At 76.5% G+C, this 53,594-nt stretch carries 50 protein-coding genes; 35 read left to right on the top strand and 15 right to left on the bottom strand.

Going from position 1 to position 53,594, the window contains the following annotated elements; genetic code table 11:
• A partial coding sequence (locus PH190_RS28630; RefSeq protein WP_274234947.1) for a cytochrome P450 occupies nt 1–1,245 on the bottom strand: 1,245 nt, incomplete at its 3' end.
• A gap of 265 nt (nt 1,246–1,510) precedes the next feature.
• Here PH190_RS28630 and PH190_RS28625 point away from each other — a divergent pair.
• Both PH190_RS28625 and metX read left to right on the top strand, forming a co-directional pair.
• Nucleotides 1,511–2,818 (top strand): bifunctional o-acetylhomoserine/o-acetylserine sulfhydrylase, encoded by a 1,308-nt coding sequence (locus PH190_RS28625; RefSeq protein WP_274234946.1) that lies wholly within the window; start codon nt 1,511–1,513, stop codon nt 2,816–2,818.
• 13 nt (nt 2,819–2,831) lie between these two features.
• Nucleotides 2,832–3,974: a homoserine O-acetyltransferase MetX gene (metX, locus tag PH190_RS28620; RefSeq protein WP_274234945.1), complete on the top strand. Its 1,143-nt coding sequence runs from the start codon at nt 2,832–2,834 to the stop codon at nt 3,972–3,974.
• Here the strand turns inward: metX and PH190_RS28615 are convergent.
• Nucleotides 3,969–4,367, bottom strand: coding sequence for an ArsR/SmtB family transcription factor (locus PH190_RS28615; protein ID WP_420791720.1), 399 nt, complete (start codon nt 4,365–4,367; stop codon nt 3,969–3,971). The genes metX and PH190_RS28615 overlap by 6 nt on opposite strands.
• Nucleotides 4,368–4,456: 89 nt before the next feature.
• Here PH190_RS28615 and PH190_RS28610 point away from each other — a divergent pair, with 89 nt between their 5' ends.
• The 11 genes from PH190_RS28610 to PH190_RS28560 all read left to right on the top strand — a co-directional run bounded on the left by PH190_RS28610 (nt 4,457) and on the right by PH190_RS28560 (nt 15,047).
• A complete protein-coding gene (locus tag PH190_RS28610; RefSeq protein ID WP_274234944.1) occupies nt 4,457–5,584 on the top strand; it encodes a DUF418 domain-containing protein in 1,128 nt (375 codons plus the stop codon).
• Between the two features lie 106 nt (nt 5,585–5,690).
• Nucleotides 5,691–6,590 (top strand): type II CAAX endopeptidase family protein, encoded by a 900-nt coding sequence (locus PH190_RS28605; protein ID WP_274234943.1) that lies wholly within the window; start codon nt 5,691–5,693, stop codon nt 6,588–6,590.
• An 85-nt stretch (nt 6,591–6,675) separates the two neighbouring features.
• A complete protein-coding gene (locus PH190_RS28600) occupies nt 6,676–8,439 on the top strand; it encodes an ATP-binding protein (protein WP_274234942.1) in 1,764 nt (587 codons plus the stop codon).
• Complete coding sequence (locus PH190_RS28595) at nt 8,427–9,074, top strand: response regulator transcription factor (protein ID WP_274234941.1); 648 nt, start codon at nt 8,427–8,429, stop codon at nt 9,072–9,074. Before PH190_RS28600 ends, PH190_RS28595 begins: the two co-directional genes overlap by 13 nt.
• Before the next feature lie 244 nt (nt 9,075–9,318).
• Nucleotides 9,319–9,681, top strand: coding sequence for a cupin domain-containing protein (locus tag PH190_RS28590; RefSeq protein ID WP_274234940.1), 363 nt, complete (start codon nt 9,319–9,321; stop codon nt 9,679–9,681).
• 61 nt (nt 9,682–9,742) lie between these two features.
• Entirely contained in the window at nt 9,743–10,471 is a 729-nt protein-coding gene (locus PH190_RS28585) for an alpha/beta hydrolase (protein ID WP_274234939.1), read from the top strand.
• Nucleotides 10,472–10,521: 50 nt separating this feature from the next.
• Nucleotides 10,522–11,424 (top strand): oxidoreductase, encoded by a 903-nt coding sequence (locus PH190_RS28580; protein WP_274234938.1) that lies wholly within the window; start codon nt 10,522–10,524, stop codon nt 11,422–11,424.
• Between the two features lie 68 nt (nt 11,425–11,492).
• Nucleotides 11,493–12,206 (top strand): PaaI family thioesterase, encoded by a 714-nt coding sequence (locus PH190_RS28575; protein WP_274234937.1) that lies wholly within the window; start codon nt 11,493–11,495, stop codon nt 12,204–12,206.
• Between the two features lie 71 nt (nt 12,207–12,277).
• Nucleotides 12,278–13,477, top strand: a complete 1,200-nt coding sequence (cbiE, locus tag PH190_RS28570) for a precorrin-6y C5,15-methyltransferase (decarboxylating) subunit CbiE (protein WP_274234936.1) — start codon at nt 12,278–12,280, stop codon at nt 13,475–13,477.
• Nucleotides 13,478–14,221 (top strand): precorrin-4 C(11)-methyltransferase, encoded by a 744-nt coding sequence (gene cobM, locus PH190_RS28565; protein WP_274234935.1) that lies wholly within the window; start codon nt 13,478–13,480, stop codon nt 14,219–14,221.
• Between the two features lie 103 nt (nt 14,222–14,324).
• On the top strand, nt 14,325–15,047 hold the full coding sequence (locus tag PH190_RS28560; protein WP_274234934.1) for a cobalt-precorrin-6A reductase: 723 nt from the start codon (nt 14,325–14,327) through the stop codon (nt 15,045–15,047).
• A 13-nt stretch (nt 15,048–15,060) separates the two neighbouring features.
• Here the strand turns inward: PH190_RS28560 and PH190_RS28555 are convergent, their stop codons facing one another.
• Nucleotides 15,061–17,850 carry a DUF2232 domain-containing protein gene (locus PH190_RS28555; protein ID WP_274234933.1) on the bottom strand — a complete coding sequence of 930 codons (2,790 nt, stop codon included), beginning with the start codon at nt 17,848–17,850 and terminating at the stop codon, nt 15,061–15,063.
• 99 nt (nt 17,851–17,949) lie between these two features.
• Here PH190_RS28555 and PH190_RS28550 point away from each other — a divergent pair, with 99 nt between their 5' ends.
• The 3 genes from PH190_RS28550 to PH190_RS28540 are packed head-to-tail and all read left to right on the top strand — an operon-like array spanning nt 17,950 to nt 18,893.
• A complete protein-coding gene (locus tag PH190_RS28550; protein ID WP_274234932.1) occupies nt 17,950–18,306 on the top strand; it encodes a VOC family protein in 357 nt (118 codons plus the stop codon).
• Nucleotides 18,303–18,695 carry a hypothetical protein gene (locus tag PH190_RS28545; protein WP_274234931.1) on the top strand — a complete coding sequence of 131 codons (393 nt, stop codon included), beginning with the start codon at nt 18,303–18,305 and terminating at the stop codon, nt 18,693–18,695. The genes PH190_RS28550 and PH190_RS28545 overlap by 4 nt, the downstream gene beginning before the upstream one ends.
• Before the next feature lie 12 nt (nt 18,696–18,707).
• On the top strand, nt 18,708–18,893 hold the full coding sequence (locus PH190_RS28540) for a hypothetical protein (RefSeq protein WP_274234930.1): 186 nt from the start codon (nt 18,708–18,710) through the stop codon (nt 18,891–18,893).
• Here the strand turns inward: PH190_RS28540 and PH190_RS28535 are convergent.
• From PH190_RS28535 to PH190_RS28525, 3 genes are read right to left on the bottom strand one after another with little or no spacing between them, the layout of a single operon-like run.
• On the bottom strand, nt 18,884–20,386 hold the full coding sequence (locus PH190_RS28535; protein WP_274234929.1) for a precorrin-2 C(20)-methyltransferase: 1,503 nt from the start codon (nt 20,384–20,386) through the stop codon (nt 18,884–18,886). The genes PH190_RS28540 and PH190_RS28535 overlap by 10 nt on opposite strands.
• On the bottom strand, nt 20,383–21,039 hold the full coding sequence (locus tag PH190_RS28530) for a precorrin-8X methylmutase (RefSeq protein ID WP_274234928.1): 657 nt from the start codon (nt 21,037–21,039) through the stop codon (nt 20,383–20,385). The genes PH190_RS28535 and PH190_RS28530 overlap by 4 nt, the downstream gene beginning before the upstream one ends.
• Complete coding sequence (locus tag PH190_RS28525; RefSeq protein ID WP_274234927.1) at nt 21,036–22,181, bottom strand: precorrin-3B synthase; 1,146 nt, start codon at nt 22,179–22,181, stop codon at nt 21,036–21,038. Before PH190_RS28525 ends, PH190_RS28530 begins: the two co-directional genes overlap by 4 nt.
• A 69-nt stretch (nt 22,182–22,250) precedes the next feature.
• On the opposite strand from PH190_RS28525, the gene cobN reads away from it, so the two are divergent.
• Nucleotides 22,251–25,904 (top strand): cobaltochelatase subunit CobN, encoded by a 3,654-nt coding sequence (gene cobN / locus PH190_RS28520; RefSeq protein WP_274234926.1) that lies wholly within the window; start codon nt 22,251–22,253, stop codon nt 25,902–25,904.
• Between the two features lie 222 nt (nt 25,905–26,126).
• The gene (locus PH190_RS28515) at nt 26,127–26,534 is read left to right on the top strand and encodes a RidA family protein (protein ID WP_274234925.1); all 408 of its coding nucleotides are present in this window, start codon (nt 26,127–26,129) and stop codon (nt 26,532–26,534) included.
• On the opposite strand, the gene PH190_RS28510 is transcribed toward PH190_RS28515, so the two are convergent.
• Together PH190_RS28510 and PH190_RS28505 are read right to left on the bottom strand one after the other, a co-directional pair.
• Nucleotides 26,495–27,175: a TetR/AcrR family transcriptional regulator gene (locus PH190_RS28510; RefSeq protein WP_274234924.1), complete on the bottom strand. Its 681-nt coding sequence runs from the start codon at nt 27,173–27,175 to the stop codon at nt 26,495–26,497. The two genes, PH190_RS28515 and PH190_RS28510, sit on opposite strands and share 40 nt — an antisense overlap.
• 31 nt (nt 27,176–27,206) lie before the next feature.
• Nucleotides 27,207–27,665, bottom strand: coding sequence for a MerR family transcriptional regulator (locus tag PH190_RS28505; protein ID WP_274234923.1), 459 nt, complete (start codon nt 27,663–27,665; stop codon nt 27,207–27,209).
• A gap of 68 nt (nt 27,666–27,733) precedes the next feature.
• Here PH190_RS28505 and sigJ point away from each other — a divergent pair, with 68 nt between their 5' ends.
• Genes sigJ through PH190_RS28490 form a run of 3 tightly spaced genes read left to right on the top strand, consistent with a single transcriptional unit; the run spans nt 27,734 to nt 29,820 of the window.
• Nucleotides 27,734–28,645 (top strand): RNA polymerase sigma factor SigJ, encoded by a 912-nt coding sequence (gene sigJ, locus PH190_RS28500; RefSeq protein ID WP_274234922.1) that lies wholly within the window; start codon nt 27,734–27,736, stop codon nt 28,643–28,645.
• 39 nt (nt 28,646–28,684) lie between these two features.
• Nucleotides 28,685–29,413, top strand: coding sequence for an SDR family oxidoreductase (locus PH190_RS28495; protein ID WP_274234921.1), 729 nt, complete (start codon nt 28,685–28,687; stop codon nt 29,411–29,413).
• On the top strand, nt 29,410–29,820 hold the full coding sequence (locus PH190_RS28490) for a hypothetical protein (protein ID WP_274234920.1): 411 nt from the start codon (nt 29,410–29,412) through the stop codon (nt 29,818–29,820). The genes PH190_RS28495 and PH190_RS28490 overlap by 4 nt, the downstream gene beginning before the upstream one ends.
• Here PH190_RS28490 and PH190_RS28485 read toward each other — a convergent pair.
• On the bottom strand, nt 29,801–30,364 hold the full coding sequence (locus PH190_RS28485) for a TetR/AcrR family transcriptional regulator (protein ID WP_274234919.1): 564 nt from the start codon (nt 30,362–30,364) through the stop codon (nt 29,801–29,803). The two genes, PH190_RS28490 and PH190_RS28485, sit on opposite strands and share 20 nt — an antisense overlap.
• Nucleotides 30,365–30,436: 72 nt before the next feature.
• Between PH190_RS28485 and PH190_RS28480 the strand changes: the two genes are divergently transcribed.
• The 4 genes from PH190_RS28480 to PH190_RS28465 are packed head-to-tail and all read left to right on the top strand — an operon-like array spanning nt 30,437 to nt 33,882.
• The gene (locus PH190_RS28480; protein ID WP_274234918.1) at nt 30,437–31,567 is read left to right on the top strand and encodes an FAD-dependent oxidoreductase; all 1,131 of its coding nucleotides are present in this window, start codon (nt 30,437–30,439) and stop codon (nt 31,565–31,567) included.
• Nucleotides 31,564–32,535, top strand: coding sequence for an NAD-dependent epimerase/dehydratase family protein (locus PH190_RS28475; RefSeq protein ID WP_274234917.1), 972 nt, complete (start codon nt 31,564–31,566; stop codon nt 32,533–32,535). Before PH190_RS28480 ends, PH190_RS28475 begins: the two co-directional genes overlap by 4 nt.
• Nucleotides 32,536–32,559: 24 nt before the next feature.
• Nucleotides 32,560–33,615: a tRNA (adenosine(37)-N6)-threonylcarbamoyltransferase complex transferase subunit TsaD gene (gene tsaD, locus PH190_RS28470; protein WP_274234916.1), complete on the top strand. Its 1,056-nt coding sequence runs from the start codon at nt 32,560–32,562 to the stop codon at nt 33,613–33,615.
• 60 nt (nt 33,616–33,675) lie between these two features.
• On the top strand, nt 33,676–33,882 hold the full coding sequence (locus PH190_RS28465; RefSeq protein WP_274234915.1) for a DUF2795 domain-containing protein: 207 nt from the start codon (nt 33,676–33,678) through the stop codon (nt 33,880–33,882).
• 14 nt (nt 33,883–33,896) lie between these two features.
• Here PH190_RS28465 and PH190_RS28460 read toward each other — a convergent pair whose 3' ends face one another.
• Both PH190_RS28460 and PH190_RS28455 read right to left on the bottom strand, forming a co-directional pair.
• Nucleotides 33,897–34,769 (bottom strand): PP2C family protein-serine/threonine phosphatase, encoded by an 873-nt coding sequence (locus tag PH190_RS28460; RefSeq protein ID WP_274234914.1) that lies wholly within the window; start codon nt 34,767–34,769, stop codon nt 33,897–33,899.
• A gap of 224 nt (nt 34,770–34,993) precedes the next feature.
• Nucleotides 34,994–35,557: a type II toxin-antitoxin system PemK/MazF family toxin gene (locus PH190_RS28455; RefSeq protein ID WP_274234913.1), complete on the bottom strand. Its 564-nt coding sequence runs from the start codon at nt 35,555–35,557 to the stop codon at nt 34,994–34,996.
• Between the two features lie 159 nt (nt 35,558–35,716).
• Here PH190_RS28455 and PH190_RS28450 point away from each other — a divergent pair, with 159 nt between their 5' ends.
• A complete protein-coding gene (locus tag PH190_RS28450; protein WP_274234912.1) occupies nt 35,717–36,001 on the top strand; it encodes an MSMEG_0570 family nitrogen starvation response protein in 285 nt (94 codons plus the stop codon).
• 12 nt (nt 36,002–36,013) lie between these two features.
• Here the strand turns inward: PH190_RS28450 and PH190_RS28445 are convergent, their stop codons facing one another.
• Nucleotides 36,014–37,924 carry a serine/threonine-protein kinase gene (locus PH190_RS28445; RefSeq protein ID WP_274234911.1) on the bottom strand — a complete coding sequence of 637 codons (1,911 nt, stop codon included), beginning with the start codon at nt 37,922–37,924 and terminating at the stop codon, nt 36,014–36,016.
• A 230-nt stretch (nt 37,925–38,154) separates the two neighbouring features.
• Here PH190_RS28445 and PH190_RS28440 point away from each other — a divergent pair, with 230 nt between their 5' ends.
• The 5 genes from PH190_RS28440 to PH190_RS28420 all read left to right on the top strand — a co-directional run bounded on the left by PH190_RS28440 (nt 38,155) and on the right by PH190_RS28420 (nt 46,121).
• Nucleotides 38,155–38,688 (top strand): helix-turn-helix domain-containing protein, encoded by a 534-nt coding sequence (locus tag PH190_RS28440; RefSeq protein ID WP_274234910.1) that lies wholly within the window; start codon nt 38,155–38,157, stop codon nt 38,686–38,688.
• The gene (locus PH190_RS28435) at nt 38,685–38,882 is read left to right on the top strand and encodes a hypothetical protein (RefSeq protein WP_274234909.1); all 198 of its coding nucleotides are present in this window, start codon (nt 38,685–38,687) and stop codon (nt 38,880–38,882) included. The genes PH190_RS28440 and PH190_RS28435 overlap by 4 nt, the downstream gene beginning before the upstream one ends.
• Before the next feature lie 145 nt (nt 38,883–39,027).
• Nucleotides 39,028–40,350, top strand: coding sequence for an FAD-dependent monooxygenase (locus tag PH190_RS28430; RefSeq protein ID WP_274234908.1), 1,323 nt, complete (start codon nt 39,028–39,030; stop codon nt 40,348–40,350).
• 162 nt (nt 40,351–40,512) lie between these two features.
• Nucleotides 40,513–45,105 carry a cation-translocating P-type ATPase gene (locus PH190_RS28425; RefSeq protein ID WP_274234907.1) on the top strand — a complete coding sequence of 1,531 codons (4,593 nt, stop codon included), beginning with the start codon at nt 40,513–40,515 and terminating at the stop codon, nt 45,103–45,105.
• 89 nt (nt 45,106–45,194) lie between these two features.
• Complete coding sequence (locus PH190_RS28420) at nt 45,195–46,121, top strand: DUF2188 domain-containing protein (RefSeq protein WP_274234906.1); 927 nt, start codon at nt 45,195–45,197, stop codon at nt 46,119–46,121.
• Between the two features lie 102 nt (nt 46,122–46,223).
• On the opposite strand, the gene PH190_RS28415 is transcribed toward PH190_RS28420, so the two are convergent.
• A complete protein-coding gene (locus tag PH190_RS28415) occupies nt 46,224–46,481 on the bottom strand; it encodes a WhiB family transcriptional regulator (RefSeq protein WP_274234905.1) in 258 nt (85 codons plus the stop codon).
• 576 nt (nt 46,482–47,057) lie between these two features.
• On the opposite strand from PH190_RS28415, the gene PH190_RS28410 reads away from it, so the two are divergent.
• A complete protein-coding gene (locus PH190_RS28410; protein WP_274234904.1) occupies nt 47,058–47,267 on the top strand; it encodes a hypothetical protein in 210 nt (69 codons plus the stop codon).
• Between the two features lie 50 nt (nt 47,268–47,317).
• Complete coding sequence (locus tag PH190_RS28405) at nt 47,318–48,757, top strand: DUF2867 domain-containing protein (RefSeq protein ID WP_274234903.1); 1,440 nt, start codon at nt 47,318–47,320, stop codon at nt 48,755–48,757.
• A gap of 37 nt (nt 48,758–48,794) precedes the next feature.
• On the opposite strand, the gene PH190_RS28400 is transcribed toward PH190_RS28405, so the two are convergent.
• The gene (locus PH190_RS28400; protein ID WP_274234902.1) at nt 48,795–49,889 is read right to left on the bottom strand and encodes a carboxylate-amine ligase; all 1,095 of its coding nucleotides are present in this window, start codon (nt 49,887–49,889) and stop codon (nt 48,795–48,797) included.
• Between the two features lie 68 nt (nt 49,890–49,957).
• On the opposite strand from PH190_RS28400, the gene PH190_RS28395 reads away from it, so the two are divergent.
• Entirely contained in the window at nt 49,958–50,416 is a 459-nt protein-coding gene (locus tag PH190_RS28395) for an NUDIX domain-containing protein (protein WP_274234901.1), read from the top strand.
• A gap of 4 nt (nt 50,417–50,420) precedes the next feature.
• Nucleotides 50,421–51,608, top strand: coding sequence for an acyl-CoA dehydrogenase family protein (locus PH190_RS28390; protein ID WP_274234900.1), 1,188 nt, complete (start codon nt 50,421–50,423; stop codon nt 51,606–51,608).
• A 25-nt stretch (nt 51,609–51,633) separates the two neighbouring features.
• Here the strand turns inward: PH190_RS28390 and PH190_RS28385 are convergent, their stop codons facing one another.
• Nucleotides 51,634–53,031: a sensor domain-containing diguanylate cyclase gene (locus PH190_RS28385; protein WP_274234899.1), complete on the bottom strand. Its 1,398-nt coding sequence runs from the start codon at nt 53,029–53,031 to the stop codon at nt 51,634–51,636.
• Between the last annotated feature and the right edge of the window lie 563 nt (nt 53,032–53,594).

The following is a 53,594-nucleotide window of genomic DNA, read 5'->3' as shown; positions in this document are numbered from 1 at the left end:
GATCGCGACGGGGAGGTGCTTGATCCCGTTGACGAAGATGCTGCGCAGGCGGTCGGGCTCGCCGACGACGCGCAGGTCGGGCATCCCGGCGAAGAGCTCGCGGAAGGCGACGGCGATCTCGCGGCGGGCGAGGTGGGCGCCGAGGCAGAAGTGGGGGCCGTGGGCGCCGAAGCCCTGGTGCGGGTTGGGGGAGCGGCGCAGGTCGAGGCGGTCCGGGTCGGTGAACACGGTGTCGTCGCGGTTCGCCGCCCCGTAGACGAGCAACAGCTTCTCGCCGGCCGCGACCTCGACGTCGGCGACGGTCGTGTCCTCGACCGCGGTGCGGCGCATCCAGTTGATGGGGGAGGCCCAGCGCACGACCTCGTCGACGGCGGTCGGGGTGACGGCCTCGACGTCGCCGGACCACGCCTCCCACTGGGACGGGTCGAGGTGCATGCCCCAGACGCCGTGGGTGATCGCGTTGCGGGTGGTCTCGTTGCCGGCGACGCAGAGCAGGATGAAGAAGGACGCGATCTCCTGGTGCGTGAGCCGCTCGCCGTCGACGGTGCCGTGCACGAGCGCGGAGGTGACGTCGTCGGTCGGCTCGGCCTCGCGGGCCGCGGCGAGCTCGGTCATGAGCCCCGAGAGCCCGGCACCGGCGGCGAGGTAGTCGCCGAGCGGGTTGTCCGAGGTGACGTACTCGGGGTCGTCGCCGGCGAGGATGACGTTGGAGTGCGCGAAGACCTCCTCGCGCCGGGACTCCGGCACGCCCATCATGTCGCAGATGATCAGCAGCGGGATGCGCGCCGAGACGTCGGTGACGAGGTCGAACGACCCGTCGCCCGCCAGCGCCTCCTCGCGCGCCGCGGCGATCACCGACCGGGACACCCGGGTCACGTCGTCGAGCAGCGCCTCGGTCCGTCGCGGCGTGAAGGCCTGCGCCGCGATCCGGCGGATCTTGGTGTGCCGCGGGGCGTCCATGCTGATCAGCGAGCCGAAGAACTCGTGGGCCTCGGCGGGCAGGTCGAGGATCGACACCGCGCCCCGCCCCGAGCAGAACAGCGCCGGGTGCTTGCTGACGTACTCGACGTCGGCGTGGCGGGTGACCGCGCGGAACCCCGGCCCCCGCTCGAAGCCGGGGAACTCGGGCTCGGCGAACCAGGGCAGGCCGGCGTCGGCGCGCAGGCCGGCGAACGCCGCGAACCGCTGCGCCCAGGGCGCCGCCCAGAACTCCCGATCACCGAGATCCACCGCGGAGGCCGTCACCGTTGGCAGGCTGCCAGCACGCGGTCCACCACGCCAGGCGGTGGGCGACGTGACCCCCGTGACCCCCGCGCGTGAGTTGTGCCCGGTGGCCTCCGGCGAGAGGATCGCCGCCGTGGTGCGGGTCGATCTCGAAGGTTTCTGGCCGAGTCGTCGTGTCGACGCGTTCGACGAGCGGTGTCGCTGAGGGGCAGCACCCCGACCGACAGCGAACGCGACGAGCACGACGAGCACATCCCCGAACCACCCACGATGGAGTGATCACCCCATGACGGACGCGAACGCCGGCTGGTCGTTCGAGACCCAGCAGATCCACGCGGGCTCGACCCCCGACCCGACGACGAACGCCCGGGCGACGCCGATCTACCAGACGACGTCGTACACGTTCCGCGACACCCAGCACGGCGCCGACCTGTTCAGCCTCGCCGAGCCGGGCAACATCTACACGCGGATCATGAACCCGACCACCGACGTCCTCGAGCAGCGCGTCGCGGCGCTCGAGGGCGGCGTCGCGGCCCTCGCGTTCGCGTCGGGCAGCGCGGCCACGACGGCGGCGATCCTGACCATCGCCGAGGCCGGCGACCACTTCGTCTCCAGCCCCAGCCTCTACGGCGGCACCTACAACCTCTTCCACTACACGCTGCCCAAGATGGGCATCGAGGTCTCGTTCATCGACGACCAGGACGACCTCGAGCAGTGGCGGAACGCCGTCCGGCCGAACACCAAGTTCTTCTTCGCCGAGACGCTGCCGAACCCGGCGAACAACGTCCTCGACATCCGCGCCGTCGCCGACGTCGCCCACGAGGCGGGCGTCCCGCTGATGGTGGACAACACCGTCCCGACGCCGTTCCTCGTGCGCCCGATCGAGCACGGCGCGGACATCGTCATCCACTCCGCCACCAAGTTCCTCGGCGGGCACGGCACGAGCATCGCCGGCCTCGTCGTCGACGGCGGCACGTTCTCGTTCGGCGACGACCCGCAGCGCTTCCCCGGCTTCAACGAGCCGGACCCGAGCTACCACGGTCTGAAGTTCTGGGAGGCCCTCGGCCCGGGCGCCTTCGCCGCGAAGATGCGGGTCCAGCACCTGCGCGACACCGGGGCGGCGCTGAGCCCGTTCAACGCGTTCCTCATCCTGCAGGGCATCGAGACGCTGTCGCTGCGCCTGGAGCGCCACGTCGACAACGCCCAGCGCGTGGCCGAGTGGCTCGAGGGCCGCGACGAGGTCGAGAAGGTCTACTTCGCCGGCCTGGAGTCCAGCCCGTGGCACGCGGCGCAGCAGCGCTACATGCCCCGCGGCGCGGGCAGCATCGTCGCGTTCGACCTGCGCGGCGGCGTCGAGGCCGGCCGGGCGTTCGTCGACGGCACGAGCCTGCACTCGAACCTCGCCAACATCGGCGACGTGCGCAGCCTCATCGTGCACCCGGCGTCGACGACGCACAGCCAGCTCTCGGAGCCCGAGCAGCGCTCCAGCGGCGTGACGCCGGGCCTGGTGCGCCTGTCGGTCGGGATCGAGAACGTCGAGGACATCCTGGCCGACCTCGAGGCGGGCTTCACCGCGGCCAAGTCCGCCCAGTGAGGGCCCGGGCTGCGTGACCGACTCACTGCAGACCGTCCCGGTGCTCCCTCCCGCCACGGGCGCGTGGCGGGAGGGGGACCCGGTCGGGGACCGGCGCTTCGTCGACATCGGCGCCGTCACGCTCGAGGGCGGCGAGACGCTGCCCGACGTGCGCGTCGCCTACGAGACGTGGGGACGCTTCGACGGCAACAACGCCGTCCTGGTCCTGCACGCCTTGACCGGCGACAGCCACGTCACCGGGGAGACGGGGCTCGGGCACCCGACGCCGGGCTGGTGGACGGCGCTGGTCGGGCCCGGCAAGGCCGTCGACACCGACCGCTGGTTCGTCGTCGCGCCCAACGTCCTCGGCGGCTGCCAGGGCACGACCGGCCCGGCCACCCCGGCGTCCGACGGCCGGGCCTGGGGCTCGCGCTTCCCGCGGACGACGGTGCGCGACCAGGTGGCGGTGGAGGCACGGTTCGCCGACGCGCTGGGCATCGACCGCTGGGCCGCGGTCCTCGGCGGCTCGATGGGCGGCATGCGCGCGCTCGAGTGGGCCGTCACGTACCCGTCGCGGGTGGAGCGCCTGCTGCTGCTGTGCTCGCCGGCCGCGGCGTCGGCCGACCAGATCGCGTGGGCGTCCCCGCAGCTCGCCGCGATCCGCGAGGACCCGGGCTGGCACGGCGGCGACTACCACGACCGGGAGCGCGGGCAGGGCCCGCACGTCGGGCTGGGCGTCGCGCGGCGCATCGCGCACAACACCTACCGGACCGCCGAGGAGTACGACACGCGCTTCGCCCGCCGGCCGCAGCCCGGCGAGGACCCGGGCACCGACGGGCGCTTCGCGATCGAGAGCTACCTCGACCACCACGCCGAGAAGCTCGTGCACCGCTTCGACGCCGGCAGCTACGTCGAGCTCACCCGGGCGATGAACGGCCACGACGTGGCCCGGGGACGCGGGTCGCTGGCCGAGGCGCTGGGCGCGGTGACGGCGCGGACGGTCGTCGCGGGCTCGGTGTCCGACCGGCTCTACCCGCTGCACCAGCAGGAGGAGCTCGCCGCCCTCATCCCCGGGGCGGGCGAGGTGCGGCGCATCGAGTCGCCGTTCGGGCACGACGCGTTCCTCATCGAGGCGCGCCGGCTCGAGCAGATCCTGGCGGAGCTGCTCGCGCTATAGACGTGCCGGCTCGGCGACGACCTCGTGCAGCAGCGCGTGCACGGTCTCGTCGGCCAGCCGGTAGCGCACCACGCGCCCGGCGCGGCGGGTGGCGACCAGGCCCTGCGCGCGCAGCAGGCGCAGCGCCTGGGACGTCGTGGTGTCCTTGAGGCCCGCGGCGACGGCGAGGTCGGACACGCAGATCTCGCCGGCGGCGTGGATGCAGAGCAGCAGCGTCAGCCGCGTGGGGTCGGCGAGCAGGGCGAAGCGGGTGACCCAGGCGTGCATCACGGCGCCGTCGGGCAGGGCGGCGATGGCGTCGCACACCCGGTGGTCCTCGTCCAGCGCGCGGTGCCGCTGCTCGAGGCGGGCGGCATCGTCCGGCGTGCCGTCCGGGGGCTCGGTGAGGTGCACCGCGCCATCGTGTCATCCTCGCCGTCCTCCGGCGCGGCCCGCCGGGCGCCGGGCGCGGGACACACGGGGCGGAGCAGGAGGAATCCAGGGTGACCGGACCGGCCGGACTGGCCACGCGCAGCGTCACCCCCGACCTCGCGCGCGGGCTCCTGCTCGCGCTGATCGCGGTGGCCAACGCGCACCTCTACCTCGTCGCCCGCCCCATCGGCTACCGCGGCTACCCGGTGGAGCTCCCGGGCGTCGACCGCGTCCTCGCCGTCGTGCAGATGGTGCTCGTCGACGGGCGCGTGTACCCGTTGTTCGCCGCGCTCGTCGGCTACGGCCTGGCGCGCCTGGCCGAGCGTGCGCCCGAGCGGGTGCTGCGCCGCCGGGGCCTCGTGCTGCTCGGGGTGGGCGCGCTGCACGGCGTCCTGCTCTTCCCCGGCGACATCATCGGCGCCTACGGGCTGGTGGCCCTGCTCTGCGCGCCGATGGTCGCGTCGTCGGTGGGCAGCAGGGCGGCGTCCCGGGCGCTCCTCGTGACGGCCGGCGGCCTCGCGGTGGTCGGCGTCCTGCTCTCGACCGGGCAGGGCACGCCGCAGGGGGTCCCGACGGTGCCCTCGATCGCCGCGCCCACGGTCGCCGCCTTCCTCGGCGAGCACCCGCCGGCGTGGCTGGTGACGACGGTGTTCTCGGCGCTGCTCACGGCGCCCGCGGTGCTGGTGGGCGTGGTGATCGCGCAGTCCGGGACGCTCGACGACCCCGTCGCGCACCGGCGCCGGCTCGCGGTGTGGGCGGTCGGCGGGCTCGGGGCGGGCGTGCTGCTCGGGCTCCCGCTGGCGCTGGCCGTCGCGGGGACGTGGGCGCCGGCGGGGGCGACCGGCGCGCTGGTCGGGGCGGCCCACGCCGCCGGGGGCTACGCGGGTGCGCTCGGGCTGCTGGGCGTCATGGGCCTGCTCGGCAGCGTGTCCTGGCCGGGGCGGGACCTCGTCGCGGCGGCGGGGACCTGGTCGATGACGCTCTACCTCTCGCAGTCGGTGGTGTTCGTGGCCGTGTTCGCGACGATCGCGGGTGGGCTCGGCGCCTCGGCGTCGCTGGTGACGGCGACGACGGTGGGGCTCGCGACCTGGCTGGTCGGCGTGCTCGTCGCGGGCCCGCTCGCCCGCGCCGGGCACCGGGGTCCCGCCGAGATCGTCGTGCGCCGCCTGACGTACGCCGGCGCGCGCCGGTCGCCGTAGACCCCCTGGACCCAGGTCCCTTCCTCCCGCCGGACCAGCGACCTAGCGTCCGATCCGCAGCGACGTGACGGTCCGGCGAGCCGCCGGGCGGGAGGGACGACCGGCCATGACGGTGTCACCGGGTCGACAGCGGTCCGAGCGGACGGGGGTGCTCGCGCGCCGTCCCCTCGTCGCGTTCTTCGTCATGGCCTACGCGTTCTCGTGGATCGTGTGGGCGCCGTGGACGCTCGGCCAGGACGGCGCCGGGCTGCTGCCCACGCGGATCGACCCCGCCCTGGTGGGCTACCTCAACGCGACCGCGATCCTCCTCGGACCGGCGCTGGCCGGCCTGGTGATGGCGTGGGTGACCGGCGGCGGCGCGGGGGTGCGCCGCCTGCTCGCGCGCCTCGTGCGGTGGCGGGTCGGGGTGCGCTGGTACGTCGTGGCGCTCGTCGGCGTCCCGCTGATCATGCTGGTGGGCACGATGGTCTACGCGGGGACCGCGCCGGCCCTCGGCGCCCTCGGCGGTCCGGGCTACCTCGTGTCCTACGTGGTGACGTTCCTGCTCGTGACGGTGCTCGGCGGGCCGCTGTTCGAGGAGATCGGCTGGCGCGGCTTCGCCCTGCCGCGCATGCAGCGCTCGCTCGGCCCGCTCGGCGCCTCCCTGGTGCTCGGGGTGCTGTGGGCGCTCTGGCACCTGCCCGAGTTCCTGGTGCCGTCCTGGGCGGCGTCGTCGGGCGGCGGCGGGCTGTCGGGCATCGTGCTGTTCACCCTCACCGCGGTCACGTTCACCGTCGTGATCACCTGGGTCTTCAACAACACCCGCGCCAGCCTGCTGCTCGCGGTCCTCGTGCACTCCTCGATCGACACGTTCACGGGCACCCTCGGGGCGATCTTCCCGCCCGAGGCCGTGGCCAGCGCCTTCCCGTACATGATCGGTTTCGGGGTGGTCGCGCTCGTGCTGGTCGTCGCCACCCGTGGCCGGCTGGGCCAACGCCGGCTCGAGGAGTCCCCCGACGCCGTGTGATCGGCCCGTCCCCGCGGGTCACGGCCTGCGGCAGGGCCTGTGGGACGGCCTCGACCCGCACCCCGCGGCGTGCCACCGTGATCACGTGGATCGCGGGGGGCGACGGTCGGGCGCGGCGACGCGCACCCTGCGCCTCGCCCTGGTCGCGCTCGTCGCCGCCGTCGTGCTGTGCGCGGCGATCGAGATGGTGCTGCTCGTCGGCAGCCCGGAGGGGCCGTACGGCCTGCTCGTACTGCTCCCGCTCACCGGCGTGGTGTACGCCGGGGTCGGGGCGGTGGCGTGGGCGCGGCGCCCGAGCAACCGGACCGGCCCGATCCTCGTCGCCGGCGCCCTCGCGTGGCTCGCCGCGGCGCTCGTCAACACCCTCGTCCCGGCGCTGATCGCCGTCGGCCAGATCACGGCGTGGATCCCGATCGCGATCGTCCTGCACGCGCTGCTCGCGTTCCCGTCCGGGCGGCTCGGCGCGCGCGGCCCGCGGATGCTGGCGGCCGCCGGCTACCTCGTGGCGCTCCTGCCGCAGCCCGCGCGCTACGCCGCGACGCCCCTCGCGACGCCCTACGACCCGCTGTTCGTCGCCGACCGGCCGGCGGTCGCGGCGGCGGCGACGCTGGCCCAGACCGTGGCGGCGACCGCCCTGCTCGGCGTGGTGGCCGCCGTGCTCGTGCGGCGTCTGGTCCTCGCCGACCGTGACCGGCGCCGCGCCCTGCTGCCGGTCTACGCCTACGGGGCGGTGGCGGTGCTGAGCATCTCGGTGCTCAGCGCGCTCACCCGCTACGCCGGCGCCGACCCCCTGCTCGCCCCGGTGCTGCAGCTCCTCGCCCAGGCCGGGGTGCCGGTGGCGTTCACGGCGGCGATGCTGCGCGGCGGGTTCGCGCGCACCGGGGAGCTCCAGGAACTGGCCGCCTGGCTCGCCCGCCCCGGGCGCGAGGGCGACCTGCGCGGGGCGCTGGCCCGCGCGCTCGGCGACCCGTCCCTGCGGCTCGCGTTCCCGGTGGAGCGCGCCGAGGGGACCGACGGGGCCGACGGGTCGTGGGTCGACGAGGCCGGCGCCCCGGTGGCGCTCCCGGCGCCGGGCGACGACCGGGTCGCCGTCCCGGTCGTGCTGGGGGAGCGGGAGGTCGCCGTCGTCATCCACGACCGCGCGCTGCACCCCGACCCCGAACCGGTCCGCGCGGCCGGGCGCATCGTCGCGCTCGCCGCCGACCGGGAGCGGCTGACCGCGGCGCTGCTCGCGAGCCGGGAGGACCTGCGGGCGTCGCGGGCACGCCTCGTCGCCTCCGGCGACCGCGAGCGCCGCCGGCTCGCCCGCGACCTGCACGACCGCCTGCAGAGCCGGCTGGTGCTGCTGGCCGTGGCCGCGTCGGACGCCTCGGTGGCCGACGAGGGCTCGCTCGCCGCGGTGCGGCGGGGGATCGAGGACGCGGTCACCGAGCTGCGCGACCTCGTCCACGACGTGCTGCCCGCGCTGCTCATCGAGCAGGGCCTGGTCGCCGCCGTCGAGGACCTCGCCGAGCGCAGCCCGCTGCCGCTGGTGCTCACCGCCGAGGCAGGCGCCGACGAGGACCTCCTGCCGGCCGCCGAGAGCACCGCCTATCACGTGGTCGTCGAGGCGGTCACCAACGCGGTCAAGCACGCCGGGGCCACCAAGGTCGCCGTCGACATCGCCCGGGTCGGCGGCCGGCTGCGGGTGGAGGTCGCCGACGACGGGGTCGGCGGCGCGCGGGTCGGGGCGGGCGCCGGTCTGCGCGGTGTCGCCGACCGGGCGGGCGCGGTCGGCGGCGGCATCGTCCTCGACAGCGCCGAGGGCCGGGGGACCCGTCTGGTGCTGGAGGTGCCGTGCGGGTCGTGATCGGGGAGGACGAGGCCCTGCTGCGCGAGGGGCTGGTCCTGGTCCTGGAACGGTCCGGGATCGAGGTCGTGGGCAGCGCCGCCGACGCCGACGAGGTGGTCGAGCTGACCCGGCAGCGCCGTCCCGACGTGCTGGTCACCGACATCCGGATGCCGCCGACGCACACCGACGACGGCCTGCGCGCCGCGGTGCGCGTCCGCACCGAGGTGCCGGGCACGGCCGTCGTCGTCCTGTCCCAGCACGTCGCCCGCCGGTACGCGCGCGAGCTGCTCGGGGACTCCGCCGCGGGCGTGGGCTACCTGCTGAAGTACCGCATCGCCGACGGCGCCGGGTTCTGCGACGACCTCCGCCGCGTCGCCGCCGGCGGCACGGCCCTCGACCCCGAGGTCGCCGCGGCGATGATGTCGCGCCGCGAGGACGCCATCGCCGGCCTGGGTCCCCGTCGCCGGCAGGTCCTGGCCCTCATCGCCGAGGGCCGCACGAACAGCGGGATCGCCCGCCGGTTGTCGATCACCGAGAAGGCCGTGGTGGCGCACTCGTCGGGCATCTACGACGCGCTCGGGCTGGCGGTGACCGACGACGACCACCGCCGCGTCCTCGCCGTCGTCCGCTACCTCACCGACCGGGCGCCGTGAGCCGGCCGCTGTCGCCGCCGGCGCGACCGACCGGCAGGTGTGGACGGCGCGGCCCGCCGGCGCAGGAGCTGTGGGCCCGGATCGTCGACGCGCTGTACCCGGGCACCCTGACGCGCTGGCTCTGAGTCACGTTTGCTGGGCCGGACGGGTGGCGGTCGGCGACGGCCGCGACGAACACCGTCACACTGAGCGGCCCGACGGGGGGCGCCCGGGTCCCGGGTGAGCCACGTCGAAGGAGGCCGTCATGGCCGCGATCGAGCACAGGAACATGGGTGCGCCGGACGAGACCCGCACCCCGGACAGGACCCGCCTCGAGGTCGTGAAGCTCGGCGACGCCACGATCGCCCGGTTGACCGCGCAGCCGGGCTGGCGCTGGTCGGAGTGCATCAAGCCGGTGGTCGGCGGCGAGAGCTGCCAGGCGGCGCACCTGGGCTACGTCGTGGCGGGCCACCTGCACGTCAGGGCCGACGACGGCACCGAGGCCGACCTCGCCGCCGGCGAGAGCTACCGCCTGACCCCGGGCCACGACGCCTGGGTGGTCGGCGACGAGCAGTTCGTCGCCCTGGAGTTCGAGGCCAAGACGGCCGAGACCTACGCCCGCGGCTGAGCCCGTAGGTGAGTGATTTTCACGGCTATAGCCGTGAAAATCACTCACATACCCTCGGGGCGTGACGGAGCTGCCGCCGCCGGTCCGCTGGTGGGGGCACCCGTTCGGTGAGGCGCGGGTGCACCTCGAGCTGGCGCGGCTGCTCCTGTCCGACACGTGGCGCGGCACCGACGTCCCGCACGGCGACGGCGCGCCCGTGATGCTCGTGCCGGGGTTCCTCGCCGGCGACCTCACCCTCGCCGTCCTGCACGACTGGCTGCGGAAGGTCGGCCACCGGTCCTACCGCTCGGGCATCACCTGGAACGTCGACTGCTCCGAGGCCGCGGTGCGCCGCCTGGACCGCCGGCTCACCGACGTCGCCGAGCGCGCCGGCGCCCCGGTCACGCTCGTCGGGCACAGCCGGGGCGGCCTGTTCGCCCGCGCGCTCGCGGCGCGCAGCCCCGACCGGGTCCGGCGCGTCGTGGCCCTCGGCAGCCCGCTGGCCTCGCAGCTCGACGCGTCGGTCCTCACGCTCGCGGCGGTCAGCGGCGCCCGCGTCGCGCAGAACGTCGTGCGCCCCCACCGGCCGCACTGCCTGACCGTGCGCTGCCCCTGCCCGTTCTCCGCCGACCTGCAGGCGCCGGCCACGCCGCCGGTCGTCGCGATCTGGAGCGCGGAGGACGGGATCGTGCGGCCCTCGGCCTGCCGCCCCGACGACGCGGAGTGGCGCGAGGTCCGCGGCAGCCACGTCGGGCTGGGCGTCAACGTCGAGGTGTACCGCCACCTGGCCGAGGTGCTCGTGCGGCCGTGACCACGGCCGACGACCGTTTGGATCATCACCCCGCGGGGCACGGGACGCGCATGACCGCGTGGACCCCCGCCGACATCGGAGACCAGTCCGGCCGCACCTTCGTCGTCACCGGCGCGAACTCCGGGATCGGCCTCGAGGCGTCCCGCGAGCTGGTGCGCGCCGGCGCCCGCGTCGTGCTCGCCGTGCGCGACACCGAGAAGGGCGAGCAGGCCGCCGCCGAGATCGCCGGGCGCGGGACCACCGAGGTCCGCCGCCTCGACCTCGCCGACCTGTCCTCGGTGCGCGCCTTCGCCGCCGACCTCGAGGGTCCGGTCGACGTGCTGATCAACAACGCCGGCCTCATGGCGGTCCCGGAGCGGCGCACCGCCGACGGCTTCGAGATGCAGATCGGCACGAACTTCCTGGGCCACTTCGCCCTCACGGGCCTGCTGCTCGACGTCGTCACCGACCGCGTGGTGACGCTGTCGAGCGTCGCGCACCGCGTCGGCAAGATCGACCTCGCCGACCTCAACTGGCGCCGCCGCCGCTACCAGCGCTGGCTCGCCTACGGGCAGTCCAAGCTCGCCGACCTGATGTTCGCCTACGAGCTCGAGCACCGCTTCGTCGCCGCCGGGTCGCCGCTGCGCTCGATGGCCGCGCACCCCGGCTACAGCGCGACCAACCTGCAGAGCCGCACCGAGTCGGTGCAGGACCTCGCCATGGGCGTCTTCAACAAGATCGTCGCGCAGGGGCCGGCGGGTGGCGCGCAGCCCACGCTCTACGCGGCGACGGTGCCCGACCTGCCCGGCGGCACCTACGTCGGCCCCAGCGGCTTCCAGGAGATCTCCGGGCCGCCGGTGCCGGTCGGCTCGACGGTCGCGTCGCACGACCGCGCCACCCAGGCCGCGCTGTGGGACCTCGCCGCCGAGCTGACCGGGGTCACGCCGCACATCCGCGCCGGCGCGCGGTCCTGAGCACCGCCACCGACGCCCCGCTGCGGGCGCTCGAACGCTGCGTCGCCGACGACGTCCCGCTCGCGCCGGTGCACGCCGCCGTCGGGGCCCGGCTGCGCGCGGTGGCGCCGGGGCGGGCCGAGGCGGTGCTCCCTGTGCTGCCCGCGCTGCCCGCGCCGGCGCGGGAGCCCGACGCGGCGCTGTGGGTGCTCGCCGACTTCGTCACCGGGGTGGCCGTCACCGGCACGCTCGCCCCGGGGGAGCGGATCACGACGCTGCGGCTGACGCTGCACGTCGTCGCGCGGACCTCCGGGTCGCTGCGGGGGGTGGGCACGCTGGACGACGTCACCGATGGCGTCGCCCTGAGCACCGCGGTGATCACCGACGACGCCGGGCGCACGGTCGCGCGGGCGATCGGGCGCAACGCGGTCCTCGCCGACGGCGTCGCCGCGTCGACGTGGCCCGGCGCCGCGTCCACCTGGTCCGACCCGCCGCGGGCGCCCGACGGGCTCGTGCTCGAGGGCGCGGCCCCCGACCCCGTGGCGGTGAACCACGCGGGCGTCGTGCAGGGCGGGGCGCTGGCGTCGCTGCCCGCCCGGGCGCTCGCCGACGTGCTGGGCGGCCCGGCGGACGAGGCCACGGCGACGTTCCTGCGCGCCGTGCCCGTCGACGGCCGCACGGTGCACACGACGACCGAGGTCGAGCACGGCGGCCGACGCCTGCGCAGCGCCCGCGCGGTGCTGCGCGACGACCGTGACCGCACGGTGCTGACGATGACGGGGCTGCGCTACAGCGGATCGTGAGTCGGCGCGTGAGTCGGCGCGTGACGAGGCTCCCAGCCCGATCGGCGGGGTGTCCGTGATGAGGTGTCGTGGTGAGCGTGACCGTGGTCGGCATCGGCGCCGACGGGTGGCCGGGGCTGGGTGAGCCCGCCCGCGCCGCGCTGGAGAAGGCCGACGTCGTGCTCGGCGCGCCGCGCCAGCTCGCGCTGCTGCCGTCGTCGGCCGCCGAGCACGTCACCTGGCCCTCGCCGCTGATGCCCGCACTGCCCGGGCTGCTCGCCGAGCACGCCGACCGGTCGCTGGCGGTCCTCGCCAGCGGCGACCCGACGTTCTACGGCATCGGCTCGGCCGTCCTCGCCCACGACCCGACGGCGACCGTGCTGCCCGCCCCCTCCTCGCTCGCGCTCGCCTGTGCCCGGCTGGGCTGGGCGGCGCAGGACGTCGAGGTGCTCTCGACCGTCGGGCGCCCGCTCGCGGCGGTCCGGGCCGCGCTGGCGCCGCGACGGCGGCTGCTCGTGCTCGTGCCCGACGGCGAGGCCCCGGCCGCGCTGGCCGCCGCGCTGACGGCCTGGGGGTACGGCGAGGCGACGCTGACCGTGCTGGCCTCGCTCGGCGCGCCGGGGGAGAGCCGCGCCGACGGCCGCGCGCGCGACTGGGACCAGCCCGCGGGCGACCCGCTCGCCGTCGTCGCCGTCACCTGCCCCGAGGTCCCCGACGACCGGCTCCTCGGCCGCGCCCCGGGCCTGCCCGACGACGCCTACGACCACGACGGCCAGCTGACGAAGGCCGAGGTCCGCGCGCTGTCGGTCACCGCGCTGCGGCCCGTGCCCGGCGCGCTGCTCTGGGACGTCGGCGGCGGGGCCGGGAGCGTCGGGATCGAGTGGATGCGCCACCACCCCGCCTGCCGTTCGATCTCGGTGGAGGTGCGCGACGACCGGGCGGAGCGCATCCGTGCCAACGCCGCGACGCTCGGGGTGCCGGGGCTGCGGGTGGTGGTCGGGCGGGCGCCCGAGGCGCTGGCGGGGCTCGACGCGCCCGACGCGGTGTTCGTCGGCGGTGGGGCGTCCGCGCCCGGGATGCTCGACGCGGTCTGGGCCGCGCTGCGTCCCGGCGGGCGGCTCGTCGTCAACACGGTCACCGTGGAGGGCGAGGCCGCGCTCGCCGCGTTCCGCGCCGACCACGGCGGGGCGCTGCGCCGGATCGGGATCGAGCGCGTCGCGCCGGTCGGACGGTTCTCCGGGTGGCGGCCCCTGGCCGGCATCACGCAGCTCGTCGCGCGCAAGGATGGGTGAGTGACCGTCCGCTTCGTCGGCGCGGGCCCCGGCGCCCCCGACCTCATCACCGTGCGCGGGCTGCGCGCGATCGCGACCAGCCCGGTCTGCCTCTACGCGGGCTCGCTCGTGCCGCCCGAGCTGCTGGGGCAGTGCCCGCCGCACTCGCGGCAGGTCGACACCGCGCGGATGACGCTCGACGAGATCACCGCCGAGCTCGTCGCCGCCCACGAGGCCGGCCACGACGTGGCGCGGCTGTGCTCGGGCGACCCGGCGGTGTTCTCGGCGGTCGCCGAGCAGGCGCGACGCCTCGACGAGGCCGGCGTGCCGTGGGAGATCGTGCCCGGCGTCCCCGCCTTCGCGGCCGCCGCCGCGGCCCTGCGCACCGAGCTGACCGTGCCGGGAGTGGGCCAGTCGGTGGTGCTCACCCGCGACGCCGCCAACGCCACGCCCATGCCGCCGGGGGAGTCGCTCGACGTCTGGGCCGCGGCCGGCGGGACGCTCGTGCTGCACCTGGCCGTGCAGCGGTGCGCCGAGGTGGTGGCGGCGCTGCGGCAACACCGGCCGGCGTCGGAGCCCGTGGCGGTGGTGGCCCGGGCGTCGCGGGACGACGAGGTGGTGCTGCGGGGCACGCTCGCCGACATCGCCGAGCGCGTCGAGGCCGCCGACGTGCGGCGCACCGCGGTGATCGTCGTGGGGCCGGTGGTGGGCGTGGCCGAGGGCTGCGACTCGCACCTCTACTCCGCGACGCGCGCCCGGCCGTGAGCCCGACCGGTGCCGGAGATCAGGAGGACCTGAGGCACCTCGCGGGTCCCGTCGAGGTGCCCAGCGCACTGCTGATCACGCGACGCGGGGCGGCGGGGTCCCCGTGACGCGGCGGGTGCTCGTGCTCGGCGGCACGGCCGAGGCGCGGGAGCTGGCGGCGCGGCTGGCGGCCGCGGGCCACGCGGTGACGACGTCGCTGGCCGGGCGCACGCGCCACCCCCGGCTGCCGTCGGGGGAGGTGCGCACGGGCGGGTTCGGCGGGGTCGAGGGCCTCGCGGCGGCGCTGGGCGAGGTCGACGTGCTGGTCGATGCCACCCACCCGTTCGCGGCGACGATGACCGACCACGCCGCGGCGGCCGCGTCCAGCACCGGCACCCCGCTCGTCGTGCTGCGCCGGCCCGGGTGGACCGCGGGCCCGGGCGACCGCTGGACCCGCGTGCCGTCGCTCCCGGCCGCGGCGGCGGCGGTCCCGGCCGGCGCGCGGGTGCTGCTCGCGACCGGCCGCCAGGGCGTCGAGGCGTTCGTGGACGTCGACGCGTGGTTCCTCGTGCGGGCGATCGAGGCGCCCGCCGTGCTGCCGCCGCGCAGCGAGCTCGTGCTGGCGCGCGGCCCGTTCGCCCTCGACGACGAGCGGGCGCTGCTCGCGCGCCACGCGATCACGCTGGTCGTCGCCAAGGATTCCGGCGGCGCGACCGAGGCCAAGCTCGTCGCCGCCCGCGAGCGGTCGCTGCCGGTGCTGCTCGTGGACCGCCCGCCCCTGCCGGCCGGCATCCTGGCGGTGGCGACGGTGACCGCGGCGGCGGAGGCGGTGGGAGGCGTGTCCTGAAGACACCGCTCCGCTAGAACGCCAGCACCCCGACGGCGAGGATGGCGGCGACGACGAGCAGCAGGACGAGGTCGCGGAGGCCCGGGCGCTGGTCGGGGCCGGCGACCGCCCCGAGGCCGCCCCGCGCGGTGATCGCCTCGCCCGTCTCGGCGGCCCGGCGCACGGCCATGGCGCAGGCGAGCATCGCCGTCCGCACGCCCGTGCGGACCTGCTCGCGCACCGGCACCGACTGCCGCCCCGCGGGCCGGCGCTGGCCCAGCAGCTGCCAGGACGTGCGGCCCTCGGCGAGCAGCAGCGGCACGAGGCGCAGGCCCAGCGCGATCCCGGTCGTCGGCGTGCGCAGCGGGAGGCGCAGCCGCCGCCCGACCCGTGCCAACCGCTCGAGCAGCGGCGGGAACGCGCCCAGCGGGGTGGTCGCGATGAGCAGCGCCGCCCCGAGCAGCGAGACCAGCGTCGTCGCGAGGAACAGCACGACCCGCTCCAGCCCGCCGATGCTCAGCTCGGTGCCGAACACCTCGACCAGCGGCGGGCGCGTCGACAGCGTCGAGAGCACGATCGCCGGCAGCCAGAACAGCAGCCAGCGCGGCGGGCGGGGCACGGCGCCGCGGGGCAGGCGGGCGGCGACCGCCCCGACCAGCAGCACCGCGGTCGCGGCCGCGAGCGTCGGCCAGGTCGGGTCGACGAACAGGCAGCCCGCGGTCAGCCCTAGCGCCGCGATCTTCGTCCCCGCCCAGGCCCGGTGCAGCGGCGAGGGGTGCGGCAGCGTGCGCACGGCCCCGAGCGCGCCGCGCCCGCGTCGCTCCTTCACGGTGGGGTCCGAGTCGTGCGGCCCCACCAGCGTCGGCGGCCCGTACACCGTCCCGTCGTCGACGTGCAGCACCTCGTCCGCGAGGTCGGCCAGGGGCGCGGTGTCGTGGGTGACGACGATCAGCGTCGTCCCCGCCGCCCGTGCCGCGCGCAGGGCGTTGCGCACGGCCGTGGCGGCGTCGGTGTCGAGCCCGGCGAGCGGCTCGTCGAGCACGAGCACGCGCGGGCCCGCCCCGAGCAGCCCGGCGAGCAGGACCCGGCGCTGCTCGCCGCCGGAGAGCTCGTCGACGGGTCGGTCGCGGTAGACCGCCGGGTCGAGGCCGAGGGCGGCGAGGGTGGTGTCGGCGGTGCGCGGCCCGACGCCGGCGGCGTCCTCGACCTCCTCTCCCACGGTCGGGCGCAGCAGGGCCGGGCGCGCGTGCTGGACGGCGAGCAGCGCGCCGTCGCGCCCGTTGCGCAGGGGCGCGCCGTCGAGGGTGGCGGTGCCGCGGGCGGGGGTGGCGAGGCCGGCGAGCAGCCACGCGAGGCTCGTCTTGCCGGCGCCGTTCGGGCCCGTGACCAGCACCGTGTGTCCGGCGGGGATGCGCAGGTCGACGCCGGCGAGCACCGGGCGTCGCCACGGGGTGCCCGCGTCGTGGACGACGTCGACCCCGCGCAGGCGCAGCGTGCCGCCGGCCGCGGGACGGGGCGGGCCCCACGACCCGGGCGGGGCGGCCGGCGCGCGGTCGGGGCCCGGCAGCGCGACGGCGACGTCGGCGGATCCGGGGTCGTGGTGGGTGATGTGCAGGACGGCGACGCCCTCGGTGCGGGTGAGGCTGCGGAGCAGGGCGGTGACCTCCTCGCGCCCGTCCGGGTCGAGCATCGCGGTGCTCTCGTCGCTGACCACGACCGCGGGCCGGCGCGCGAGCAGCGCCGCGACCGCCAGGCGCTGGAGCTCGCCGCCCGAGAGCGTCGCCGTCTCCCGGTCGCCGGCGCCCTCGAGCCCGACGCGCGCGAGCAGGGCGTCGACCGGCACGTCCTGGCCGGGCGGGAGACCCCAGCGCAGGTCGTCGGCGGCGCGCACGCCGAGCACCTGGCTGTCGGGACGCTGGAACACCATCCCCGTCCCGCCGACCACGCCGAGGCCCGCGTCGCCCGGGCGCTCGACGGTGCCCTCCGCCGGCGGCCGCCCGGCCACCACGCGCCCGAGCGTCGACTTCCCGGCCCCGTTCGGGCCGGTGACCACGGCGAACGTGCCCGCGTCGAGGTCCAGGTCGACCGGCGGGCCCGAGGGCAGCGCGACGCCGCGCAGCCGCAGGGGCAGCGGCGCGGCGGCCTCGGTGTGCCCGGTGGGCAGCCGGCCGGCGAGGTCGGTGGGCAGCAGGCGCCGCACCGCGCGCAGCGGGCGCGCCAGCACGAGCGCCGCGAGCGCGACCCCGAACAACGTGGCGACGACCGCCGCGGCGGGCAGGGTCACCCACCAGTAGCCGGTGATGACGGCGACCACCCGGTCGCCGGTGGCGATGACGTGGTCGGTCGCCCCGACCCCGCGCAGGAGGCGGGCCATGCCGCTCCACGACGTGCGCAGCTGGTCGAGGACGAGCTCGCGGTAGGCGGCGAGCAGCGCGAGCAGCGCCGTCCCGAGCAGCGAGGTCGGCAGGGCGAGGACGACGACGCCGGTCAGCGCCGTCCGCACCGTCGACCACCCGCGCCGGGCCCCCACCCCGAGCAGCCAGCCCAGCGACGCCGCCGAGGCAGCGCTCCCGGCCGGGCCGACCCCGCCGACGAGGAAGGCGACGACCACGGCGACGAGCACCCCGATCGCCCCCGTGCGCCCGGGCCGGCGGGCGGAGAGCACCGCCGCCGGGAACGCGGCGATGACCGTCCCGAGCGGGCCGATCGGGAAGAGGCGCGTCAGGACGCACACGACGGCGACGAGATCGCCGAGGGCGGCCGCCTCCGCGAGCTCGACCGCGTCGAGGGGCCGGCGGGGAGGGGACCGGCGGAAGCGCCGCACGCGTCGAGTATGCCCGGCCTCAAACCCGAACTGTCCCTTGACAGCTAACGAAAGCAGATACTAACGTTAGCCGCACACCAACCGACTCAGGAGGTCACCATGGGCCAGCCCGTCGCGTACTTCGAGATCACCAGCACCGCGCCCGAGAAGATCCGCGAGTTCTACAGCGCCCTGTTCGGCTGGACGACCAGCGACGACCCGTCGATGGAGGGCTACGCGATGGTCGACACCGGCGCCGGCGACGACGCGATCCCCGGCGGCATCAGCCCGTCGCAGGGCCCGGGCGACACCGGCGTGAAGATCTACGTGCGGGTCGACGACCTCGAGGGCGACCTGGCCCGCGCCGGCGACCTCGGCGCCGCCACCCTCCTGCCCCCCATGGAGCTGCCCGGGGGCTACGGCCGCATCGCCGTCGTCGCCGACCCCGACGGCAACCCCGTGGGGCTCTGGGCATGACCACCGGGGTCTCGGGGCGCCGCGTCCTGCACGCGCTGTGGGGCGCGGCCCTCGAGACCGCACGCCAGCTCGTCCACAGCTCACCCCGAGGAGAACCGATGTCCCGCGTCCTGTTCCAGGTCGTCCACTTCCCCAAGCCCGAGCACCGCGAGGACATGCTCGCGGCGATGTCCGTCATCCGTGAGGCCTCGGCGCACATCGAGGGTCTCGACGAGATCGGCGCGTTCGAGGAGGCCGACGGCTCGCGGATCGTCGCGATCTCCGTCTGGGCGTCGCCGGAGGCGATGGCCGCCGGCGCGCAGGAGCTGTTCGCTTCCGTCGCCGACCTCCCGCTCGACCAGTGGGAGACGCGCCCCTACGAGTCGGCGACGCTGACCCAGGTCGCCTGACACGATCCGGGGATGGCTGACGAGCAGTGGTTGTGCCTGGGCGGACGCCAGCATGCGTGGGTGGTGACCAACTTCGACTCCGGCAACGAGTTCATGGCCGCCGACGAGATCTTCTGCCCGACCTGCGGCCGGCTCGTCGCCCGCGTCCGGCCGGGCGAGGACTGGAACTGGATCCCCCTGGAGGGGGATCAGCCGTAGCGGCGCGGCGTGTAGACGGTGCCCGGCGCGGGCCAGCGCGACGTCGAGGCGCCGACGATGAGCAGGGTGCGCATGTCCACCTCGCCCGGGACGAGGTCGGCGAGCCGCACCACGCGGACCGACTCCTCCGGCCCGTCGACGTCCCGGCCGACCACCACGGGCGTCGACGGGTCGCGGTACTTGAGCAGCAGGTCGCGGGCGGCCTCGACCTGCCAGGTCCGCGACCGCGACGCCGGGTTGTACAGCGCGACCGCCATGTCGGCGTCGGCGACCGCGGCCAGCCGGCGCTCGACGACCTCCCACGGCTTGAGGCGGTCGGACAGGGAGATCATCGCGTAGTCGTGCCCGAGCGGGGCGCCGACGCGGGCGGCCACGGCCTGGGCGGCCGAGACGCCCGGGACGACGCGCACGGGCACGTCGGGGTAGTCGGCGGCGGCGACCTCGACGACCGCCGACGCCATCGCGAACACCCCCGGGTCGCCGGACGACACGACGGCCACCCGCCGGCCGCCGCGGGCGAGGTCGAGGGCGAACGCGGCGCGCTCGGACTCCACCTTGTTGTCCGAGGCGTGCACCCGCTGGCGTGGGTTCGGGGGCACGCGGGCGGTGTAGGTGGCGTAGCCGACGACGTCGTCCGCGGCGGCCAGCGCGGCGGCGGCCTCGGGGGTCAGGCGGTCGCGGGCGCCCGGGCCGAGGCCGACGACGACCACGTCGCCGAGGCGGTGGCCGTCGACCTCCCGGTCGATCAGGGCGGCGGTCTCCGCGCGCGCGGTCGGCGTCGTGTCCGCGTGCACCCGCGACGGCACGACGCCCACGGCGAAGTACGGCACCGAGTCGGGCGCGACGTCGGCGAGCGGGGCGGTGCGCTGCGCGTCGGTGGAGGCGCGCTCGACGTAGAAGGCCTCGTCGAGCCGCCCCGACGTCGCGAGCGCCGCGCGGACCCCGGTGAACGTGCGCCCGAGCTTCATCACCGCCGCGGCGTCGGTCTGGGCGAGGCGCGCGGCGAGCTCGTCGGGCGGGAGGGTGCCGGGCAGGACGGTGAGCACCTCGTCGCGCTCCACCAGCGGGCGCCCGAGCGCCGCCGCCGCGGCCGCCACCGACGTCACGCCGGGCACCACCTCGGTGGGGTAGCGGTCGGCGAGGCGTTTGTGGAGGTGCATGTACGAGCCGTAGAAGAACGGGTCGCCCTCGGCGATCACCACGACGTCGCGGCCGGCGTCGAGGTGCGCGGCCAGGCGGGCGGCGGCCTCGGCGTAGAAGGCGTCGAGGCGGCCCTGGTAGTCGTCGGTCGATTCTGTGGTGACGGGGTAGGTGAGTTGCTCCTCGACCTGGGTCCCGAGGTACTGCGCGACGATCCCGCGCGCGTGGGAGCGGCCGTGGCGCGCGCAGTGGTAGGCGACGACGTCGGCGCCGCGGACGAGGTCGACGGCGCGCACGGTCATCAGCGACGGGTCGCCGGGGCCGACGCCCACGCCGTAGAGGGTGCCGGTCACGGCCGCGCCCCCAGCGCGAGCGCGTTGACCGCGCCGACCGTCATCGCCGAGCCGCCGCGGCGGCCGTGGACGACGACGTGCTCCAGCCCCGCCGGATGACCCACGAGCGCCGCCTTCGACTCCATCGCCCCGACGAACCCGACGGGCAGCCCGAGCACGACGGCCGGGCGGGGCGCGCCCTGCTCGATCATCTCGAGCAGGCGGAACAGGGCGGTCGGGGCGTTGCCGATCGCGACGACCGCGCCGTCGAGGTGCTCGCGCCACAGCTCGAGGGCGGCGGCGCTGCGGGTGGTGTGCAGGGTGGCGGCGAGGTCGGGGACCTGCGGATCGTGCAGGGTGCAGAGCACCTCGTTGTCCGCGGGCAGGAAGCGCCGCGTGATGCCGCTCGCGACCATCATCGCGTCGCAGAGGATCGGCGCCCCGCCGCGCAGGGCCGCGTGGGCGGCGGCGACCGCACCGGGGGAGACCTCGGTGTCGGCGGCGAGGTCGACCATCCCGCAGGAGTGGATCATGCGGACGACCGTGTCGTGGGCGTCCTCGGGCAGGTGCGCGAGGTCCGCCTCGGCGCGGATGATCGCGAACGACCGGCGGTAGATCTCCGGCCCGTCGGCGACGTAGGAGGGGACGGCCGACCTCTCCGTCGTCTCGCTCACCCCGACACCCTCCCTGTTCGGACGATCGTGCGATAGGTACCGCCGGGCGTGCCCTCGACCACGGCGACCGGCCCCGCCGGCGTGCCGCAGGCCCGCGCGCAGCCGACCCAGTGCGCGTGCAGCAGCCCGCCCGCGCGGCCGGTGGCGACGGCGCGGGCGAGGTCGCCGCGGACGTCGGTGTGCGACTTGGCGCACCGGGGCGCGCCGACGCAGGCCGAGAGGCTCGCCCAGCGCGACGGCCCGGTCTCGACGTGGGCGGCGAGGCGCTCCCGGGCGTCGTCGGGGGGATCGCGCAGCACCACCGTCCGCCACGGCGTGACGCGCAGCGCCGCGCCCTCGTCGCCGAGGTCGGCGAGCACCCGCGCGGCGGCGGGCGTCACCTCGCCCAGGCGGGGGAGGACCTCGACGCAGGTGCGCTCCGCGCACGTGAGCACTTCCGCGTGCTCCAGCACTCTTTTCTGCTCACGAGTGCGCAGCGCACCGAGCACGGCGGCGGCGCCCACCTCGGCCACGCGCCAGGCGTCGCCGCGCACGGCGAGGAAGGCCTCGATCGCGGCGAGGGCCAGGCCGGCCGGGTCAGCGGTGGGGCCAGCGGTGGGGCCAGCGGCGGGGATGTCGGTGGGGGCGCCGGCGAGGTGCAGGCGTGCGGGAGTCCCGAGCACCACGGCCACGTCGGCGTCGAGGCCCAGGACGTCGCCGGTGCCGTCGTCGACGGCGACGAGCAGGCGGCCGGGGACGTCGGTGCGCCCGCGCAGGGCGTCGGCGATCGCGCGGGCCGGGGCGTCCACCGCGCGCGAGCGCGGCGAGGCGACGACGCTGCAGGGCACGTCGCGGCCCTGGTCGTCGAGGAGCGGGGCGGGCCCGCCGACGGCGGCGAGGGCCGCGGCGAGATCGTCGGCACCCTTCACCGTGAGGCCGCGCACCTGCCAGGATCCCCGCGACGTGAGCTCGAGCGGGGCGGCGTCGGCGGCGGTGTCGGAAGCATCCGCCAGGAGGCGCAGCTCCGCGGGGGCGATCGCGCCGCCCACCGGGCGGAACCGCGCGAGCGCCCCGTCGGCGGCGTCGTGACGACGCCAGGCCCCCGGGCACGCGTCCGCCCGGGCCCGCACCGGGGCACCGTCACGTCGTCGGGGGGCGGGCATCCGTGACACAGTAGCCACGACTGGTCCTCAACATCTATCTAGGTGTTCAGACATCGGCCTGGAGGCGCGGTGCTCCTGCTGCTCTCGACCTCGGACACCGACCTGCGCTCGGCGCGGGCCAGCGCACCCGGTCAGGAGGGTGGCTGGCGCTGGGCGAACCCCGCGCGGGTGGCGGTGGACGAGCTCGACGGTCTGCTCGACGGCGTCGACCTCGTCGTCGTGCGCCTGCTCGGCGGGCGCCAGGCGTGGGAGGCCGGGCTGGACGCGCTGCTCGCGCCGTCGCAGCCGCGGCCCGTCGTCGTGCTCGGCGGGGAGCAGAGCCCGGACGCGCAGCTCATGGAGTCGTCGACCGTGCCGGTCGGCGTCGCGACCCAGGCGCACCTCTACCTCGCCCAGGGCGGGCCGGAGAACCTCGCGCAGCTCCACCACTTCCTGTCCGACACCGTGCTGCTCACCGGCCACGGCTTCGAGCCGCCCGCCGAGATGCCGACCTGGGGGCGCCTCGACGGCTGGGAGCACCCGGAGGACGCAGCGAACGCGCTGTTCGCTGCTTCTAGCGCAACGAACAGCGCGTTCGCTGCCACACCCCCCGCCCGCCCCCGCGTCGCCGTCGTCTACTACCGCGCCCACCACATGGCCGGGAACACGGCGTTCGTCGACGCCCTGTGCCGCGCGGTGGTCGACGCCGGCGGGGTGCCCGAGCCGGTCTTCTGCTCCTCGCTGCGCACCCCCGACGACGACCTGGTCGCCGTGCTGGCGCAGGCGGACGTCCTGGTCACCACGGTGCTCGCCGCCGGCGGGTCCAAGCCCGCGACCGCCAGCGCCGGCGGCGACGACGAGAGCTGGGACACCGGCGCGCTCGCCGCGCTCGACGTCCCGATCCTCCAGGCGCTCTGCCTCACGCGCACCCGCGAGGAGTGGCTCGCCGACGACGACGGCGTGAGCCCGCTGGACGCCGCCAACCAGGTGGCCGTGCCGGAGTTCGACGGCCGGATCATCACCGTGCCGTTCTCGTTCAAGGAGACCGACGCCGACGGGCTGCCGGTCTACGTCGCCGACCCCGAGCGGGCCGCGCGCGTCGCGGGGCTGGCGGTGTCGCACGCGCGGCTGCGCCACGTGCCGAACGCCGAGAAGCGCATCGCCCTCGTGCTGTCCGCCTACCCGACGAAGCACGCCCGCATCGGCAACGCGGTCGGGCTGGACACGCCGGCGTCGGTGGTGCGCCTCCTGGCGGCGATGAAGGACGCCGGGTACGGGGTCGGGGAGGTGCCGGGTCTCGCCGAGGGCGACGGCGACCTGCTCATCCGCGCGCTCATCGACGCCGGCGGCTACGACCAGGACTGGCTGTCCGAGGACCAGCTCGCCGCCAACCCGATCCGCATCCCCGTCGACGAGTACACGGCGTGGTTCGCCTCGCTGCCCGAGGACTTCCGCGCGGGCGTCGAGGAGCACTGGGGCCCGGCGCCGGGCGCGATGTTCCTGCACGACGGCGCGATCACCGTCGCCGCGCTGCAGCGGGACAACGTCGTCGTGATGATGCAGCCGCCGCGCGGCTTCGGCGAGAACCCGATCGCGATCTACCACGACCCCGACCTGCCGCCGAGCCACCACTACCTGGCGGCCTACCGCTGGCTGCAGAGCTCGTTCGGGGCGCACGCGCTGGTGCACGTCGGCAAGCACGGCAACCTGGAGTGGCTGCCGGGCAAGACGGTCGCGAGCAGTGCGTCCTGCGCGCCCGACCCGATCCTCGGCGACCTGCCGCTGGTCTACCCGTTCCTCGTCAACGACCCGGGCGAGGGCACCCAGGCCAAGCGCCGGGCGCACGCGACGCTCGTCGACCACCTCGTGCCGCCGATGGCGCGCGCGGAGTCGTACGGCGACCTCGCGCGGCTCGAGCAGCTGCTCGACGAGTACGCGTCGATCCAGGCGATGGACCCCGGCAAGATCACCGCGATCCGCGGGCAGATCTGGCAGCTGATCCAGGCCGCGAAGCTCGACAGCGACCTCGGCGTCACCGACCAGCCCGACGACGAGCGCTTCGACGACTTCGTCATGCACCTCGACGGCTGGCTCTGCGAGATCAAGGACGCGCAGATCCGCGACGGCCTGCACATCCTCGGGCGCGCGCCGAGCGGGCAGGAGCGGGTCGACATGGTGCTCGCGGTGCTGCGGGCGCGGCAGCTGTGGTCGGGCACGCAATCGCTGCCCGGGCTGCGCGAGGCGCTGGGACTGGCCGAGAACGAGGCCCCGCGCACCGAGGTGGACCGCGTCGAGGAGGTCGCGCACTCGCTGGTGCTCGGCATGGAGAAGCGGGACTGGGCGAACCACGACGTCCCGGCCCAGGTCACGCTCGAGGTGCTCGGCCGCCAGGACCCGACCGTCACCGACATCCTGACCTTCGCCGCCACCGAGGTCGTGCCGCGCCTCGACGGCACCACGGGCGAGATCACCAGCGTCCTGCACGCCCTCGACGGCGGGCACGTCAAGGCCGGCCCGAGCGGGTCGCCGCTGCGCGGGCTGGTCAACGTGCTGCCGACCGGGCGCAACTTCTACTCGATCGACCCGCGCGCGGTGCCGTCGCGGCTGGCCTGGGAGACCGGGCAGATGCTCGCCGACTCCCTGCTCGAGCGGTACCGCGCCGACCACGACGGGGAGTGGCCGACGTCGGTCGGTCTGTCGCTGTGGGGGACCGCGGCGATGCGGACCTCGGGTGACGACGTCGCCGAGGCGCTCGCGCTCATGGGCGTCCGGCCGGTGTGGGACGAGGCGTCGCGGCGCGTCACGGGGCTCGAGGTCGTGCCCTCGGCCGAGCTCGGGCGGCCGCGCGTGGACGTCGTGCTGCGCATCTCCGGGTTCTTCCGCGACGCGTTCCCGCACGTCGTGGCGACGATGGACGACGCGGTGCAGCTCGTCGCGGGCCTGACCGACGAGGCCGACGAGGACAACTTCGTCGCGGCGCACGCGCGGGCGGACGCGGCGTCGGGATCGTCGTGGACCCAGGCGACCACCCGCATCTTCGGCTCGCCCCCCGGCGCGTACGGGGCGGGGCTGCTGCAGGCGATGGACTCGCGCGACTGGCGCGGGGACGCCGACCTCGCCGAGATCTACACGACCTGGGGCGGGCACGCATACGGCCGCGGGCGCCAGGGCGAGTCGGCGGTCGAGGAGATGCGCGCGGCCTACCGGCGGATCGCGGTGGCGGCGAAGAACATCGACACCCGCGAGCACGACATCGCCGACTCCGACGACTACTACCAGTACCACGGCGGCATGATCGCCACGGTCCGCGCGCTGACCGGGGCGGCGCCGGCGGCGTACGTCGGGGACTCGACGCGGCCGGAGAGCGTGAAGACGCGGTCGCTGATCGAGGAGACCGCCCGCGTCTTCCGGAGTCGCGTCGTCAACCCGCGGTGGATGGCGGCCATGCGCCGGCACGGCTACAAGGGCGCGTTCGAGATGGCCGCCACCGTCGACTACCTCTTCGGCTGGGACGCGACGGCGGGCACGGTCAGCGACTGGATGTACGGCTCGCTGACCGAGAACTACGTGCTCGACCCCGAGAACCGGGCGTTCCTCCGCGAGGCCAACCCCTGGGCCCTGCACGGCATGGCCGAGCGCCTGCTCGAGGCCGTCGACCGCGGGCTGTGGGCCTCGCCGGACCCGGCGATGGTCGAGCAGCTCCGCGAGGCGTTCCTCGAGGCCGAGGGCGACGCGGAGGGCTAGGCCGTTCGCCGTATGTGAGCGATTTTCCCGGCTATAGCCGGGAAAATCGCTCACATAGGGGGCGCAGGCTCGGCCGAGCGGGCGGCGGACGTGGTCGATCGGGACGAGACCAGCGCGCCGCGCGCGGGGCGTGGCGTCTGTGGCGGTGCCGACAGCGCGCTCGCACGAGGTATAGCATAGCTGTGCTATCGCAAGACGACGTCCGGCGAGAGGAGCACGACGATGTCCGTGCAGCTGGTGCACCCCGAGCGCGTCCACCGGGTCGACGTCCACCACCAGGTCGCCGACACGCGGGGCTCGCGCACCGTCTACCTGGCCGGCCAGGTGTCCTGGGACGTCGACGGGAACCTCGTGGGCCGCGACGACCTCGCCGCCCAGACCGAGCAGGCCTTCCTCAACGTCGCCGCCGCGCTCGACGCGGTCGGGGCGACGCTCGCCGACCTGGCCAAGGTCACGATCTACGTCGTCGGCCTCGACGCGTCGCAGGCCGAGCAGCTCGTCGCCGGGCGCGACCGGGCGGCCGCGGCCCTCGGCGTCGAGCTCCAGCAGCCGAGCACCTGGATCGGGGTCACCGCGCTGGCCGCTCCGGGCTACCTCGTCGAGGTCGACGCCGTCGCCGTGCTGTCCTGAGCCCTGCCCTGAGTGCTGCTGTCCCGCGTCGGGCGCAGCGCCGCCCAGCCGGCCTCGACCGACCGCCGGCAGGCCGCGGGGTCGTCGCCGGCCGCGACGATCACCGCGGTGAGCAGGGGGACGCCCGAGGCGAGGGTGCGCCGGGACGCGACCCGGCTGACCACCAGCGACACGATCCCGTGGCAGACGGTCCAGACCTCGGTGGCGAGCCGGTCGGGGTCGGCGTCGGGCGCGATCCGACCCTCCTCGAGGCAGCGTCGCGCGGCGCGCTCGAGGTACCCGAGGGTGGCCTCGGCGGCCGCGACGTCCTCGAGCTCGACGGTCGCGTCGAACATGACGCGGTAGAGGTCGGGGTGCTCGAGGGCGTTGACGGCGTAGGCGGCGGTCCCCGCCACGAGGTCCTCGACGGGGTCGGCGGGCACGACGAGCGCGTCGAGGCGGGCCGCCAGCCGCGTGAAGCCTTCCTGGCGCAGCGCCCGCCACACCCCGTCCATCCCGCCGAAGTAGGTGTAGACGGCCATCGTCGAGACCCCGGTCCCGGCGACGAGCGACCGCAACGTGATCGGCTCGCGCTCCCGGAGCATCCGCGCGGCACGCTCCAGCAGCTGCGTGCGCACCGCCGGGTCCTTCTGCCGCGCCATCGGGGGATTCTATGGCGACGCCATGGGAAGGTCAGCTCCCGCAGGACCCGCCGTAGGTCGTGATCTTGTAGTCGACGACGGCGAGGGCGCCCTGCAGGTCGCGCAGGCGGTGCAGGATGTCCTCGCGGTGGGCCTCGAGCAGCGCCAGGCGCTCCGGCTCGGTGTCGGGACCCTGCTTGACGAGCTCGACGTAGCGGGCGATCGCCGCGATCGGCATGTCCGAGTCGCGCAGCCGCGTGATGAACACGACGCGCCCGACCGCCTCCCGGTCGTAGACCCGGCGCCCCGCCCCGTCGCGCGGGACCTCGACCAGGCCGATGCGCTCGTAGTAGCGCAGCGTGTGGGCCGACAGGCCGGTCAGCGCGGCCACGTCGGCGATGGTCATCTGCTCGGGGATCTCGAGATCCCGCACCAGCTCGACGGTCAGCGGGGGCAGCTCGCCCGCGGTCGTCTCGATGAGGCCCCGCAGCCGGTCCGTCGTCACGCTCACACCACCGACCGTAGGACTTCGAGCGCACTCGAAGGCAACCCTCACCGGGGCGGGCCAGGATGGCGGGCGTGACGACGGACGCCTTCACCGCCCAGCGTCCCCGGCTGTTCGGCCTGGCCTACCGGATGCTGGGGTCGGCGCACGACGCCGAGGACGTGGTGCAGGACGCCTGGCTGCGCTGGGCGGGCCGCGAGCAGGACGTCGAGAACCCCGCGGCGTGGCTGACGACCGTCGTCACCCGGCTCTGCCTCAACCGCCTCGACTCGGCCCGCGCGCGCCGCGAGACCTACGTCGGCCCCTGGCTGCCCGAGCCGATCCTCACCACCGACCCGGCCACCGGCCCCGCCGCGACCGTCGAGGAGCGGGAGTCGGTGTCGCTGGCCCTGCTCACGACGCTGGAGCGCCTGACCCCGCCCGAGCGCGCGGTCTACGTGCTGCGCGAGGCGTTCGGGCACAGCCACGCCGAGGTCGCCGCGGTCCTCGACGTCACCGAGGCCGGCTCGCGCCAGCTGCACACCCGCGCCCGGCGCCACCTGGCACAGCCACCGACGCCGGTACCCACGACCCCGCCCACCGACCCGGCCGACGTCGGCCCGCTGCTCGCGCGTTTCGTGGCCGCCGCGCGGGAGGGCGACGTCGCCGGGCTCGAGGCGCTGCTGGCCGCCGACGTCACGGTGTGGTCCGACGGTGGGGGCAAGGTCAGCGCCGCGCGGCGCCCCGTGCACGGCCGCGACGCCGTCGCCCGCTTCCTCGTCGGCGTCCTCGGGGCCCGGCGACCCCGGCGGAGCGGCGCGGCCGCGGAGATCAACGGCGCGCCGGCGGCGATCGCGTTCGTCGACGGCGTGCTCGACGGGGTCCTGACGATCGAGCCCGCCGGCGAGCAGGTCGCCACGGTCCGGATCCTGCGCAACCCCGAGAAGCTCGCGTTCCTCGCCGGGCAGCTGTCACGTTCGGCGGGGCTGTCCGGTCGACCGTCCTGAGGGGGCGCCGACCGGGCGCCCGGGGACCGGGAGGACGTCATGACGGTGCTGGTGACCGGGGGGACGGGGACGCTGGGGCGCGCGCTCGTCCCGCTGCTCGACGACCCGCGGGTGCTGAGCCGCCGCGCGGGGCCGGGGCGGGTGGTCGGCGACCTCGCCACCGGGGAGGGGCTCGACGCGGCGCTGGCGGGGATCGACACACTCGTCCACCTGGCCAGCCGCCCCCGGGGTGACGCCACGGCCACCGCGCGCCTCGTGGACGCCGCGCGCCGGGCCGGGGTGGCGCACCTCGTGCACATCTCGATCGTCGGCGCCGACCGCGTCCCGCTGCCCTACTACCGCGAGAAGGTGCGCAGCGAGCAGCTCGTCGAGGGCTCGGGGCTGGGGTGGACGATCCTGCGCGCGACGCAGTTCCACGACCTGCTCGCCATGCTCTTCGCCGCCACCGCCCGCGTCGGTGTCCTGCCGGTGCTGGCCGGGACGTCGTTCCAGTCGATCGCGGTCGGCGACGTCGCCGCGCGCCTCGCGGACCTCGTCGCCGCGCCGGCCTCGGGTCGCGTGCCGGACCTCGGCGGGCCGGAGGTCCGGGCGATGGACGACCTCGCGCGCACCTGGGCGCGGGCGACCGGGAAGCGCCGTCCGGTGCTGCCGCTCCGCCTGCCCGGGGCCATCGCCCGCGGATACCGCGAGGGCGCCCACCTCACGCCGGCGCACGCCGAGGGCGTCGTCACCTTCGAGCAGTACCTCGCGGCGGGCGTGCGGTCGTGAGGGCGCTGCTCGGCGTCCTCGCCGCCTCCCAGGTCGTGGTCGGGTTCTGGGCACTCGTCCTGCCCCTGGCCTTCTACGAGGTCTTCCCGTACGGCGGGACGCCCTGGGTCGCCCTGCTCCCGCCGTACAACGAGCACCTCGTGCGCGACCACGGCGCCGGCACGCTCGCCCTGGGCGTCGTCCTGGCGTTCGCGGCGTGGTGGCCCGACCGGCGGCTGGTGATCGCGGCGGTCGTCGCGTTCCTGGTGTTCGCCGTGCCGCACGCGGTGTTCCACACCTTCCACCTCGCGCACTTCCCGCTGGTCGACGCGGTGCTGCAGCAGGCGGCGTTCGCGCTCGAGATCGTGCTCGCGGTGGCGGTGCTGGCGCTCCTGCCGCGGCGGCGGGTCACGCCCGGCCGGACGTGAACCCGTGCACGGCGTCGGTGACCGCGGCCCGCAGCCCCGCGGCGTCGCGCTGCGGGCCGGCGCCGGCGAGGTCGTCGAAGGCGAGGCCGTCGAGGCAGGCGACGAGGTCGTCGGCGCGGCGCGCGGGGTCGGGCACACCCAGCCCGTCCAGGGTCGCCGCGACGCGCTGACGGATACGGGCGCCCCCGGTCCGCAGGGCCGCGCCGAGCTCGGGGCGCCGCGTCGACTCCAGGGCCAGCTCCCACCGCGCGAGCAGCCGGTCGCGATCGGCGGTGAGCCAGCGCCCGACCAGCGCGACCGCGGCCTCGACGAGCTCGTCGACGTCGGCCGGGGGGCGGGTCGCGGACGGCACCTCGGCGAGGGTCCGGGCGGTCAGCCGGTCGACGCAGGCCTGGAGCAGGGCCGCGCGGGTGCGGAAGTAGTAGGAGCTGGTGCCCTCGGCGAGCTCCGCGGTGGCGTCGACCGCGCGGTGGGTCAGCCCGCGGCCACCGTCGCGGGCGAGCACGGCGATCGCCGCGTCGGCGAGCACGTCCCGACGGTCCACGGATGGCCCCTTCCCGACGCCGCCTCTACAGCCGTAGAGTACCGGCTACTACAGACGTAGAGGAGCCGGGTCATGGAACGGGCGGTCGTCGTGGGAGCGGGGCTGGGCGGGCTGGCGAGCGCGATCGCGCTACGGCGCGCGGGCTGGGAGGTCACGGTGCTCGAGCGCCGCGACCCACCGGCGTCGGCCGGGGCGGGCATCGCGCTGTGGCCCAACGCCCTGCGCGCGCTCGACGCCCTCGTGCTCGGCGACGCGGCCCGGGACGCGGGCACGGTCGAGATCGGTGGCGGCATCCGCACCGCGTCCGGCCGGTGGCTCGCCCACGTCGACGCGGCGGACCTCCGGCGCCGGCAGGGCGACGGCGTGGTCGTGCTCCCGCGGCCCGACCTGTTCGCCCTGCTGCTCGCGGCCGCCCCGCCGGTGCGCGCGGGTGCCGGGGTCACGCACGTCGAGCCCGGCGACGCGGCGACCCCGGCCGTCGTGCACGACGAGGCGGGCGGGCGCCACGAGGCCGAGCTGGTGGTCGCCGCCGACGGGCTGCGCAGCGTCGTGCGGGAGGCGTTCTGGCCCGAGGCGACCGTGCGGGACACCGGGCAGACCGCGTTCCGGCTGGTCGCCGACCACGTGCTGCGCGCCGGCGGCGAGAGCTGGGGCCGCGGCGAGTACGTCGGCCTCGGCCCGCTGCCCGGCGGGCGCACCTACGCCTACGCGGTCGTGCCGAGCCGCGAGGCGCCCGCCGGCGACCCGTTGCCCTGGCTGCGGGCGCGCTTCGCCGGCTGGCACGACCCGGTCCCCGCGGTGCTCGACGCCGCCGTCGGCCCGGTGCTCGTGCACCCGCTCGCCGACCTCACCCCGCCGCGCGCCTGGCACCGCGGCCGGGTCGCGCTGCTCGGCGACGCCGCGCACGCCATGACCCCGAACCTCGGGCAGGGCGCCGCGCAGGCGTTCCTCGACGCGGTGGCGCTCGCGCAGGAGGCCACCACCGACCCGTCGTCGCTCGCGGCCTACGAGGCCCGCCGCCGACCGGCCGCCGAGGCCGTCGCCCGCCGCTCGCGCACCGCCGGCGCCGTCGCGGCCTGGCGCGCGCCGCTCGCGGTGGCCCTGCGCACCGCCCTCACCGCCGCCCTGCCCGCCGCCGCGTCGGCGGCGGCGCTCGACCGCCTGCTCGGCACCCCGGAGACCGCGGAGGAGATGGTCCCGTGAGCACCACCCACGTCGTCGTCGGCGCCTCCGGCGGCATCGGCCGCGCGGTCTGCGCGGAGCTCGCCCGCCGCGGACTCCCGATCCGCGCGGTGAGCCGCTCGGGGACGGCGGTCCCGGGCGCGGAGTCCGCCGAGGTCGTGGCCGCCGACGCCGCCGACCCCGCGGCGATGCGCGAGGTCTGCCGCGACGCCGCCGCGGTCCACCACTGCGTGAACCCGCCCTTCGCCGCGTGGCGCGCGGTCTTCCCGGCCGCCACACGCGCGCTGCTCGCGGCCGCCGGCGCGGCGGGCGCGCGGCTCGTGTTCGCCGACGACACGTGGATGTACGGGCGGGTCGACGGCCCGATGCGCGAGGACACGACGGTCGCGCCGGTCTCGGGCAAGGGCGTGCTGCGCGCGTGGCTCGCGGAGATGGTGCTCGCGGCCCACGCGCGCGGGGAGGTCGAGACGGTCATCGGGCGCGCCCCGGAGCTGTGGGGCCCGGGCGTGGAGTCGCTGCTCGCCGGCGGCCTCTTCGCCGCCGCGGCGCACGGGCGCACCGCGCGCTGGCCCGGCGACCCCGACCTGCCGGTGACCGCCGGCTACACCCCCGACGTCGGGGCGGCGCTCGTCGAGCTGGCGCTGGCCCCGGCGAGCGCGACCGGCCGCGTCTGGCACACCCCGGTGCCGCCGCCGATCACCGGGCGGCTGTTCGTGGAGAAGGTCTTCGCCGCCGCCGGGCATCCGCCGCGCGTCGGGCGCATCACCCCGGCGATGGTGGCCGGCCTGCGGCTCGTGTCGCCGGTGGTGCGCGAGGGCGCCGAGCTGCTCTACCAGTTCGAGCAGCCGTTCCTCGTCGACGACTCGGCCTTCCGCGCGGCGTTCGCCACCCGCGCCACCGACTGGGACGCGGGCATCGCCGCGACGCTCGCCTGGTACCGCGGCGACCCCGAGCGCACCCGCCGCCGCCTGGTGCCGGCGGGGGGCTGATCCGGCGCGGGCACAATGGCCGGGGTGAGCACGCCCCTGGTCCTCGGCATCGAGACGTCCTGCGACGAGACCGGCGTCGGTCTCGTGTCGGAGGGGCGGCTGCTCGGGGACGCGCTGGCCTCGAGCATGGACGAGCACGCGCGCTTCGGCGGCGTGGTGCCCGAGGTCGCGGCGCGGGCCCACCTCGAGGCGATGGCGCCGATGGTGCGCACGGCCCTGCGGCGCGCCGAGGTCGACCTCGCCGACGTCACCGCCGTCGCCGTCACCGCGGGTCCGGGGCTGAGCCCGGCGCTGCAGGTCGGGCTGGCCGCGGGCAAGGCGTACGCGCTGGCCGCGGGTGTCCCGCTCTACGCCGTGCACCACCTCGCGGGCCACGCCGCGGTCGACGTCCTCGACCACGGCCCGCTGCCCCCGCGCTGCGTCGCGCTCATCGTCTCGGGCGGCCACACCTCGCTGCTCTCCGTCGGCGACCTGGCCCGCGACGAGGTCGTGCACCTGGGCGACACCGTCGACGACGCGGCCGGCGAGGCGTTCGACAAGGTCGCGCGGCTGATCGGCCTGCCCTACCCGGGCGGGCCGGCGATCGACCGCGCCGCGCGCGAGGGCGACCCGCACGCCATCGCCTTCCCGCGCCCGCTCACGGGCCCGTCCGACCCGCCCTGGACGTTCTCGTTCTCGGGGCTCAAGACGGCGGTGGCGCGCTGGGTGGAGCGGCAGGACGGCCCGCTGCCCGTGCCCGACATCGCGGCGTCGTTCCAGGAGGCCGTCGCCGACACCCTCGCCCGCAAGGCCGTCGCCGCCTGCGCCGACCAGGGCGCGGACACCCTGCTCATGGTCGGCGGGGTCGCGGCGAACTCGCGGGTGCGCGGGCTGGTCGAGGAGCGCTGCGCCGCCGCCGGGATCACCCTGCGCGTGCCGCCGATCCGCCTGTGCACCGACAACGGCGCGATGATCGCCGCCCTCGGCGACCTGCTCGTCCGCGCCGACGTCGAGCCCGACCCCCTCGACGTCGCCGCCGACCCGCGGGCGCGGCTGACCGGCGCGCTGCTCCACGGGACGCGGCCGTTACCCGTGGCGTGAGGTGATCATGTCGGACCCCTCACGTTGTCGCCCGGTCGGGGCACCGGTACCGGTGGAGGGGTGCCCGGTTTCCGCGCGGTCCTCGACGGCCAGCAGTTCCCGCTGCGCCGCTGGCAGATCCTGGTCGCGGCCGACGACTACGGCGTCGACGCCCGCACCCGCACGAAGCTCGAGCAGATCCCCGACCGCCCGTACGCCGACGCCGGCGACGTGATGATCGCCCTGGCGATGACCCCGGCGCACCTGGCGGCGCGCACCCCGTTGTAGGTCGGCGCTGTCGGTCAGCCGGGCGCGACCGCGAGCACCACCGCGGTGGCGTTGTCGTGCCCGCCCTCGTCGAGCGCGGCCACGACGAGCCGGCGGGCCGCGGCGTGCACGGTCTCCATGTCCGTGGGGATCCCGTCGAGCAGGCCCGCGAGCACGGCGGCGTCGGGCAGGTGGTTCCACACCCCGTCGCTGCACAGCAGCAGGACGCCGTGCTCGTCGAGCTCCCAGCTGCGGTGCCGGGCGACGACGTCCGGTGCGTCGGCGGCCAGCCAGCGGGTGATGACGTGGGCGCGCGGGTCGGCGAGCGCGTCGTCGGCGCCGACCATGCCCGCGGCCACCATCTCCGCGGCCCACGAGTCGTCCTCGGTGAGCACCGACGACTCGTCGGGGGAGCCGGGGCAGAGCCAGTAGGCGCGGCTGTCGCCTGCCCAGCTGACGACGGCCCGCCCGGCGTCGAGCACGGCGGCGACGTAGGTGCACGCCGGCGCCTGGCCGCTGCCCGGCGCGAGCGCGGACACGGCCTTGCGCGCGGCCTCGGCGGCGCTCGCGGCGGCGTCGTCGAGGTCCTGGCCGTCGGCGAGCGCCTCGTGCCCGGCCGCGACCGCGACGTCGCAGGCGGTGCGCGACGCGGTGTCGCCGCCGGGCACCGACGCGACACCGTCGCAGACCACGGCGACGACGGTCGGTGTGCCCTCGGTGGTGGCCGCGCGGCAGAGCGCGAAGGAGTCCTCGTTGCGGCGGCGCCGGTGCCCGCGGTCGGTGACGCCGGCGCCCAGGACGACCGGGCCGGCCGGCGCGGCGGGCACGTCGAGCACGTCCTCGGCGTGCTCGGCGCCCGCGAACGACGGGGACGACGCGGGGGAGGCGGACGCGGGCTCGATCGGCACGGGCACTCCCTACACCCTCGGGACCGCGAGGGCCGGGACGACGCGGTGGGGCCGGGGCGGCGTTCCGCCCGACGGAGGGGCCGGGGCGTGGACCGGTCGGCGCACGGGCTCCAGAGCGATCACCGGCAGCCCCTTCCCGCGACGACCCGGCGGTGGCCGGGTCGTGCGATGGAGGGTAGCCGTTCCCGCGAACGGGTGGTGGTCCGCGCCGGGACGATCTGCGGTCAGTTCCAGCCGTACCCGCCGCGGAGCTCGGCCGCGACGCGCTCGAAGCGGTCGGCGGGCATGACCGCACCCTCCCGCCGGATGCCGTGCTCGGGGATCTCGAGCACGCGGTCGAGGCGGACGAACGAGTCGCGGCCCTCGCGGTCCCAGTCGCCCGAGCCGACCGGGAGCCAGTGGGCGTCGTCGCGGCGGTGCTCCTGGCTGGACAGCATGAGGCCCAGCAGCTCGCCCTGCCCGGCACGAGCCACGACCAGCACCGGGCGGTCCTTGCCCTGCGACGCGTCCTCCTCGAAGGGCACCCACGTCCACACGACCTCGCCCGGGTCGGCGGCCCCGTCGAGGTCGGGCTGGTAGGAGATCGACCGCGCCCGGTCCCGCGCCGGGGCGACGCGGACGCCGGGGGTGGGGGCCGGGGCGGACGGCCGCGGGTCGCGCTGCCCGTCCCGCTGCCCGTCGCGCTGCCCGTCCCGCTGTGCCTGCCGGCCCTGCCCGTCGACCTGCTTGTTCAGCAGGTCCAGCCCGGCCTGCAGTGCCCGTCCGACCACGTCCCGGAAGCCCGCCACGGGCACAGCTTGCCCCGCCGGGAGTCGCGGCCGGTGCGCGGGGCCCGCCCTGGGGTCCGTCCGTGACGGTGCCGGCGCCGGTGGTCGGCGAGGGCGGGTCCGGGGCCGCCGGCATCGCCGGCAACACCGCCGACACATCCCTGCGCGACGATCACCGCCATGCCCGAGGTGCACGTCCGCCTGCGCTGGCCCGACGGGACCGCGCGCCGCTACTACTCGCCCTCGCTGGTGCTCACCGAGCACGTCGAGGAGGGCGCCGGCTACGCCACCCCGGATCTCCTGGTGCGCGCCCGCACCGCCCTGACCGAGGCGAGCGAGCGCGTCCGGGCCCGCTACGGGTTCCCGTGCGGCCTCGCAGCGGCCTCGCTCGCCGCGATCGAGCAGGACGCCGCCCGCCACGGCGCGGCGCCGGGCGTGGTGCGGGTCGAGGGCTTCGACCGCTGACCCGGGTCGGGCTCAGCGACCGCCGAGCAGCCCGCCGAGGGCCTCGATCGTCGGGTCGACCAGCGCCGCGCGCCGCGGGGTGGTGGTCGTCGTCGGGGCGGTCGTGGCGGTGTCCGCCGCAGCCGTCGCGTCAGCCGCCTCGGCGGTCTCGTCGGCGGTCTCGTCGGCGGTCCCGTCCTCCTCGGGCGTGGTGGTGCTGTCGGCGGACGTCGTGGTCGTCGGGGCCGCCGAGCTGGTGGTCGCGGGGGTGCTGGTGGCGTGCGTGGTGGTCGGGCGTGCCGTGCTCGGGGACGGCGTCGCCGGCCTCGTGACCGGCCTCGTCGCCGTCGGCTCCTCGGTCGAGGAGCGCGTCGGGAGGTCCGGCAGCGTGACGCCCGGCAGGCCCGGGAGCAGCCCCTGCGGCGAGGTCGACGTGGGGGTGCTGGACGAGGGCGTCGTCGATGTCGGGGTGCTGGACGACGGCGTCGTCGACGAGGACGTGGTCGACGAGGGTGTCGACCTGGACGTCGACGTGGGCGCCGACGACGAGGGCTCCTCGCTCGGCGTGGCGGAGGTGGAGCCGCCGTCGGTGGTGGCGATCGCGCGGCGGGTCTCCTCGTCGGCGTCGGTGGACGCCGACCTCCGCTCGCGGGTGACCGGCGCGTCCTCGTCGGAGTCCCGCGCGGGACGCCCGACCGGACCGCCGGCGAAGGTGCCGCCCCCACCGGGGTCGGTGACGACCTCCGCGGTGGGCGGCGGCACGGTGGCCGCGGGGGCCGCGACGGAGCTCCCGCCGTCCCCGGTCCACGCCGAGGCGACGACGACACCACCCGCGAGCAGGACCGCGGCGGCGACCGACGCGGCGACGGCGAACCCGCCGGCGTCGACGGCCCAGGGGCGGCGCGTGCGCTCCGGAGTCCTGGGGGTCTCGGCCGTCCCGGGGTCGGCGCCGGGCATCCCGAGCGACCCGGCCGCGACGCCGGGCACGCCGACCGGGGCAGCGGCCGCCGCGCCCGCGGCGGGCACCGGGCCGCCGGGGCGCAGGGTCTCGGTGGTGGCGTCCGGGACGGCGCTGGCGATGCCCGGGCCGGCCAGCGGCGCGACCGCGCGCAGCGGCGTCAGCGTCTCCGCGGCGAGCGCGGCGCGACGCAGGCCGACGCACACCTGCTCGGCGGTGGGCCGGTGGGCCGGGTCGTCCGCCGTCATCGCGTCGAGGAGCGCGACGACCTCGATGTCGAGCCCGTCCGGGATGTCCGGCCGGCGCTCGAGGCGGGCACGGGCGGCGGCCAAGGGCTTGCCGTCGTAGGCGGGCCGCGCGGTGAGCGCCTCGATCATCACGAGGCCCAGCGCGTAGACGTCGGCGGGCGGCCCGACGGTCTCGCCGCGGACCTGCTCCGGCGCGAGGTAGGGCGCCGACCCGACGACGATGCCCGTGTCGGTGATGCGCGGGGCGTCGGCGACGAAGGCGACGCCGAAGTCCGACAGGTGTGCGCGCCCGTCGTCGTCGAAGAGCACGTTGCGCGGCGTCACGTCGCGGTGGAGCACGCCGGCGCGGTGGACGTGGCCGAGGCCGTCGGCGACCGACGCGACGGCCAGCAGCGTCTCGGTGACCCCCATCGGGCCGTCGGCGAGCCGGTCGCTGAGGTTGCCGCCGCCGAGCAGCGACATGACCACGAAGGCGCGGCCGGCGACGTGGCCGACGTCGAAGACGGGGACGAGGCTCGGGTGGTCGAGCGAGGCCATGAGCGCGACCTCGCGCTCGATGCGCGGGTCGTTCTCCACCGGGAAGATCTTCACCGCGGCGTCGCGGTCGAGCAGGAGGTCGTGCGCCCGGTAGACCTCGGAGCACGTGCCGCGCCCGATCAGCTCACCGAGGGCGAAGCGCTGCCCCAGCCGGTCGGGGAGCGGGGGGCCGGGCACGGCGGAGGGGACGTCGTCGGACACAGCTGTCTCCCCCCTCCCGGATTCCCGATCTCCATCCTTCCACCTCCTCTACCCGATCAGGGGCTCATCGACATACCGGATTCGCGAATTCGGGTGACGGATGCAGTGCCGTCGCCCGTCGGTCGTGCCCCGATCACCCCGTGCGGGTGACGCGCCACGCACGCCGCCCGCCGGCATTGACAGAAATTGCAGTGCCGAGTAGAACTTCTCCACGTCCGCCCTGCTCAGCGGTGGGGCCGGACCGCGCAGAGCACGAACGCAAGGACGCGACGGAAGCCGTGGGCGCCGACAGCCTCGACGAGGAGGACCCCCCGCTGACCACCGGTCAGGCGGCGGAGTTCCTCGGCGTGCGGCCGGCGTTCCTCCGGAGTCTGGACGCGGGTCGGATGGTCCGTCCGGAGCGATCCGCAGGCGGACACCGGCGCTGGACGCGCCGGCAACTGGCCCTCGCCTCCCGGATCCGCGAGCTGTTCGACGAGGGGCTGACCCTCACCGCGGCCGCGATGGTCGTGTCCCTGCAGGACGAGGTGGCCCTGGTCACGCGCGAGCGGGATCAGGCCCACGACGAGCTCGACCGAGCCCGACGCGAACTGGCGCGGGCACGGCGCGAGCTCGCCGCGGCCCGGGGCGAGCACACCGCCCGCTCCGTGCCCGCTGCACGGCCCTCCGCCCGCGTCCACCGCGCGTGCGGGCCCGAAGTGCCCACGACCGCTCTTCGACCGCCCCTGCCGGCCCCTCCACCTCAACGGACTTCTTCGACATGAAGCTCATCGACCACCGTCGGACCCACCTCCCCGTCCTCCGCGCCCCGATGCCGCCCTCCCTGGCGCGCGTCCCGCTGGTGGACCTCTGCTCCTGCAAGCACCCGCGCGAGTCGCACGAGCACTACTACCTCGGCGACCACTGCGCCCAGTGCGACTGCCAGCACTTCCGCCGGGTCGACCCGGCGCGCGCCTGAGCCCGTCCGGACCGCGAGCCACCACCGCCACGGCCCCGTCACCCCACTGGGGTGGCGGGGCCGTGGTGCGTGAGGGCTGCGTGTGAGGGCGAGACCACGTCCGTCGCCGACGGTCGGCGCGAGCGCGGCGCCTACCCTGGAGATCGTGGAGGGGACCGGGCGGAACGGGCAGCCGCGCGCGCTCGTCGTCGGCGCCGGCGTGGCCGGGCTCGCCGCGGCGGCCTCGCTGCACCGGGCCGGCTGGTCGGTCCAGGTGTGCGAGCGGGCCCCCGCCCGCCGCACCGGCGGCTACTTCGTGCGCCTCGCGCCGGAGGGCCTCGCCGCCGCCGACCGGCTCGGGGTCTCGCACGCGCTGCGCACCCGCCTGCCCGCCGACGGGATCATCACCGGCGTCGACGCCCGCGGGCGCACGGTGTCGCGGGTCGAGGCGTCGCTCGCCGACGACCCCCGCGCGCTCGCGCTGGTCCGCGGGGACCTCGAGGCCGCGCTGTGGGACGCGCGACCGGCGGAGGTCGCGGTCCGGTTCGGCACCGCGCCGCGGCGCGTCGAGCCCCGCCGCCACGGGGTGGACGTCGTCCTCGACGGGCCGGAGGGGGCGTCGCGCGAGCGGTTCGACCTGCTCGTCGGCGCGGACGGGGTGCGCTCCGCGGTGCGCGGGATGGTGTTCGGCCCGGAGAGCCGCTTCCGCCACGAGTTCGACCACGTGGTGATCTCCGCGGTGCTCCCGCGCCTGCCCGGCGGCCTGCGCGAGGGCGACTACGTCGTGCCCGCCGAGGTCGGGCGCACCGCGCACCTCATGGCCGTCGCCGGGCACGCCCCGGTCGTCTTCTTCACGTTCCGCGCCGAGCTGCTGGGCGTCGACGGGCGCGAGGCGGCGTGGCGGGCGGCCGCCGACCCGGTGGGCGCGCTGCGGCGCGTCTACGGCGACTTCGCGGGCCTGGTGCCCGAGATCCTCGACGGGGTCGAGGAGGCCGGCACCACGCACGTCGACACCGTCGCCCAGATCCGGCTCGGGTCCTGGCGCCGCGGGCGGATCGTGCTGGTCGGGGACGCCGCGTGGTGCCCGACGCTGTACTCGGGTCAGGGCTCGGCGCTGGCGCTCGTCGGCGGCGAGACCCTCGGCACGCACGTCGGCGAGCACCCCGACGACGTCGAGGCCGGCCTCGCCGCGTGGGAGGCCGCGCACCGGCCGGCGGCCCTCGCGGCCGCCAGCGCCGCCCGCCGCTCGCGCCACTTCTTCCTGCCCGGCAACGGGCTCGTCGCCGCCGTGCGCAGCGCCGCCCTGCGCGTCGCCTCCTGGCGCCCCGCCGGGCGGGTGCTGCACGCGCTCGCCGCCCTCGCGGCCGGCCCCGGCGGTCCGGGTGGCGCGGCCGGCGCCACCCCGGCGACACCCGATCGGCGGGACATTCACCCAGGCGCCACTTCCGGGTCGCGCTCACTCCGATCACCGGCCCTCGACCGCCCGTAAGCTGTCGCTCGCCGGGAGCGGGCGTTGGGCCGTCCGTGACCGCGAGCGCGCGCACGGTGGGCGAATCGGGTACTCACCGCTCCCCGCTCCGACGGAAGGACGACAGCCACCCTCATGGCATCCCATCCCGCCCCCCGCCCGTCCCGCGGTCTCCTCGCGCGCGTGGTGGACCCGTTCGGCATCGCCGCCGGCGTCCTCGACCGCGTGGACCCGTTCCGCCACCGGGGACGTCGCGTGTGGCGTGGCGCCGGGCTGGCGCAGATCGGTGTGCCCGCGGTGGCCCGCGAGTGCGGGTCGGAGCTGGCCCGGGCCGTCGAGAAGGCGCTCGCCGCGCACCCGGACGTCGCGTGGGCCGCGACCAACGCGCACCTCGCCGCCGTCGTCGTGGGCCTGCCCGAGGGCCCGGACGGGCGGGGGGTGCTGCCGGACGACGAGCTGGTGGACGACCTCGTCGACCTGGTCGAGATCCTCGAGGAGCGCGAGGGCGGGGCCGCCGTCGCGCCCGCCGGCTCGCCCTCGCTGGGTGGCGCCCAGCAGGCCTTCGCCGCGCTCGCGGCCGACCTCGCCGGCATCGGCGTCGCCGCGGTGGGCCGCGTGCTGCGCCGCACCCCGCTGCCCGCCGAGATCGCCTCGGCCGCCACGTTCGTCGACCACCAGCCCCGCCTGCGCGCCGCCGTCGAGCGCGCCGTCGGCCAGGACCGCGCGAACGTCCTGCTCGCCCTGTCCAACGCCGCCGCCCAGGCCCTGGGCCAGGGCACCACGGGTCTCGTGGTCGACGCCGCCTACCGCGCGCTGCAGGTCGCCGAGGCCCGGGCGCGCACCACGACGTGGAGCCAGGCCGAGCCGCGCCTGCTCGAGACCGCCGACCACGCCGCCGCGCCCCCCGACGACGACCTGCAGGGCGAGCGCCCGGTCGCGCTGCCCGCCGGCCCGGTCGAGCGCCACGGTGACGTGGTCGGCATGGCCGCGGCGGGCGGGTTCGCCGCCACCGCGGCCGCCACCCAGGACGTCCGCAAGGCCGCCGGCGTCGCCCTCTCGACACTGCCGAAGGCCGGGCGCCTCGGCCGCGAGGGCTTCGCCACGACGTTCGGCCGGGTGCTCGCGCGCCGCGGTGCGGTCGTCGTCGAGCCGTCGGCGCTGCGGCGCATGGACCGGGTCGACACCGTCGTGCTCGACGCCGACGCGCTGACCACCGGCGTGCTCATGCTGGGCGACCTGCTGCCGCTGCCCGGCGAGGACGGCTCGACCGACCCGCTCGAGGAGCTCGTCCCGCGCGTCCACGAACTGTTCGACCCGACCGCGCCGACGGCGCCGCACCGGGTCGTCGACGACGCCGAGCACTGGCTGCTCGCCGGTCTCGACGACGTGCCGGGCGGCGACGGGGAGCGCGCGGTCGAGGCCGCCGACGCCCTCGTCGCCGACGGCGCCACCCTCGTGCTCGGCCTGCGCCGCGGCGACCGGCTCGCCGCCGTCGTCGGCGTGCTGCCCGAGCCCGCATCGGCCGCCGAGGCCCTGGCCGCGGCCGCGCGCCGTGCCGGCGTCACGCTGGTCGTCGGCGGCGAGGTCGGCGGGGCCACGGCGGGCGACCGCACCGTCGCCGGCGGGGAGGCCCTGCGCTCCTCGGTGCGCGACCTGCAGGCCGCCGGTGCGGGCGTGCTCGTCGTCTCCCGCGACCGCCGCGCCCTGGCCGCCGCCGACGTCGGCGTCGGCGTCTCCCGCCCCGACGGCGTCGCACCCTGGGGCGCACACGTGCTGGTCGGCGACGACCTCGGCACCGCCGCGCTGCTCATCGAGGGCGTCAAGGTCGCACGCGGGGTGTCGGGGCGGTCGGTGAACCTCGCCCGCGCCGGCACGGTGCTCGGCGCCGTGATGGCCACGGCGGGCACCACCCCGGCGGCCCCGGGCCTCGCGGGCCTCGCCGTCAACGGCGCCGCCGGGGTCGCGCTCGGGGCGGGCGCCTGGTCGGCGACCGAGCTCGGGCGCCGCGTCGTGGTGCCGGGGGTCAGCCGCACGCCGTGGCACGTCATGCCCACGAGCACCGTGCTCGCGCGCCTGGACGTCACCGAGCAGGGCCTGACCACCGCCGAGGCGCACCGTCGCCACCGCGACGACCCGGCCGCCGCCGAGACCCAGACGACGCTCGGGCGCGCGTTCCTCGACGAGCTCAACAACCCGCTGACCCCGGTCCTCGCGGGCGGCGCGGTCCTCTCCGCGGCGATCGGCGCGGTCGTCGACGCCGCGATCGTCGTCGGCGTCACGGCGTTCTCGGCGCTGATCGGCGGCGTCCAGCAGGTCGCCACCGAGCGCGCCGTCGCCGGGCTGCTCGAGCGCTCCGCGATCCGCACGCGCGTCGTGCGCGACGGCACCGCGCGCGGTGTGGGCGCGGACGAGGTCGTCGTCGGCGACGTCATCGAGCTCGGTCCCGACGACGTCGTCCCCGCCGACTGCCGCGTGCTCGAGTCCGAAGCGCTCGAGCTCGACGAGTCGTCGCTGACCGGCGAGTCGCTGCCGGTGACGAAGACGCCGGTCCCGGTCATCGCGCGCACCGTCGCCGACCGCCGCTCGATGCTCTACGAGGGCAGCACCGTGGCCACCGGCCGGGGGCGCGCGGTCGTCGTCGCCACCGGGTCGAGCACCGAGGTCGGGCGCTCCACCGCCGCCGCGAAGGCCGCCGCGCCGGTCGCGGGCGTCGACGAGCGCCTCGCCGGTCTGACCCGCATCACCACCCCGCTCGCGATCGGCTCGGCCGCGGCAGTCGTGGCCGCCGGCGCGGTGCGCGGCCTGCCGTTCCGGCAGAACCTGCACTCGGGCGTCGGCCTGGCCGTCGCCAGCGTGCCCGAGGGCCTGCCGTTCGTGGTCTCGGCCGCCCAGCTCGCGTCCGCGCGCCGGCTGTCGGCCGAGGGCGCGCTGGTCCGCAACCCGCGCACCATCGAGGCGATCGGTCGCACCGACGTCCTGTGCTTCGACAAGACGGGCACGCTCACCGAGGGGCGTCTGGCGCTCTCGGCGATCTCCGACGGCATCAAGCTGCGGCCCACCGACCGGCTGCGCAAGCGCCAGCGGCGCGTGCTCGCCGCCGCCCTGCGCGCGACGCCGCGCCCGGCGCCGGGGGAGCGGCTCGCGCACCTCACCGACCGCGCGGTGGTCTCCGGCGGCCAGCAGTTCGACGTCGACCCGGCCCACAAGCGCCCGGGCTGGTGGCCGGTCGCGTCGCTCGACTTCGACCCGTCCCGCGGCTACCACGCCACGCTCGGCGAGGTGGAGCCGCCGGCGGACGCCGGCGAGGCGAGCGGGCCGTACCGCCTCATCTCGGTCAAGGGCGCGCCCGAGGTCGTCATCGCCCGGGCGACGAGCTGGGGCGGTGACCCGCTCGACGACGAGGCCCGCCAGCGCCTGGTGGAGCACACCGAGCTGCTCGCCGGCCAGGGCATGCGCGTGCTCGCCGTCGCGGAGCGGGTCCTCACCGCCGAGGAGTACGCGGCGCGCGCGGCCGAGCGCGACGGCGAGGGCGGCTCGTCGACCGAGGATGCCCTCGACGACGGCGACGTCGCCGAGCTCGAGTTCACCGGCTTCGTCGGGTTCACCGACCCGGTGCGGGCCGGCTCGCAGGCCACGGTGCGCGACCTGCGCGACGCCGGGGTCCAGGTCGTCATGATCACCGGTGACCACCCGAGCACCGCCGAGGCCGTCGCCGAGGAGCTCGACGTCCTCAACGGCGGGGTCGTCGTCACCGGCTCCGAGCTGGACGCCCTCGACGACGAGGCGCTCGACGACCTGTTGCCCAAGGTGCGGGTGGTCGCGCGCGGGACGCCGTCGCACAAGGTGCGGATCGTGCAGGCCTTCCAGCGCCTCGGGCGCACGGTGGCGATGACCGGCGACGGCGCCAACGACGCCCCGGCGATCCGCCTGGCCGACGTGGGCATCGCGCTCGGGCGGCGCGGCACCCCCGCCGCGCGGGCGGCCGCGGACCTCGTCATCACCGACGACCGGCTCGAGACGATCCTCGCCGCGCTGGTCGAGGGGCGCGCGATGTGGGCCTCGGTGCGCGAGGCGCTCGGCGTGCTCGTCGGCGGCAACCTCGGCGAGATCGCGTTCACGGTGCTCGGGGCCTCCACCACGGGCACCTCGCCGCTCAACGCGCGCCAGCTGCTGCTGGTCAACCTGCTCACCGACCTCGTGCCCTCGCTCGCCCTCGCGGTGCGCGCGCCCGAGCCGGGGTCGGCGGCCTCGCTGCTCGCCGAGGGCCCGGAGGCGTCGCTGGGCGAGGCGCTCAACCAGGAGATCGGGCTGCGCGCCATGGCCACGGCCGGCGGCGCGAGCCTCGCGTGGCTGGCGGCCCGGAGCACGCCGTACGGCAGCCCGGCGCGGGCCCGCACGGTCGCGCTGACCGCGCTGGTCGGCACGCAGCTCGGGCAGACGATCGTCGCCGGCGGCGGGCGCAGCCCGCTGGTCATCGGGGCGAGCGTGGTGTCCGCGGGCGCGCTGGTCGCGGTGGTGCAGACCCCGGGCGTGAGCCACTTCTTCGGCTGCGTCCCGCTCGGCCCCGTCGCGTGGGCGCAGGCCGCCGGGTCCGCGGGCGTCGCCACCGCCGCGTCGGTGGTCGGGCCGCGGCTGGTGGAGCGCTACGGGCCGATCGTCGTGCCCGAGGGCTCGCCGCAGGCCTCCTGGCTCGAGCGCCTCGAGGCGGTCCGCGAGGAGGCCACCCAGCGGTACCTCGAGCTGCAGGAGCGCGCCGCGGAGGCGCTGAACGGGTGAGTGCGGTGCCGGTTACTGGTGCGTTTGTGCTGGTGGAGGCCTGGGCATCAGACCGTGGAAGACACCGTCGAACAGGAGTTGAGACCGTCATGGCCGACCGGTACGTCGTTCCCACCGAGGACGGCTGGCAGGTGCAGAAGAAGGGCGCCCAGCGAGCCAGCGCCAAGGCGGCCACGCAGGCCGAGGCCGTCGAGCGGGCGACCGAGATCGTGCAGAAGGACGGCGGCGGCAAGGTCGTCGTGCACGGCACGGACGGCAAGGTCCGCGAGACCCACACGGTCAACGGCAGCACCGACAGCGCGCCCGCCGAGGCGGCCAAGGCGACCGCGAAGGCCAACGCCGAGGGTGCCCGCGCCAAGGCGCAGTCGGCCTCGGACAAGGCGTCCTCGAGCGCGAAGAAGGTCGGCTCGGACGCGAAGGCGACCGCGCAGAAGGACGCCGACCGCGCCCAGGAGTCGGGCAAGAAGGCCGCCGCGCAGGCCCAGGCCGGCGCGTCGGGCGTCGCCGACGAGGCCGCGAAGGCCACGTCGGGCGAGAAGTCGGTACAGGCGGCCGCGAAGGACGCCTCGACCATCGCGCAGACCAGCGGCGAGCAGGTGGCCACCACCACGTCGCGCGCGGGGGAGCGGATCGCCAAGGACGCGACCCGTGTCGCCCAGCACGCCGGCTCGGAGGCCAAGGCCCGCGCCGACGAGGCCGGTGAGTCGCTGGCCGAGAGCGGCGACCGCGCCGCCACCGTCTCGGCCGGGGTCGCCTCGGAGCTCGACGGGGCGGGCGACGCCGCCGCCCAGCGCGTCAACCGCGCCAGCGAGGCCGCGGCCCAGCAGCTGGACCGCAGCGTGCGCGAGGCGGCCGACCAGGTGCGCGACAACGCGCCGGGCTACAACCCGGTGCGCATCGTCGGCAACGCCGCCTCGATGGCCGTGAAGACCGGCTTCAGCATCGCCGGCGCCGTGATCTCCACCAGCGGCCAGGTGCTGCAGTTCGCCGCGCGGAAGGTCACCGGCCGCGGCTGAGCCGTGGCCGGTCAGGCCGCCCCGCAGACGACGACGGGCCCGCCCCCAGCGTGGGGGCGGGCCCGTCGTGTGCGTGCTGCGTGTGTGCCGTGTGTGCGTCGCTCAGGCGGCGTGCGGGCGCGCGAGGTCGCCCACGCGCGCGGCACGGCGCATGGCGCGCCGCTCGTCCTCGCTGGTCCCGCCCCACACGCCGGCCTCCTGGCCGGTGTCCATGGCCCACTGCAGGCAGCCACGCTGGAGGGGGCAGCTGTGGCAGACCGCCTTGGCCTCGGCCAGCTGCGCGGAGCCCGGACCGTGCTCGGTCAGGGGGAAGAAGAGTTCGGGGTCGTGGTCGCGGCAGGCCGCCTGCTCCCAATCCATGTCCTTGCCAGTCCAATCTCGCTCGTCGGTGATCTCACCGGCCCGCGCTCCGCCGGAGCGGGCGGGACGGGCCTGGTGCCGCCGGGCCCGACGCGAGGCGCGCGCGTGCGCACCTCACGACGGCCCCTGCGGCACGATTCGTGCGCCGGGCGTCGGTACGTATCCGGGGGTTCCTGCGTGTCGGTCCTCGGAGCGGCCCGGGATGGGCCCGCGCCCCGGGGTCCGGAGCACCTTCAGTACTCGGTATGACGTCGAAGGAGCCGGATCGGTTCCCTCCACCCGCGACATGTGATCGCGGCCGCGGTCCCCGGGCGTGCGGGAACCCCGTGTCGAACGAGCCCCCATGATCTAGCCGTACAGCGCGTCGGGCAAACCCTTTTGATCCGCGCCACCCTGCTGAACCTGTGTGACGTCGCTCACGTCTCCTGCTCACGCTCCGCCTACAGGCTGCGATGAACGGGTGGGGACCACTTTCCGCAGGTCCGTGTGCTGCGCTTCCACCTCCTGCGGGCCAGACTGACCGGAGCGGGGCACACGACCGGGTGACCCCCGGACGTGGCACGGAGGCGACCTCCGATGAAGACGGCACGACGGACGGCGCGGGACCTCGTCATCTGGGTGGTGGTGACCGCGGGCATCGTCGCCCTGGTCCTCGGGCAGACGATCATCGGGCTGATCCTGCTCGCGTTCGGTCTCTGGCAGCTCGCGCTCGCGCTCTCCCGCGGCGGCGGGCTGTTCGTCGACCAGCGGGCGGCCGACCGGCCGGGCAAGCCCACCGTCAGCTGACCACCGGCCCCGGAGTGCCCGGACGCGGCGCGCCACCCCAGGATGGCGGCATGCGCTGCGCGGTGATCGGCGGGACCGGCTACGTCGGCGTGCGCCTGGTCCGGCGCCTGCTCCACGACGGGCACGACGTCGCGGTGCTGGTCCGCAGCCCGCACAAGCTCGCGGCCACCGGGTGGGCCGAGCACGTCGACGCCGTCCTCGGCGACCTCGCCGACCCCGACGCGGTGCGCACCCTGGTCGAGGGTGCCGACGCCGTCGTCCACCTCGCCCACACCCTCGAGCGCCCCGACTTCCCCGAGCGCGACCGCAGCGCCGCCCGCCTGGTCAGCACCGCGGCCGCCCGCGCCGGGGTGGGCCGGATCGTCTACCTCGGGGGCCTGCGACCGGAGGCCGGCGCGTCCCGTCACCTGGCGTCGCGCGCCGAGGTGGCCGACGTCTTCCTCGACGGCCCCGTGCCCACCGTCGCGCTCGAGGCCTCGATCGTCGTGGGCTCGGGCTCGGCGAGCTTCGAGATGATCCGCCACCTCGCCGAGCGGGTCCCCGTGCTGCCCGCGGTCCCGTGGCTCGCGCACCGCACGCAGCCGATCGCGATCGCCGACGTCCTGCACTACCTGCTCGGCGCGCTCGCCCTGCCCGCGGAGGTGGACCGGCGCTTCGACGTCGGCGGCCCCGACGTCCTGAGCTACCTCGAGCTCGTCCGCCGCTACCTGCGCCTCGCGGGCCTGCCCCAGGGCGCCGTGGTCCCGGTGCCCGTGCCGGTGCCGCCCGGCGGGCCGGCGCTCGCCGGCCGCGTCGTCGAGGCCCTGACGCCGCTGCCGCGCGGGCTCGCGACCCCGCTGATCGAGTCGCTCGCCGACGACCTCGTCTGCCGCGAGGACGACGTCCTCACCGTGATCGGGCCACCGCCGGGCGGGCGGACGACCTACGACGACGCGGTCCGCGCGGCGCTGGGCCGGCGCCACGAGGCGTCCGCCGCCCCGGCGGCCGACGACCCCGCGCTGGCGGGGCCCACCGACCCGGCGGGCTCCGGCGGCACCGTCCACCGCTGGGGCACGACGGCCCCGTGCCCCGCGGACGCGGCGGCGCTCTGGGCGGTCGTGGACGGCATCGGCGGGGACGCCGGCTGGTACGTCCCGCTCGGCGCCTGGACGCTGCGGGGCTGGGCCGACCAGCTGCTCGGCGGGGTCGGCGGCTACCGCGGCCGCCCGCACGGCCGGCCGCTGCAGGCCGGCGACGTCGTCGACGGCTGGTGCGTCGAGGCCGTGGAGCCCGGCGCGCGCCTGGTGCTGCGCTCGGAGCTGCGCCAGCCCGGGACCCTGACGCTCACGCTGGCCGTCGACCCCGACGTCTCCGGGCACGGCGCGCACCTGCGCCTCGACGTGGCGTTCGTGCCCGCGGGGCTCGCGGGCCTGGTCTACGGCCGCGCCCTGCTCGCGGGCGCCCCCGCCGTCTTCGGCGCCATGGCCCGGGGCATCACCGCACGTGCGTGATCTCCTGAGCTGTCGCTGAGAAGATCACGCACGAGGGTCAGGGCAGGAAGCGCTCCACCGCCGCGTGCACGGCGCCGGCGAGGTCCCCGCCGGCGGCCTCGATCGCCGCGCGCTGGCGGACCGACCCGGTGCCGTGCGCCAGGAGGCGCGCGCAGCCGTCGGCGGCGAGCTCGGCGTCGCCGGCGTCCGCCAGCGCCCCGGCCACGTGGTCCCGGAGGGCCCGCAGCACGTCGCCGGCCGGGGCGGGCTTGCCGCTGCGCGGATCCACGAGCTCGGCGGTCAGCCCCCAGCGCGCCGCCCGCCAGTGCGCCAGGCGCAGGGCCTCGATCGGCTCGTCGCGCGGGACGACGCCCTCGCGCGCCTCGCGGGCCGCCGTGGTGACCAGGGCCCGCGCGAGCACCGCGACGAGCACCGCGTCGTCGACCTCGAGTGCCACGTCGCACACCCGCACCTCGACCGTGCCCAGCTCGCGGGAGAGGCGGGCGTCGAAGTACACCATCGCCTCGTCGAGCACGGTGTCGGTCGCGAGCATCGCGGCGACGGCCTCGTCGTACGCGGCCAGCGAGCCGAAGATCCGCGTCGGGCCGGCCGAGGGCCACCGGGACCAGACGACGCTGCGGTAGCTCGCGTAGGTCGTGTCGCGGCCCCGCCAGCACGGGGAGTTGCTCGCCAGCGCCCGCAGCACCGGCAGCCACGGGCCGATGCGGTCGAGGACGCCGACGCCCTCCTCGGGGGAGGCGACCTCGACGTGCACGTGCTGCCCGCTCGTCAGCTGGGCGGTGGCGATGGCGCCGAAGCGCTCGGCGATGTCGCCGTAGCGACCGTCGGGCACCGCGTTCGGCTCCGAGGCCTCGTCCGGGGCGACCGGCGAGGTGGCCAGGCCGGCGACGTCCACGCCCGACCGGCGCGCCGCCTCGCGCGCCTCCCGCCGCCGCCGGCGCAGGTCGTCGGCGAGGGACGCCGCGTCGTGGTGGGGCGCGGTGGCCGTCTCCACCTGCTCGGTGCGCATCTCCCCGTCGAGCTCGCCGGACGCCGCGTCGCGCACCCGGCCGGCCCGCCCGCGGGGGGAGCCGGTGGCCGGGTCGACCAGCAGCAGTTCTTCCTCGGCCCCGAACGGGGGCACGGCACTCATGGGCGTCATGTTCCCGTTCCGGCCGCCGCGATCGCCGTCCGGGCCCGCTCCGCTTAGTGTGATCTCCCGTGCGTGGTGACGGTGACGGCTGGGTCGTGTGCGACGCGGGCCACCGGCACTGGGGACGGTTCGGGGCGGCCGGGCTGCTGCTGCGCCACGGTGACGCGGTCCTGCTCGCCCACCGGGTCTGGTGGAGCCACCACGGCGGTACGTGGGGCATCCCCGGCGGTGCCCGCGACTCCGGCGAGTCCGCCCGGGACGCGGCGCTGCGCGAGGCCGTGGAGGAGACCGGCGTGGACGCCTCGCGGGTCCGGCTGACCGGCGAGACCACCGACGACCACGGCGGTTGGTCCTACGTCACCGTCCACGCGCGCCTCGACACCGACGACGCCCCGCCCCTCGAGCCCACCGACGGCGAGGCCACCGAGCTGCGCTGGACGCCGGTCGACGAGGTGTCGGACCTCGCGCTGCACCCGGGGTTCGGGGCGTTCTGGGCGGGTCCGGAGGCCGTCGAACGCCTACCGTGAGGCCATGGCGACCCCACCTCCCGACCCCAGCGACTTCCTCGCCGTCGACGCCGACCTGAGCGCCGAGGAGCGGGACATCCGCGACGCCGTGCGCGACTACGCGGCCGCGGAGCTCGAGCCGCGCATCGCCGAGTGGTACGAGTCGAACACCCTGCCCCGCGACATCGCCAAGGGCCTGGGCTCGCTCGGCCTGCTCGGCATGCACCTGGAGGGCTACGGGTGCGCCGGCACCAACGCCACGAGCTACGGCCTGGCCTGCCGCGAGCTCGAGGCCGTCGACTCGGGGCTGCGCTCGTTCGTGTCGGTCCAGGGCTCGCTGGCGATGTTCGCGATCCACCGCTGGGGCTCCGAGGAGCACAAGCAGCAGTGGCTCCCGCGGATGGCGACGGGCGAGGCGCTCGGCTGCTTCGGGCTCACCGAGGCCGACGCGGGCTCCGACCCGGGCTCGATGCGCACCCGCGCCCGGCGGGACGGGGACGACTGGGTGCTCGACGGGTCCAAGATGTGGATCACCAACGGCACCCTCGCCGACGTCGCCGTCGTCTGGGCGCAGACCGACCCCGAGCAGGGCAGCAAGGGCATCCGCGGGTTCGTCGTGCCCACCGACACGGCCGGCTTCACCGCGAACGAGGTCAAGCACAAGCTCTCGCTGCGCGCGTCGCTCACCGCCGAGCTCGTCCTCGAGGGCGTCCGCCTGCCCGCCGACGCCGTGTTCCCCGACGTCGAGGGGCTCAAGGGCCCGCTCTCGTGCCTCAACGAGGCCCGCTACGGCATCCTCTGGGGCGCCGTGGGCGCGGCGCGGACCTGCTACGAGTCGGCGCGGGCCTACGCCATCGACCGCGAGCAGTTCGGCCAGCCCATCGCCGGGTTCCAGCTGACCCAGCGCAAGCTCGCCGACATGGTCGTCAGCGTCAACCAGGCGGGCCTCACGGCGTCGCGCATCGGGCGGCTCAAGGACGCCGAGCAGCTCCACCCCGCGCAGGTCAGCTTCGGGAAGATGGCGAACGTCCGGGCCGCGCTCGACGTCGCCCGCACCGCGCGGACCGTGCTCGGCGGCAACGGGATCACCCTCGAGTACCCGGTGTTCCGGCACATGACGAACCTCGAGACCGTGCTGACCTACGAGGGCACCGAGGAGATGCACGCCCTCTCCATCGGCCAGGCCGTCACGGGCATCCCGGCCTTCCGGTAGTGCCCCGGTAGCCCCCGGTCGTCCCTCAGCGCTGCGTCGGGCGCGGGGGCGCGCACTCCACCCGGTTGCGGCCCCCGTGCTTGGCGGCGTACAGCGCCGTGTCGGCGCTGACCATGAGGCCGTCGAGGTCGCGCGAGGCCTGCGGGAACGACGCCGTGCCGATGGAGGCCGTCAGGCCCTGCACGGTGCCGCCGCCGAGGGTGGGGGCGACCTCGACCTGGCACTCGCTGATCCGCCGGCGAAGCCGCTCGGCCGTGGTCCCCACCTGCTCGGGCCCGGCCTCGGCGAGCAGCACCACGAACTCCTCGCCGCCGAAGCGCCCGACGGCGTCGTAGGGGCGGACCTCGGAGCGCAGGGTGTCGGCCACGGCTCGCAGGACGGCGTCGCCGACGAGGTGGCCGTGCCGGTCGTTGATCGCCTTGAAGGCGTCGATGTCGACCATGATGACGCCGAGCTCGCCGCCCCGGCGCCGCAGGCGGGCGAGCTCGCGCTCGGCCTGGTCGCGCCACGCCGAGGCGTTGGACAGGCCGGTCTTCGGGTCGGTGCGCGCGGCACGGGCGAACTGCTGGATGAGGAAGCCGCGGTGCATGCCCATCACCGGGATGAGCAGCACCGGCAGCAGCCACGGCGTCGTCAGGGCCACGACGGCGAGCGCGGCACCCAGGGCCAGCGCGCCGAGCCCGATGAGCGTGTCGGTGGGCGAGCCCAGGCGCTTCCACCACGGCGTGCCGGGGGCGCTCAGGCAGATCATGAAGACGACGAGCCCGTGGTTGACGGTCCACCGCGTCAGACCCGCGGCGACGAGCACGAGCAGCCCGACCGGCCCCGACACCTTCACCAGCAGCCCGCCGGGGATCAGCTCGAGCACCGCCCAGGCGGCCACCGACGCGATGAGGACCGTCGCCGCCGAGTAGGTCCACCGGTGGGGCACCGGGCGTTGGCTGACCCGCAGCCACCAGTACGCGAACGTGACGACGACGAGCGCGAGGGCGAGGCCGAGGGGGAGCAGCAGGAGGCCCGCGAAGCTCCACACCGACTTCAGCTCGATGTAGGGCTGGCCGTCGGCGACGACCTCGCGGCGCCGCTCGATGCCGCGGGCGGTCTCGACGTGGACGACGAGCCCGAGGACGAGCAGCGCGAGGGCCTGCCAGTCTCCCGGTCCGACGGGCTCGAGCCCGGCGACGGCCAGCGAGAGCGCGACGGCGAGCACGTCGACGACGAGCACCGCGACGACGACCCGGCGCGGCGCCCGCCAGAGGCTCCAGCGCCGCGGGTCGAGCCGGCGCCCCACGGAGGGCCGGCGCGGTGTGTTCTGGGCAACACCGGCGGCGCCGGCCGCCTCGGTGCCCTCGCGCCGGCGTCGCGCGTGACGCCAGGGGCGCGCACCCCCACCGTCCTCGGCCGGGATCCCGGCGTCCGTCACGGCGCGTACCGGCCGCTCGGGGCGTGCTGGTCCGGGCGCGGGAGTGAGCGCGGACCCGGGGTCGCTGGGACCCCTCGAGGGTTCACGCGCCGTCACGATGTGTGACCTCCTCCGGGCTCGGCGGAGCCCGCGCCCGTCGGTCTCCGCGTGCGGAACACGGTACCGACGGACTCTGGATCTCGGCAGTGGACGTCACCCGTTGAGAAGAGATCACCCCGATGGTTGACGCCCAGTCGCCGTCTGGTCACACACCGCTTCTTTGACCAGCATCGAGGGGCGGATGCGCGGCGAGGTGCCGCCGGATGTGACAGTTCGGTCGCTCTCCGTCAACGCGGAGGGCGATCGGTCCGGCGCCCGTCGCCGCGACCAGGTCCGGCACACAGCGTGTGCGATGGACCACGTCCGTGTCGGCCGGGACGCCCTCCCGGTCGATCTTCCCGCCCCTTGAGTGAAAGGACGCCTCGTGGCCGACTCGAACTGGCACCGCGACTCCAACTGGCACCTCGCCGACTCGAACTGGCACCGGGACTCCAACTGGCACCTCGCGGACTCGAACTGGCACC

This window comes from Actinomycetospora straminea (genome assembly GCF_028737255.1).
GTDB classification, from domain to species: domain Bacteria; phylum Actinomycetota; class Actinomycetes; order Mycobacteriales; family Pseudonocardiaceae; genus Actinomycetospora; species Actinomycetospora straminea.
The sequence above is the reverse complement of the archived record's forward strand: the minus strand, read 5'-3'. Positions and strand labels throughout refer to the sequence as shown.

Bases quoted from the DNA above. Each gene is read 5' to 3' on its own strand.
- PH190_RS28550 (WP_274234932.1), top strand. From the start codon at position 17,950: ATGGGCCAGCCCGTCGCGTACTTCGAGATCACCAGCACCGCGCCCGAG.
- PH190_RS28400 (WP_274234902.1), bottom strand. From the start codon at position 49,889: ATGAGTGCCGTGCCCCCGTTCGGGGCCGAGGAAGAACTGCTGCTGGTC.
- PH190_RS28420 (WP_274234906.1), top strand. From the start codon at position 45,195: ATGGCCGACCGGTACGTCGTTCCCACCGAGGACGGCTGGCAGGTGCAG.
- PH190_RS28540 (WP_274234930.1), top strand. From the start codon at position 18,708: ATGGCTGACGAGCAGTGGTTGTGCCTGGGCGGACGCCAGCATGCGTGG.
- PH190_RS28480 (WP_274234918.1), top strand. From the start codon at position 30,437: ATGGAACGGGCGGTCGTCGTGGGAGCGGGGCTGGGCGGGCTGGCGAGC.
- PH190_RS28410 (WP_274234904.1), top strand. From the start codon at position 47,058: ATGAAGACGGCACGACGGACGGCGCGGGACCTCGTCATCTGGGTGGTG.
- PH190_RS28390 (WP_274234900.1), top strand. From the start codon at position 50,421: ATGGCGACCCCACCTCCCGACCCCAGCGACTTCCTCGCCGTCGACGCC.
- PH190_RS28405 (WP_274234903.1), top strand. From the start codon at position 47,318: ATGCGCTGCGCGGTGATCGGCGGGACCGGCTACGTCGGCGTGCGCCTG.
- PH190_RS28510 (WP_274234924.1), bottom strand. From the start codon at position 27,175: ATGGCGCGGCAGAAGGACCCGGCGGTGCGCACGCAGCTGCTGGAGCGT.
- PH190_RS28580 (WP_274234938.1), top strand. From the start codon at position 10,522: ATGACCGCGTGGACCCCCGCCGACATCGGAGACCAGTCCGGCCGCACC.
- PH190_RS28605 (WP_274234943.1), top strand. From the start codon at position 5,691: ATGACGGTGTCACCGGGTCGACAGCGGTCCGAGCGGACGGGGGTGCTC.
- PH190_RS28435 (WP_274234909.1), top strand. From the start codon at position 38,685: ATGAAGCTCATCGACCACCGTCGGACCCACCTCCCCGTCCTCCGCGCC.
- PH190_RS28590 (WP_274234940.1), top strand. From the start codon at position 9,319: ATGGCCGCGATCGAGCACAGGAACATGGGTGCGCCGGACGAGACCCGC.
- PH190_RS28450 (WP_274234912.1), top strand. From the start codon at position 35,717: ATGCCCGAGGTGCACGTCCGCCTGCGCTGGCCCGACGGGACCGCGCGC.
- PH190_RS28545 (WP_274234931.1), top strand. From the start codon at position 18,303: ATGACCACCGGGGTCTCGGGGCGCCGCGTCCTGCACGCGCTGTGGGGC.
- PH190_RS28625 (WP_274234946.1), top strand. From the start codon at position 1,511: ATGACGGACGCGAACGCCGGCTGGTCGTTCGAGACCCAGCAGATCCAC.
- PH190_RS28515 (WP_274234925.1), top strand. From the start codon at position 26,127: ATGTCCGTGCAGCTGGTGCACCCCGAGCGCGTCCACCGGGTCGACGTC.
- PH190_RS28495 (WP_274234921.1), top strand. From the start codon at position 28,685: ATGACGGTGCTGGTGACCGGGGGGACGGGGACGCTGGGGCGCGCGCTC.
- PH190_RS28415 (WP_274234905.1), bottom strand. From the start codon at position 46,481: ATGGATTGGGAGCAGGCGGCCTGCCGCGACCACGACCCCGAACTCTTC.
- PH190_RS28525 (WP_274234927.1), bottom strand. From the start codon at position 22,181: ATGCCCGCCCCCCGACGACGTGACGGTGCCCCGGTGCGGGCCCGGGCG.